We start from the raw sequence: 57,671 nt of genomic DNA, 5'->3' as shown, positions 1-57,671 counted from the left end.
TACCTTTGACGAGGCAGAAATTATTAGATGTAACAATCGTGGGGATACTTGGAATTCCCCAGCCGGCTCCGTTTTTCCAAGCCTCCTCAAGAATGTCCAAAAATGCAGACCTAAGGCCGCTTTCGGTTTTATATCCTTCGTAGCCATGAATTATCGTAATCGGCGACAACGATTCTTGGACGAGTGCGTAAAATAATATGCCATCGGCTTTCGATAGGTGGTGTATGTCAAGATATTCCTCAGGAGCAACTTTTCCCGTCAGTTGAGAAAAGCGCCGGCGCGCATTGGTGATGTCTGGCTTATAACCTTCATTAATTAATCGCTCTTCGAAATTGTCAGCAAATTTTCTTCTGATTTTGGCTAAATGGTGCAAGGCGTCAACGTAATCAGCTTTCCTTAGATTTTTTTTGACTTCAAAAATGCAAAGTACATTATTTATGTCATACTTATATTGCTGCGTTAGTCCATATCTCTCCCCTTGACCATGGACTAACATGCAATCTATTTGCTCTGCCAGCATTTCACCTCCAATAGAGATAAAGCCCGAAACAACTCTCAGATCCAAGCCCTTTGGAATGGCAAAATCCTGATATATACCTTGCTTCGTTATCTCTTCGTAGGCGGAGCCCAGAGTGGGCATGTGAAGCATATCAAATCCATCGAGTTTTCTTTTTTCGAGCTCAATAAATTCCCCAAGCAGCTCCGATGCTTTACAAATCACATAGCCTCCATAAGTAGCGTTTTAAATAAAAATGTCGACTAAAAACTTTATTGTCGAGTTGCACAGTGGCTGCGTGCGACGTGGAGCATCTTCCATTTTACCCACTAATTGATATCCCCCCTCAATTGCACAATGCTTCATGGCTAGAGCTGCAATTGGCCGGTTAGCGACGGCTTGGCTTCAACCGTCGCTATGCATGATCAAACCTCGGTTTGTTCCGCCATCTCCAGAGCGTCGTCGACCTCTATCCCCAGATATCGAACCGTGCTCTCCAGCTTCGTATGGCCGAGCAGCAGTTGAACCGCCCGCAGGTTTTTGGTCCTGCGATAGATCAGTGATGCCTTCGTACGTCTCATTGTGTGAGTACCATACATGGCTGGATCAAGGCCTATGGCTTTCACCGAGCCTTTGACGATACGAGCGTATTGACGAGTGGATAGATGGTCTGAGGTATGTAGCCGGCTCGGAAACAGGCAGTCCTCGTTGCGGAGCTGGGCTTGATGTATCCAGGCCGCGAGAGCAGACCGTGTTTGCTCAGTGATCTCAAACTGCACTGGCCGCTGCGTTTTCTGCTGCATCACCATGGCTCGTGATGACACGCGGTCGCCATGCGCAACGTCGTGCACACGGAGCTTGGTTAAGTCGCAGGCTCGAAGCTTGCTGTCGATGGCCAGATCGAAGAGGGCTAGATCCCGGGTTCTCTCTGCAATTTGAAGCCTTACTCGGATGGCCCAGATATCTCTGAGTCGGAGCGGAGTTTTCTGTCCGACCAATTTTCCTTTGTTCCAGGGCTGACGGCTGCTGGTAGCGATGATGTTCATGGAAAGTCCTCCACGTGTGGGAGGACAAGGATGGCTAGCCAGAACAGTGGTCGCTAACCGGCCACTAGCGGCCTGTCGTAAGCGGCATAATCTGTAGACGAGCCACCGATACTGCGCACAAGCGAAACGCTCCAGCTGCTCGATTGAGGCCATCTGGGTAAGGCGTTTACGTCGGGACTAGTCATGCTTCCGCAGTCAGCGGCGAGGTAGTCCCTGAGCTCACTGGAGCCCAGGGTTTCGAAGCAGGCCGTCTTCAACGTCTTCCTCGATGAATTGACTCTCAAGCCAGCCTTAGCCGCGCTGAGATAAGATCGTCTCGAGCAAACCAGGAAATCGATTGTTCAAATCATCCCTGCGCAACGAGTTCATATGGGTCGTGCCGATGGTTTGGGTTTGGACCAACCCGGCATCTCGCAGCACCCTGAAGTGATGGGACATGGTGGACTTTGGTCGGCCACCGTCCAATTCGCCACAGCTGGCTTCGCCCAGTTCGGCAAGGCGTCGGACGATCTCCAGGCGCACAGGATCGCTCAAGGCGTATAGCAGACGCTCGAGGACGAATTCAGTGACGGGAGGGTGTTTGTAGGGGCGCATGAACGAAGCATACACGGGTTTGCTCTATCTCCATAGTTCGAATACTATCGAATTAACGTAATAGACAACCCTCGGAGAAACCAATGTCTGCGCTGTTCCAACCCTTCACGCTTAAAGACGTCACGCTTCGCAACCGTATTGCGATTCCCCCTATGTGCATGTACTCGTCAAACGATGGCCTGATCAACGAGTGGCACAGTGTTCACTACGCCTCCCTTGCGCGTGGCGGGGCGGGGTTGGTGATTGTCGAAGCAACCGCTGTAGCGCCAGAAGGGCGGATCACTCCTGGCTGTGCGGGTATTTGGAACGATGAGCTGGCCCAGGCCTTCGTACCGGTGGTGCAGTCGATCAAGGCAGCCGGCTCGGTCCCCGGCCTGCAGATCGCCCACGCCGGTCGCAAGGCAAGCGCAAACCGTCCATGGGAAGGCGATGACCACATCGCTGAAGATGACGCCCGTGGCTGGCAGACCATCGCTCCATCGGCCATAGCTTTTGGCGGTCACCTGGCCAAGCAGCCGCAAGCCATGACGCTGGAAGACATTGCCCGTGTGCGTGAGGATTTCGTCGCAGCCGCTCGCCGTGCGCGTGACGCTGGCTTCGAGTGGCTGGAGCTGCATTTCGCCCATGGTTATCTGGCCCAGTCGTTCCTTTCCGAACACTCCAACCATCGCGATGACGCCTACGGCGGCAGTTTCGACAACCGTAGCCGCTTCCTGCTTGAAACGCTGGCGGCTGTTCGTGAGGTTTGGCCGGAGCACCTGCCGCTAACCGCTCGTCTAGGGGTTATCGAATATGACGGCCGGGACGAACAGACGCTGACCGAGGCTATCGAACTGACACGTCGCTTCAAAGATGGTGGCCTGGATCTGCTGAGCGTCAGCATTGGTTTCACCATCGCTGAAACCAACATTCCCTGGGCGCCTGGCTTCATGGGCGAAGTTGCCCAGCGCGTGAAGCGTGAGGCGGGGATACCAGTGGCTTCGGCATGGGGCTTCGGCACGCCAAGCGTTGCCGAAGAAGCGGTCAAGAGCGGTCAGCTGGACTTGGCGATGATTGGGCGAGCACATCTGGCCAATCCAAATTGGTCCTATCTTGCCGCCCAAGAGCTGGGCGTAGAGCGTGCGTCCTGGACCTTGCCGGCTCCCTATGCCCACTGGCTTGAACGCTACAAGTGATCCGTCGGGGCGAAGACGGCCGTCATGGCCTAATCGCCCGCTGCCTCAGCGCCGATGTGCGCTGGTGGCTACCTGGCTGGGCCGCTCATGGCTCGGCCCTTCCGATAGATAGCTGAGGATTACGCTATGTCTCGCGTCATACGCTTTCATCGCACCGGTGGACCGGAGGTTCTCCAGATCGACGAGATCGACGTGCCGGCTCCCGGCGCGAACGAGGTTCAAATCAACGTCAGGGCGCTCGGCATCAACCGGGCTGAAGTGATGTACCGCACAGGCCAGTACGTCATCGAACCGACGTTTCCCGCCATGCTGGGCTATGAAGCGGCTGGGACCGTATCTGCAGTGGGTCCCGGTGTGGTCGGCTTCGCTGTTGGCGATGCGGTCAGCGTAGTGCCCGCGTTCTCCTTTGACGAATACGGCTTGTACGGTGAATTGGTCGACGCGCCGGCTCACGCGGTGGTCAAACACCCGGAAGCGCTTTCTTTCACGGAAGCAGCGGCGACCTGGATGAAGTTTGTCACTGCCTATGGCGCACTGATCGAGCTTGGTGGGCTGCAGGCCGGCGAGACGGTGCTAATCCGTGCGGCGTCCAGCAGCGTGGGGCTTGCCGCTATCCAGATTGCGAACATGGTGGGCGCCGTTCCTGTCGCGCTGACCCGCACCAGCGACAAGCGCGAGGCCTTACTTCAGGCCGGGGCGGCGGCAGTCATTGCGACGCAGGAGCAGGACATGGTGGCCGAGGTCATGACGATGACTCATGGCAAAGGCGCTCGCATGGCCTTCGATCCCGTTGGCGGGCCCGAAGTGGCCTTGGTGCTCAAGGCACTGGCGAACCACGGCATCTTCTTCCAGTACGGCGCTTTGGACACTCGGGATATCCCTGTGTCGGTCATGGACCTGCTCGGCAAGCATCTGACGCTGCGTGGTTATCAGCTGTTCGAGATCACCCAGGATCGAGAAAAACTCGAACGGGCCAAGCACTTCATCAACGAAGGGCTCGCCTCTGGGCAGCTGCAGCCGGTAATCGACCGTACATTCAGCTTCGACGAGATGGCCGAGGCTCACCGGTACATGGAATCGAATGCCCAGGTGGGCAAGATTGTTGTAACGCTTTAAACCACGTGCAGGTCTTCGCGGCATGGCCGGTAGGGTCACTGTCGATAAGCCCATGCCAGCTCGATGCGTCTCTCACACATGCACAGACAGGAGGTTCGATGACCACCCCACTCACACTGGTTGCCACATTGGTCGCCAAGGCCGGCTCCGAAGATGAGCTCCAGCAGACGCTGCAGGATCTGCAAGGCGCAAGTCGCGCCGAAGCAGACTGCATCCAATACGACTTTCATAAAGATGCAGAACAGCCTCGCACCTTCCATATGGTTGAGCAGTGGCGAGACGAAGCGGCGCTGACTGCGCACGAGGCCACCCCGCATTTCCAGGCAGCGCTGCCCGTCATCGAACGCGCCGCCGAAAAATTCTCCGTCATGAAAATGTACCGCGTCTCCTGAGGAGCTCCGAATGAAAGCCATTGCACACTTCAAATGTCTGCCTGTTGAGAACCCTGACGCCCTCGTGGAGATCGATCTACCCGAGCCAGTGCCGGGGCCGCGCGACCTGCTGGTAGAAGTCAAGGCCGTATCGGTCAACCCGGTCGATACCAAAGTCCGCCAGGGCTACGTGCCGCATACAGACGAAACACAGCCGCGCATCCTCGGTTGGGACGCTGCCGGCGTGGTCAAGTCGGTCGGTTCCGACGTAACGCTGTTCAAGCCCGGTGACAAGGTGTGGTACGCCGGGTCGCTGATCCGCCCGGGCAGCAACAGTGAGTTGCAGCTGGTAGACGAGCGCATTGTCGGATCGATGCCACAGTCGCTGGAGTTCGCCCAGGCCGCGGCGCTTCCCCTGACGTCTCTGACCGCTTGGGAATTGCTATTTGATCGCCTCGGCGTAGCGCGCGACACCACCGACCGTGGCGAAACGCTGCTGATCATTGGCGCTGCAGGCGGGGTGGGTTCAATCATGACTCAGCTGGCGCGTCAGTTGACCGGCCTGACCGTCATTGGTACGGCTTCGCGCCCTGAAACCCAGGCCTGGGTCACCGAACTCGGCGCCCATTACGTGATCGATCACACCAAGCCACTGAGCGAAGAGCTCAAGCGCATCGGCCTTCCGCAGGTCAGCTACGTCGCAAGCCTGACGCAGACCGATCGGCATTACGAGCAGATCATCGAGTCACTGAAGCCACAGGGCAGGTTGGGCCTGATCGATGACCCGGCCACGCTGGACGTCGTACCGCTCAAACGCAAGAGCCTGTCGCTGCACTGGGAGCTGATGTACACGCGCTCGCTGTACGAGACCGAGGACATGCAGGAGCAGCACAACATCCTCAATGAAGTGGCCCGCCAGATCGATGCGGGTGTGTTGCGCACCACCGTTGGCGAAAACTACGGGCGTATCAGCGCCGAAAACCTACGTCGCGCCCATGCCTTGCTGGAGAGCGGCAAGGCAAAGGGCAAGATCGTTCTGGAGGGCTTCTGACGGTATCTGGCTACCGGCTCATGCGGTAGGTAGCCAATGCTGGATTCAAGAGTAGCGCCCATGAGCGATTCAGTGAGCGCCTTGAAATGCCTCCTATTGAGATCGTCTCGCAAGACCATCACCCAGCCGTCAACGACTTCATCCGAAACGTCCAACTAATAGGAATTGGTAGCGACTCCGGAGGAGGGCGGATGAGTCAAAAGCCTGATGTAGCGTAATTGTCATGTGCTCAAACGCAACTACAGCTATGACACGATTGTCCGGGTGGTCCGCGACGAGACTGGGGTAAGCATGACCCCAACCAAGCTTCGCCACTACGTTGAGGTAAACGAGCTTGCCTCAAAACAGATGCTGTTGAGCAGCAAGGCGATGCAATCTCTGGAGGTGCAAGGCGATCCTCAGATATCTTGAGAGGAGTGCCCCTAGGGCGGTGTTCGCTAGAGAGTACCTTGGGTCTTTGGAGGGGCGATATCCCGGTCGCACGTCATGGGCTGTCAAAGCCGTTGACGTTGGTCGCACCGGGAACCGCTACAGCAAAGGCCGCACACTAGCGATGTGCAGGACCTACTTCGGTCTCTTTCGCCCGTCCCCAGCCCCAGTCCCCGAATACAAGAACTTCGACCCGCAATGCCCGCTTCTGGCCGATTCTGTGTATCCGTCCGGCCAACACACCTTCCTGGCCTCGACGCCAAAGGCGATGGTGTCCACCTGATTTAAGTGGACACCATTTCTAGCCTTTTATGCCGCTGGGCAAACCTATTTTCCCGAGGGCGTGGCGCGGCCGGGTTGGTATCAGCCAACGGACAGAGGTGTTGAGCGCAGGCCGGGAGAAAGACTCGCTTGGCTGCGCTCGCTCGATGATGAGACGCCGCCAGAGGCGGACGCCTGATCGGTCCATCCGAAACCGGCCCATCGTGATCTCACAAACTACAGGATAAGCACATGCCAGCCTCTTCTTTCGGTGAGTCCTCGGCGCATATCAGACGGAGACGCGTTGCCCACTATCTACGCACGGAGTCTGGCGCTGCGGTGCTGCTGGTGATCGTCACGGTTGTGGCGCTCGTGTGGGCGAACTCGCCGCTATCTAACGCCTATTTCGAGTTGTGGCACCTAGACGTCGGGTTCAACTTCGGGCCACTGCGCCTACACATGGATCTGCATCACTGGGTCAACGACGGCCTGATGGTCGTCTTCTTCTTCCTGATCGGACTGGAGGTGCGTCAGGAGTTCGCCCACGGATCGCTCCGTGACCGCAGCCGTGCCCGCCTCGCCCTGATCGCGGGGGGCACGGGAGTCGTGCTTCCCGCGCTGGTGTATGTCCTGATCGTGAAACTAGCCGGAAGTGAGGGCCTGCACGGGTGGGGTGCGGTGGTCGGCACCGATACGGCGTTCATGCTGGGCACCTTGGCGATCGTCGGCCCGCGGCTATCGGGTCAGTTGCGCGTGTTCCTGCTCACCCTGACCGTGGTCGATGACTTCCTCGCAGTGTCCATCATCGGCATCGTCTATAGCGAGGAGATCCGGATCGTCCCGTTGCTTATCGCCCTCGCCAGCCTCGTTGGATTGTGGTTGTTGGGGCGCACCCGCCAGTGGCGGGCGACGCCGTATGTGTTGATCGTGATCGTGCTGTGGTTCGCGACCGTGTACTCCGGCATCCATGCCTCCCTGGCCGGGATGGCTGCGGGGCTCCTGATCCCCGCCTACGCGACGCAGCGTCACAAAGTCGTCGCGGCAAGACAACTGTTCCGTGACTTCTGGCAGTCTCCGAGTGCCGCATCGGCCCACGCGGTGGACCGCGGACTATCCCGCGGTATCTCTGTGAACGAGCGGCTGCACGAGTTCCTGCGGCTGCCGGCGGCACTGCTGATCGTGCCGGTGTTCGCCTTGGCGAACGCCGGGGTGGATCTGCGTGGCGGGTTGCTCGCTGAGGCCTTCGGCTCGCCCGTGACCTGGGGCGTCATCTCGGGACTCGTGCTCGGTAAGCTTCTAGGCATCGGGCTCATCACTCTAGCCGCAGTCCGCCTCGGACTGGGGCGCCTGCCGGTGGGCGTCGGGATGGGGAGCGTGTTCGGTGGTGCGGCGCTGTCCGGGATCGGTTTCACCGTGTCGCTGCTCATCATCGGGCTCGCGTTCGGTACGACCTCTGACCTGGGCCGCCAGGCGACGGTCGGGGTGCTCGTGTCGATGGTACTCGCCACGTTGCTGGGGTGGCTCATATTCAAGGTCGCCGCTCTCAAGTGGGGGGAGGAGACTGCCGATTTGCCGATGGTACTTGAGCCACCAGTCGATCCGGAGCTCGATCACATCCGCGGTCCGGAGGACGCCCAGCTCACACTCGTCGAGTACGTGGACTTCGAGTGCGCGTACTGTGCGCACGCCACCGGTTCGTGGGACGATCTTCGCGCCCACTTCGGTGACGACCTGCGGTATGTGGTGCGCCATCTGCCGCACCACCCGCACGGGCCGATTGCCGCGAGGGCGTCCGAGGCAGCGGCGAACCAGGGGATGTTCTGGCCGTGGCTGGACTTCGTGTTCACCCGTCAGCACGCGCTGGAGCGCGAGGATCTGATCGGCTACGCCGTAGAGCTTGGGCTCGACGTCGATCGGTTCATCGCGGATCTCGACAGCCCTGCGGTGATCGAGCGTGTCGAGCGCGACCTCGCCAGTGCGGTCGCCAGCGGTGCGCATGTCACGCCGACGTTCTTCGTCGAGGGTCGCCGCCTGCGCGGCAGCTACGACGCCCGCACTGTCACCGCAGCGCTCGAAGCCAGTCGCCGCGGCCCCCGGACTCAGGAAGTCCCGTCCTGAGCGGGACGAACTACAGGATAAGAACATGCCAAACAATTCTTTCGGTGAATCCTCTTGTACCGCTGCGGCCAGCGGCCTCGTGCAGGTGCGTGGCGCGCGCGAGAACAACCTCAAGGAGGTGGACGTCTCCATCCCGCGTAACGCGCTGGTGGTGTTCTCGGGTGTCTCCGGCTCCGGGAAGTCCTCGCTGGCCTTTGGCACCATCTATGCGGAGGCCCAGCGGCGCTACTTCGAGTCGGTGGCCCCCTATGCGCGGCGACTGATCGAACAGGCCGGCGTGCCGGACGTCGATGCGATCGACGGCCTGCCGCCGGCGGTGGCGCTGCAACAGCAGCGGGGCTCCAGCAACGCGCGTTCCTCTGTGGGCAGTGTGACCACCTTGTCCAGCCTGGTGCGGATGATGTATTCGCGCGCTGGCGCCTACCCAGCCAACCAGCCCATGCTGTACGCCGAGGATTTTTCGCCGAACACGCCGCAGGGAGCGTGCCCGACCTGCCACGGCCTGGGCCATGTGTACGAGGTGACTGAGGCCATCATGGTGCCCGATCCCTCCCTGAGCATCCGCGAGCGGGCGATCGCCTCCTGGCCCCCCGCCTGGCAAGGCCAGAACCTGCGCGACATCCTGGTCAGCATGGGCTACGACGTTGACCGACCGTGGAAGGACCTGCCGAAGAAGGACCGCGACTGGATTCTGTTCACCGAGGAAACACCGACGGTGCCGGTGTACGCGGGCTTCACGCCGGCCGAAACCCGCGCCGCGCTCAAGCGCAAGATGGAGCCGAGCTACATGGGCACCTTCACCGGCGCCCGACGGTATGTGCTGCACACCTTTGCCAACACCCAAAGCGCGCTGATGAGAAAGCGCGTGTCCCGGTTCATGGAGGGCAAACCGTGCCCCACCTGCCACGGCAAGCGGCTCAAGCCAGAGGCACTGTCGGTCACCTTCGCCGGCGTGGACATCGGCGCGTTCATGCAGATGCCGCTGGACCAGTTGGCGGCCTTGCTCGAACCCATCGCCCAGGGCGATTTCCGCGCCCATGCAGCGGGGGCGGCTACGGACAAGGAAGCGCCCCGACGCGACCGCGCCGTCCATGCGGTATCGCCCGACGTGCGCCGTACCTCCGCGCTGTCGGAAGAAAAGCGCCTCGCCGCACAGCGCCTGGCTGGAGGCGTGATGGCGCGCCTGCGCCAACTGCGCGAGCTAGGCCTGGGCTACCTGACGCTGGACCGGGCCACGCCGACGCTTTCGGCCGGCGAGTTGCAACGCTTGCGGTTGGCCACGCAATTAAGTTCCCTGCTGTTCGGCGTCGTGTACGTACTTGACGAACCCTCGGCGGGCCTGCATCCCTCCGACAGCCAGGCCCTGTACGATGCACTCGACCGGCTGCGCGACGCGGGCAACTCGGTGTTTGTGGTGGAGCACGACCTGGACCTGATGCGCCGCGCGCAATGGCTCGTGGATGTCGGGCCGGATGCCGGCGAGCGTGGCGGCCGCGTGCTCTACAGCGGCGAGCCGGATGGCCTGCGCAAGATTGCCGAATCGCGTACTGCACGTTACCTGTTCGACGAAATTCCCGCACCCGGAAGCCGAGCACGCGAAGCGACCGGCTGGTTGGAGCTGCAGGGCATCCACCGCCATAACCTGCATGGCGTGGATGCGCGCATTCCGCTGGGCGTGCTGACAGCCGTTACCGGCATCTCTGGCTCCGGCAAATCCAGCCTCGTCGCGCAGGCCCTGCCGGAATTGGTGCTGCTGCACCTGGGCCACGAGCCTGAAGACGATGCCGCCGAAAGCGCCACCAGCGAAGGGCCGGCAGTGGTCGAAGCGACCGGCGGCCATCTGGCGGGCGACGTGGACGCCATACAGCGCCTGGTGCAGGTGGACCAGAAGCCGATCGGGCGCACGCCGCGGTCGAACCTGGCTACCTACACGGGTCTGTTCGACCATGTGCGCAAGCTGTTCGCCGCCACGCCCGATGCTCGACGCCGCCGCTATGATGCCGGACGGTTCTCGTTCAACGTCGCCAAGGGGCGCTGCGAGACTTGCGAGGGCGAGGGTTTCGTTAGCGTGGAACTGCTGTTCATGCCCAGCGTGTACGCGCCGTGCCCGACCTGCCATGGCGCGCGCTACAACGAGGCCACGCTGAAGGTGCAGTGGAACGGGCGCAACATCGCCGAGGTGCTGCAGATGACCGTGGACGATGCCAGCGAATTCTTCGCGGGTGAAGACGCGGTGGCAAGGCCCCTGCAACTGCTGCGCGACATCGGACTGGGCTATCTGCGCCTGGGGCAACCGGCCACTGAGCTTTCCGGTGGCGAGGCGCAGCGCATCAAGCTGGCGACCGAGCTTCAGCGCAGCCAGCGCGGCCGAAGCCTGTACGTGCTCGACGAGCCGACCACCGGGCTGCACGCGTCGGATGCCGACCGGCTGCTGGTGCAGTTGCAGCGCCTGGTCGATGCCGGTAATACCGTAGTGATGATCGAGCACGACATGCGTGCGGTGGCCCAAGCCGACTGGGTGATCGACGTAGGGCCAGGCGCGGGCGCTGCCGGCGGCAGCATCGTGGTGGCGGGTTCCCCTCAGCAGGTGGCCCGAAAGTCTGGCAGCCGAACCGCTCCGTTCCTTGCACGGGAGTTGGCGCGGGCCGAGTAGCTTAGTTCGCCAAATGTTGCCAGCTTCGCGGGGCATTGATCGTCGCCACACGGTGGTGACGGTCGCTGCCCGAGTCGCGTCATCCTTCCTGAGTCAGAGCAAGATAGGGATTGTTGGGCGGTATTTCGGCGAATACCAAGGACCCATTTTCGAGGAGGTAGCCATGCAGTCGGCGGGACTTCCTCGGGCCCGTGACTTCACAGGTCCAAATGTTCAGGCCATTTGGGTGCTTGCGGTATAGCTGCAGTTTCTAAAAGCGCGTTTGCACCCACTGCCAATCCGGTTGCTTGTCCTGCCTGACCAGCGCATCCACCTGGGGATGTTCCTACGCATAGCGCTGGAACACGCTGGGACTGACCAGGTAGGCGGTGTCGCTCACCGTATGCACGAGCGCCTTGGCGTCGTTGATGATGAGTCGCCGCGCGGCGACTCCCTGTTGCAGCCACGTCATGAAATGCTCCCCGGATGGTATCGCGACTGTTGGAGTTGATGCAGGTCCAGGCGCAGGGGTAAGTGGCAAGGGAGACGCTGCGGCTGTGGTTGGGGCAGGGACTTTCTCCACTGGATCTTCACCCTTCCCCATGTCGGCCGTGCGATCCAATCCAACCATCGCCAGCATGTCCTCCATGACGTCAGGCACGGGCGGGGCCGCAGTCGGCAAGGCGGTATCGCTGCGAGGGCATTCCCAAGGGGGAGTCTCCAGACCTTCGGGGGTTGGCTGCCCCACGACCGCGGGCGGTGTGCCTGGTGCACTGCCGTTGGTTTCCGCTGGCGTCGTGTCGATCGCCACCGTGCCTGCGAAAAGCGCTGGCCGCTCGCCGGATTCCCAGATCAGCGCGGGCGCGAGGCGCAACAGGGTGAACGAGTAGGACCAGCCGGTCGCACTGGTCACGGTCGCGCGCCAGACCGCCTTGCCGTCTGAGGTGGGCTGGAGCATGCCGTGGTTCTGCAGCACGTTGAAGACGGCGGTGTTGTTCACAGGAATGCCGTCGATCCCCTGAGACAGCAGGTGCGCGCGCAGCTTGTCCGAGACAGTCTTGCTCACCAGCCACAGCCCATCCTCGGTGAGCCAGCCATCGGAGGCTTCCGGCTGATTCAGCTTCAACTGTTCCTTGAGCAGGAAGCGCAGCCCGTCCAGCAGCTTGCGTTGCAGCGCGTGCCTGGGCGCGGCCATGGCGCGCGCGGGATCGCCGCCCAGTTCCTGTGCCACAGAAGCGCGATCAGCCTGCACGACCAGTTCACCCAGCACGCCGGCGTGCTCGTACTGCCCGGCCAAGACGTAGAGCAATGGTGCCCACAGAGACGGATAGAGCTTGTTGATCAGGCTCAGCGCCACGTCGGCACGCCCAGTCTTGCCCTTGGGCTTCGACGAACTTGCGTCGCGCATGCGCCCAGCAGCCCAGGCGTTCGATGCCGTCGCGTGCAGCCACGGCGTTGTAACCGGCGTAGTCGTCGGTCATCAGGTAGCCGCGGTAGCCATCGAGCAGGCGTAGCGGCACCTCCTGCGCGCGGCTGGCTGTGTAGTCGAAAAGGATCACCGGCTTGTCCGGCGGCCCACCGCTTTGCACCCACATCCAGGATTGTGCCGAGGGGTCGCGTCCCGGTTCATGCAGCACCTGCAAGCGCGTTTCGTCGCAGTGCAACACGGGGTAGTCCAGCAGCTTGTCGCGCATCAGGTTGAGCAACGGTTGCAGTTGCTCGCCACTTTGGATCACCCAACGCGCCAGGGGCTGGCGTGGGATGTCGACGCCGTGGCGGCTGCCCCCTAAAGAAGGTTGGCCGTAGAAGAGCACTTGAAGGGCTTCGCGTCCCTCTCTGGAGTGTGCTGTCTTTTGCGTATTCAGCCCCTGGTTTCAGCGTTGTCAAGTGGCAGTTTTGCTATAGGAGCCTTCTTTCCGCGCACGCATCACTGGTAATGCTGTTCGATCACTCGAAGCTTCGGATGATCTGATCGTTATTTGGTCAGATTGCTGTTTTTGACATCGGCAAAGACTGAAATCAGTCAGAAATACAAGGGTGTGCAGCCCTAGATTCTTTCTTGCAGCGCCTTGAAGAAGGCATCGATATTCTCATCGTGGCGTTTGTAGTAGGTCCAGGGGCCGATCCGCTGCGATGTAACCAATTGCGCGCGCTGTAGAGCTGCGAGATAAAGCGATGTCGTTGACTGAGAGAGGCCCGTGCGCTCTTGGATGATACTGACGCACACGCCTACCGTTTCTGGGTCGACTTCCTGCTCGGGAAAGACTGTCCTGGGATCCTTGAGCCAATTGAGGATGGCAAGGCGCGTCGGGTTCGCCAATGCTTTCAGGGCTTCGTTGACGTCAATAGTCATGAATTTTTTGAGACCTGTTTTTTTCGATATCTAGATATCTTCCTGATTCGCGCATCAAATTGGAAGGCTTCGCCATGATCTCTGCGCGCCAGCCCGTCGCAATGACGGGCTGGTTTGGACTGGAATCCTATTGTCCTGTCAGGTAGGACTATCGGGCACCTGTGCGCCGAATTGCGGGACGATATGTTTGCCAAGTTCCTCGATAACCTCTGCTGCGGGGCGTTTACCATACTTGAGGTTCAGGATGACGTGATCTACACCGATTTCCTGAAGTGTATCCAGCAAGGCCCGCAGGTGGTTACGTCCCAGTCGGAATCCTAGATGGATAGGCGAGGGTGGCGTGGATGGGTGTTCGTCCAGGTCGATATACAGCGATTGCAAGAACGGCTTGTAGATAGTGCCACATTGTTTAGCCGTTTCCTGTCGCCAATCTTCCACGATGAGTCGCTGTATTTTTGGCGGACGTGGATAGTTGATCCATCCATGGCTTTCACGCGCGATCCAATCGAGCGACTGGCGACTATGTCCGGTTACGAATAGCGGTATTTCCCGAGTCGTAGGTTTGGGAACGAGATCGGCCCCCAGTAACTCGCCGTGACTCCAGCGAATGGGCTCGAAGTGTGTTCGATGGGCTTGGCGTATCACATTGAGGTTTTCTTGAAAGGTCTCGCCACGCTTTTCTGGATCAACGCTGAATGCGGGAAACTCCACGGGACGATCGCCAGAGGCTACTCCCAGGAGCAAGCGACCTCCGCTCAACTGATCAATGCTCGCTGCGGCCTTTGCCGTGTGCAAGGGATTACGCAAAGTAAGGGCGATGGAGGCGGTGCCTAGTGCGATTTTTGTTGTATGGGCTGCGATGTAGCCCAGATACACCCAAGGGTCGAAAACCTGGCCGACATCACCGAAGCTTGGGTCCCTGAGCGGGACGTCGCGAAACCAGAGCGCCGAAAAACCAAGTGCCTCTGCACGTTTGGCCAGCGCGACCTGATCCAGCATGCGCGGTGTGTCACCCTCGAAAGCCTCCAGGGGAAAGAACAGCCCAAGGCTTAGATGACCCTGCCTGAAGGTCCGTTTGAATCCCCTATGCTCTTGGTAGGGAGTCGTGCTCGGTTGGTACATGCTTAACTTCCTCGGTCAGCAAACGCTGAGCCACGCCCCTGAGTTATGGGGCGTGGCTCTGAGCGTTTAGGATTTGTAAGTCGGGTAGTCGGTGTAGCCCTTATCGGTACCGCCGTACATGCTGCTTGGATCAACTGGGTTAAGCGGCCAGTTGTTGGCGATACGAGCGGGCAGGTCGGGGTTCGCAATGAAGGGACGGCCAAAAGCGATCAGGTCGCCCCAGCCAGCTTTTATCACGCGACTTCCTCGTTCAGCGGTGTACTTGCCGGCATAGATAATCTTGCCGCTGAAGGTCTTACGAACAGCTTCCCGGAACGTCTCAGGCAGCTCGGGTGCGTTTTCCCAATCGGCTTCGGCGAGCGACAGGTAGGCAATGCCCACTTCCTCGAGGATCTTCACTGCCTCGATGTAGGTTTGATGAGGATCATCTTCGACCAGACCAAGGTAGACGCGGTCTTCGTCTGTGGTCGCGAACAGCGGGGCGAAGCGAACGCCAACGCGCTCCTTGCCGACAACACCAGCAACGGCGAGGGTGATTTCGCGCAGGAAGCGAAGACGGTTCTGCAGCGAACCGCCATATTCATCATCACGCTGGTTGGTATGGGCCGAAATGAACTGGTTTACCAGGTACCCGTTCGCGCAGTGAAGCTCCACCCCGTCAAAACCTGCGTCCAAAGCATTTCGGGCTGCTTGGGCGTAGAGCGCAACCAGTTCCTTTACCTCCGCGGTGGACAGAGCTCGTGGGGTCGAAGGGTCGGTCAGTGTACCCGTGCCGGGGCCAGTTTCGATGAACACCTTGACGTTGTCCGCGCGGATGGCTGATGGCGCGATGGGCGCTTCACCACCGGGTTGCAGCGATGTGTGCGACACGCGACCCACATGCCAAAGCTGAGCAAAGATGACCCCCCCTTCGGCGTGAACAGCGTCGGTGACCTTACGCCAGCCTTGTATCTGTTCCGGGCTATGAATGCCGGGTGTCCAGGCATAACCCTGTCCTCGGGGTTCGATCTGTGTGCCCTCGGTCACCATGAAGCCAGCACCGCTGCGCTGACGGTAATACGTGGCCATCAGGTCGTTCGCAATATTGCCGGGTTGGGAGCTGCGTGAACGCGTCAGTGGCGGCAGAACGATACGGTTCTTGAGGGTGTATGGGCCCAGCTGAGTGGTTTTGAAAAGTTCTGATTGTGCCATTTTGGTTACCTGCATATCTAAAATAGTCGATGTCATGGGTCAAAAAATATGGATCAACGAGGTCGGAAGAGTCCGAGCGGTCCAGGTCACGAAGGCGCGCTGTGCGCCCTGCACCGCGCGGGCGACGTCGGCAGCTGTGGCGTTGATAATGTCGAGGGCTTCACCGTATTCGTCCGAAACTCACTGGTTGTCAATAAACAGGCCGTAGCTGCTGTCGGGAAGGTGATTCGGATGGGTATCGCTGGAATCTTTCATGGGACTACCTCCTGGGGTTTCTAGCGCGGTTATCGGTAGGCTATTCTCGATATTCATATATGTCAATATATTAATATTGATGCCGGCACGTACGCATGGTTCCACGCCCTTGCAGCTCACTTCTGGATCAGCTGGGAGCGCGCCGTGCTTCGCGCCAGGGTTGCCTATGCAGCCAGCTCCCTTGATTTTTTCATCAAGGAGGCTGGTTGCATCGACGAACACATCGACCACCCGCACCGGGTTGGTGTCCGCGACGTAGTCATCCAGGCTCTCGGGCAGCAGCGTGCTTTGGCCTCGATGTACTCCCTGGATAAAGCGCTTCATGGGCCGCCCCTGCTGAGTCTGAATCCTTCAAATCACAGCAAGGTCGATGCCAACGTTTTTACACAGCCTGGGCCAATAGCGGACGATTGGCTGGCAGGTATGCATCGCTATGTCCCCAGGCCTTGGGGAAATAGCTTGGGGTTTGAGAAAGCCTGCTTAAGGTGGTCGTACACCAATCGCACCCGCTTCGATACAGGACCCTGCTGCGGGCGGTATATGAACAGATCCCATGGTGCTGGAGCGTGATCAGCCAAAACGGCAACCAGCTTTCCTGACCGCAGATGAGGCTCAGCCAGATAGGCAGGAATTTGGCCAAAGCACATACCTGCCAGGGTAGCTTCCAATTCCGTATCTGGATCATCACAGATAAGCGCTGGCTGCCTGGGCGTAAATGTTTGCCCGTCGGCAAACAGCCAAGGCCAAGGGCGGCCATTTTTCTGGTCGATCAGGACTGAAAGTGGCAGCTGGGCCAAGGCATCCAGAGATCTGGGTGTTGTTTTTTGCTCTATTAGCGCCGGGCTTGCAACAACGTAAAACGGCACGGGAGCTAAGGCCCGTGCGACGTAGCGCCGGTCGCGAATTATACCCACCCTGATACCAATATCGATATGCGCCTCAACGGCATCGGTCATCTGATCTTCCAGGCGGAGATCGAATTGCAGGTCTGGATGTGCTGAGGCCAAGGGCTGAAGAAACGGTATTAAGAAGCGCCTGCCAATAGCATGTGGAGCCGTGATTCCCACCCTCCCTGACAGCTCAGGTTCCATCCTGTGCGACCGGAATAGCGTGTCGAAATGCTCCAGAGCTGATCTGGCATCTTTGGCGTAATCCTGACCGAAAGCAGTGATGCTCACCTGGCGGGTATTACGGTGAAACAGCGATTCGCCAAGCTCCGTTTCCAGGGCTTGAATGGCTCGGGTAACCCCTTGCGGGGAGATACCTAATCGGGTTGCCGCTTCGCGGAAGCTACCTGCCTCTGCTGCTGTGCAAAAAATCCTGACCATCTCCATGCGGTTAAGCATGTTGCCCTCCCATTTATTCCATATTTAGGAATAGCTTAATCCAATCATTTCCATTTATTGAGATCAACCATGGGGCTAAGGTTTGCGCACTGCCAGGTTAACCAACCATGGCGAAGTACAAACCCGCCGATGAGGTTCTCAACATGAGCAATAACATTTCTGGAAAAGTTGTCGTTATCACCGGCGCCAGCAGTGGCTTGGGTGAAGCGACTGCACGCCACCTTGCTGCGCTTGGCGCGCGCGTAGTGCTGGCCGCACGCCGCAAAGATAAACTCGACGCATTGGTGACTGAGCTGACCAATGCAGGTGGTCAGGCAATCGCGTATCAGACCGATGTCACCTCTCAGGAAGAGGTCAAAACGCTCATTCAAGGTGCCGTGGACACCTACGGGCGCATTGATGTACTGGTCAACAATGCCGGGCTGATGGCGATTGCACCGCTCAGTGATGGTCGCACTGACGAGTGGGATCGCATGATCGACATCAACATCAAGGGGCTGCTGTACGGAGTCGCGGCTGCATTGCCGGTCTTCCAGAAACAAAACAGTGGCCACTTCATCAACATCGCATCGGTTGCAGGCCTGAAGGTGTTTAGCCCAGGTGGCACCGTGTACAGCGGCACCAAGTTTGCTGTGCGGGCTATCTCCGAAGGACTGCGTCACGAAGTCGGTGGCAGCATCCGCACCACGACTATCGAACCGGGCGCCGTGGACTCCGAACTGAAATTCGGCAGCACCCACCAACAGAGCCGCGATTTCGTGGTGGACTTCTACAAGCATGCAATTCCCGCCGAATCGGTCGCTCGAGCTATCGCCTTCGCAATTGAGCAGCCTGCTGACGTGGATATTAACGAGATCGTTCTGCGCCCAACCGTGCAGGAATTCTAATGAGTTGAGGGCCTGTCTCTTCGGCGTCAGGCCCCGCTTATCTGGAGTGAAAAGCGGTGAGTGCCACATGGCCCGGAAGAAAAGAAGCAAGCGCTCGATGCAGGTGCTGAATGCCCTGCAATTCTTCAGCAGCTTGCAGCTGTTCGTGGGGCTGACAACGGATTGATGGCAACGGTTATGGAGGGCTATCTACGGGAAGAGTTTCCCAGTAGCGAAATCAGGAGCGATTCGCAGAACAAGTCCATTGACGAGACCATCTCCATCGTCCGCTCCTACCTGCGGTAGAGGCACCAGGGTGCCCTCGGTGAGGGAAAATTTAGTTAGCTAGTAAAGGAAGCGACATCATGAAATCACGTGCAGCAGTTGCCTTCGGGCCTGGAAAGCCACTGGAAATCGTCGAGATCGACGTCGAGCCGCCGCGCAAGGGCGAGGTGCTTGTCAGGATCACGAATACCGGCGTTTGCCATACCGACGCCTTCACCCTGTCGGGCGAGGACCCGGAAGGCGTGTTCCCGGCGGTGCTGGGTCATGAGGGCGCCGGCATCGTGGTCGAGGTCGGCGAGGGCGTGACCTCGGTCAAGCCGGGTGACCACGTGATCCCGCTGTACACCGCCGAGTGCGGTGAGTGCCTGTTCTGCAAGAGCGGCAAGACCAACCTGTGCGTGGCGGTGCGCGCCACCCAGGGCAAGGGCGTGATGCCCGATGGCACCACCCGCTTCAGCTACAACGGCCAGCCGATCTACCACTACATGGGCTGCTCGACCTTCAGCGAATACACGGTGGTGGCCGAAGTCTCGCTGGCCAAGATCAACCCGGACGCCAATCCCGAGCATGTCTGCCTGCTGGGTTGCGGTGTGACCACCGGCATCGGCGCTGTTCACAACACGGCCAAGGTTCAGCCGGGTGACTCTGTGGCCATCTTCGGCCTCGGCGGCATCGGGCTCGCTGCGATTCAGGGGGCACGCCAGGCCAAGGCAGGTCGCATCATCGCCATCGACACCAATCCAGCGAAGTTCGAGCTGGCTCGTACCTTCGGCGCGACCGAATGCCTCAACCCGAAGGACTTCGACAAGCCGATTCACGAGGTTCTCATCGAGATGACCGGTTGGGGTGTCGATCACACCTTCGAGTGCATCGGCAACGTCAACGTGATGCGCTCGGCACTGGAAGCAGCACATCGTGGCTGGGGCCAGTCGATCGTCATCGGCGTGGCTGGTGCAGGCAAGGAAATTTCGACGCGCCCGTTCCAGTTGATCACCGGTCGCACCTGGAAGGGCTCGGCTTTCGGCGGGGTCAAGGGCCGCACTCAACTTCCCGGCATGGTGGAGGACGCAATGAAAGGCGAGATCGATCTCGCCCCGTTCGTCACCCACACCATGGGCCTCGACGACATCAACAAGGCCTTCGACCTGATGCATGAAGGCAAGTCGATTCGCACGGTGATCCACTACTGACCGCCCACTACCCATTCAACGCCAACCACCAAGGAAATTAATCATGTCCACTCCTGTCATTTCTGGCGATGGCATCTTTTCGCACATCTTTATCGGCGCTGCCGACCTTCAGAAGTCGGTCGCGTTCTACGACGCCGCTCTGGGTGCTCTTGGCATCAAGAACCTCGGTCCTTTCAACAACGGATGGGTACTTTTCGGTCGCGAAAAGCCGGCTTTCATCATCGCCCGCCCGGGCAATGGTGAAGCGCCTTCCAGTAACGGCGTGACGATCGGCTTTGCGGCCGCCACTCCCGCTGAAGTGGATGCCTTCCACGCCGCCGGCCTTGCCGCAGGCGGCACTGACGAGGGCCAACCTGGCGCACGTGGTCACCTGCCGGGTGCCTATGCGGCCTACCTGCGTGATCCGGCGGGCAACAAGGTCTGCTCGTACACCTTCGTCTGAAAGCAAGGAAGCTGAGAGCGTTCTGACAGGGTCAGCACAAGCCTCTATTATACGGCGAGCCTGTTAGACGGACGTTGTTCGATGAGATCCTCCAGCAAATGACCGAATTCAAAATCGACCTGATTGAATCTTGGCTCGACGATCAGCCATTGGCCGGAGGCGCAGGAGAGAGGATCGTTGAGTTGCGGGCTATTCCGGTCAAGAACAGGGCCGCTCTACTGGCCCAAACTGCGCCTCATGCGAATATTCGGGCGACTGGCCATGGCTGGTGCATTGCCACAGAGCGCGGATGCGGAGGTGCGGGCTTATACGAGGCGACACGGTGCCCTGGGTGCAAGCATTCGGTGATTGATGAGACATTCGCCGGCACTTGGCATGCTATCTACTCGCAACAGCGGGAGTTGATGAAAATTGAGGATGCAGGCCCAGCAGTAAGACAGCGCGCCGAGCGTGATTTGAAGGTCGCGCTCGATGTTATCAACAGCCTAGGCCTATCCCCTGATGACGACGAGCAAGAAGGGGCTGTGAATGGCTAAGCAAGCGACGGAGCCTCGCTCCACTGGGCGATCTCGGCCAAAGACAGCCGATGCACTCGACAAGGTCATCGATGGCATGGTCGAGGGCAACCAAAAGCTCAGCATCTCCTCAGTTGCCAGGGCCGCAGGAGTCACGCCGGGTCTTATCCATAATACCTACCCTGCGGTGGCGGAACGTATTCGCAACCTTATGGGCAAGTCGGTGCGCGCCCAGCGTGACTCCAAGCATCAAGCACTGATGAAGGAGAAAGAACTGAACAAGGCGCTCCGGGGGGAGAACAGCCTGCTTCTTGAGGAGCTAGCCAGGCTCGCGTCGGTGAACCAGCGCCTCATGATTGAGCTGGCCCAGTTGGATGGCGTTGCCCAAGGTAAGGTAGTTACGCTTGCACCGAAGCCTGGGGCTAAGTAGCCCCAGGGGCTTATTTCACCATCCATAGCTGATCGATCCGGGTTGTATAGCTGGGGCTCGCTTCATGTTCCACTTCGGGGTAACAGGCAACGGCCTGGCCGCAGGGTTCCACGGCCCCATTTCGAGTTGACTTGATCCATCACCTGCATGACCGTAAGCGGGCGGCGGCAATCATGAGCTTGATCCAGTCGGTGCGGATGAATGGGCATGAACCGTATGCCTACTTGAAAGATGTGCGCACGCGGTTGCCGACGCAGCGGGCGAGTGAGATCGAGCAGCTGCTGCCGCATCGGTGGGGCCTGCCTAACCCATGCTAGGTGAGTTGGGCAGACGCTTAACAGTGCGGAATAGGATGCTCCCCCGTGGAGTGGACGTGAGGGCTTAGCGAGGCGGTATGCCCATGTGTTGCTGATGCTGCATCATCTGATCCATCATCATCTGCTGCATGCCCATGTACCTATCCATCATGTATTGATGCTGCTTCATCTGCTCAGGCGTCATCTGGGAGTAGTGACTGCCCATTTGGCCCCAGCCCATCATATGGCCGCCCATCATGCCGCCCCCGCAACACCCCATCATCCCGTTACCCTGCATCCCATTCATCATCTGCATGCCTTGTTGCATCATGGCTTGGTGCTCTTGCATCAGCTTCTGGCGCTGAGCGGGGTCGGTGGACTTCTGAATTTGGCTCATTTGCTCCTGCATTTTTTTGAGATTTTCTTGTGCCTTTGCCATCTCTTGGTCGAATTGCTCAACGCTTATCGGTTGCTGTTGGGCCGATTTAGCAGCGGTTGAGTCCTGCTGCGCGGAGGCTAATGCGGGGAAAAGCGCTGCCGCCAAAGCGACGGCGGCGAGTTGGGATGCTTTCATCTTCTGCTCCTTGTAGCTGGTGATTGATCGAGGGTGAATCACTACTTTCCAATATAGACCTCAATTTTGGGCATAGCCTGACTGGGATCAATGGTTGACCCTGTACCTGCTACAGGGTGTATTCAGGCTGCCTACTTGTTAGGAGGTGAACGGGATGAGTGGTGACAAAGCTTGTGGTTGTGCGAATAGCGTTGCGCCGTCGAATGAGGTGTCCACCCCAAGCAATGGGGCTGCGTGGGTCAGTGAGTTTTCTGTACCCAAGATGGACTGTCCCTCTGAAGAGCGCATGATTCGCTTGGCTTTGGAGGGGCTGGAAGGTATCGAGTCGTTATCCTTCGATCTCAGTCAACGGCGCGTTCACGTCTATCACTCGGGGGCGATAGATCTGCACGCTAACAAGCTCGATTCCTTGGGCCTTGGCTCGACCCTGATAGGTACGCGGGCTTGCGCACCAAGCGAGGTCGCGGAGAGAGGGCAGGCTGACGCCCAGGAGGCTCTAGACGAGTCCAGAGTGCTTAAAGCCTTGCTGGGTATCAACGCTCTTATGTTTGTAGCCGAGCTGGTTCTTGGGGTTATTGCTGAGTCCACAGGGTTGATTGCGGATTCGCTGGATATGTTCGCCGATGCCGCTGTTTATGGCCTTGCCTTCTATGCCGCTGGACGGAGCAAGGGTCTACAGCTTAAGGCCGCACATCTGTCGGGCTTTCTACAAATAGCGCTCGCGTTAGGCGTTTTACTGGAAGTTGTGCGCAGATTTATTTTCGGCAGCGAACCCGAGTCATTGCTGATGATGGGGGTTGGCCTGGTCGCCCTTGTGGCCAATGTTGGCTGTTTGCTCTTGATATCAAAACACCGGAATGGTGGCGCTCACATGCGAGCAAGCTGGATATTCTCAGCAAACGATGTATTGGCCAACCTAGGGGTTATTGTTGCTGGCTTACTGGTGATGCTTACGGGTTCGCCTTATCCCGACCTTGCCATTGGTTTTGCTGTCGGGCTGCTTGTCCTCAACGGTGGTCGGCGAATTCTTGCCATGAAGGCTTGATGATCATGCTCAAACCTCCGCCCATTAAGCAACGTGGAGGTTTAACCGGGAGGAAATTAATCTTTCTTTTTTCGATCTACCTAAAGGACGTGCTCACGCGCTTGCCAACCCGGAAAGCCAGCTGTTGCTGCACAGCTGGGCTCCCCGGCAAGGCGTGATGCCCCGTTCGCCTAGCTAGATGTATGCGTCCGGCTGATTTCTGCACGTCGGCACGAGGGTGCCCACTTACCGTGAGCAAACGCTCTTTTCTGCCACCTCAATCAGATCGGCCTTGCCAGCTTGCGGGCGACTGTACGCATGACCTGCTGGGATGACGATGGTTACGTTGGCGTTCGAACAGTGGTCGTGAAGGGTTTCAAGAGGCCTCGAAAAATTGAAAAATTGTTAGTCTGGTAAAATGCTTATAAAACAGTATGTTACAATCTACTAACTGTTAGAGTCATTCAGATACAATGACGGCTGCGTGATCGCGCGCTCGGCCGAGGCAAAGCAGCTCGGTATCAAAATGGGCGTGCCGTATTTTCAGATCCGGCGCGACCTGGAGCGTTGGGGCGTTGTGGTGTTTTCCAGCAATTACGCGCTGTACGGCGACATGAGCGAGCGCGTCATGACGGTCATCAAGAGCCTGGTGCCTGCGGTTGAGGTGTACTCAATCGACGAGTCGTTTGCCGACCTTACCGGTGTGCCAGACGTCGAAGTGCTCGGCAGGCGGATCCGCGCTGAGGTACTGCGCAGCACAGGTATCCCGGTCGGGGTGGGCATTGGGGGGACCAAGACGCTCGCCAAGCTAGCGAACCATTCAGCGAAGCGCTGGCAGAAGCAGACGGGTGGGGTAGTGGACCTTCGCGACCCGGTGCGGCGCGACAAGGTGCTGCGCGTGACTGACGTCGGCGATGTATGGGGTGTCGGCCGCCGTATGACCGAGCAGCTGAACAGGTTGGGCATACGTACTGCGTGGGATCTAGCCAGCGCGGATGCCTGGAGCCTGCGCAAAAAATTCAGCGTGGTCATCGAGAAAACCGCACGCGAACTGCGCGGGACGCCGTGCCTCGATCTGGAGGACGTCGCGCCACCCAAACAGGAAATCTGCTGCTCGCGGATGTTCGGCAAGCGCTTGCGCGAGCTGGAGCCAATTAAGGAGGCAGTGGCGGCATACGCTGCCAGGGCCAGCGAGAAGCTGAGGGCCCAGCAGTCACTGTGCAAGCGTGTCCGAATCAGCATCCGGACCGGCATGTTCAATCCCGACGAGCCTAAGTTTGCGAAAGGCGTGGTGTGTGAGCTGCCGTATCCAACCGACGACACTCGATACATCACCCGAGCGGCGATCGCCGGTTTGGAGCACATCTATCGCGAGGGATTTTCGTTCAGCAAGGCCGAGGTCCTGCTGATGGACCTGTGCCAGCGTGGCGAGTACACCGACGATCTATTCGCCCAAACCCAGCCCGCTGCGTCGGAGCGCGTTATGGGCGTGCTCGATGCAATCAACGCCAAGTGGGGTCGCAACACCCTCCGGCCCGGCCGCGTAACCACCGCGCCAGACTGGGGCATGCGACGGGAGATGATGAGCCAGAGTTTCACGACTAGGCTGGATCAGTTGTGGGTGGTGCGGTGCAACTAGGCAAGGATTTTCCCCTAAATCGGTGTCCGGGATCAGTAGGCCATTACAGTTCAAATGGAATGAAGGTCAAGGTAACGTGCAGTTTGGGCTGTAGTCCGGAGCTGCAGTGACCATTGCCCCGGTGCCGGGGTTAGCCGAGGCCGCCCAGTGAGGCGGGGTGGGAAGAATTTTGCTGTAGCTTTTATTACTAAAGGCAGTCTTTTTTAGCAAGAAATAGTCCGACTTTGTTATTGGGAGAGTATTGCTTTGAGTGAGGGGGCTAGGGATATTTCCAGGTTAAGTGTTCTCAAACACCCATGTCCTGAATTCCGGGGTATGAGCAGCTCAAGTCCCACCCGTATTGCAATGCGTCGGATTTTTTGCAGAACACCATTAAATTCATGAAGTTGAAGGTTGGCATACTTCAAATTCGGGCATCAAGAGGGCTCTGGCATGGATGAAATTGATAGTCTGACCCGAGACAAAATTCGGGAATGGCAGATTCGTCGTTTGGATATCAAGGAGCAGATGCATTTAAATCCCTCGAAAACTCTGGAGCTTTCGAGGGTGCTGGATCTCATGGACGAAGAACATGCCGAACTACTTAGTGGGTCGAAGAACAGTCAGGTTGAAGGTGCAAATCAGCGAGAAGAAATTTATTTTCGAGCAGCAGCGGCCGCATCTTTATCGCCCTCTACCTCAGAAAAGTTTGATCTGCAGCTGCATCTAGCTGCAAAAAGTGCTGCCGATCTGGGCAGGCTCCTTGAAATGGCAGTCTGCGAATTGCAGTATTGCATCGAGATGAAGGGCACAGAGCTAGCGAGTGAGCATAATAACTATCTAGGAGGGATGTCAGGAACTTTGGGTAGCTATGAGTTCGTGCTTGATGTCAAGGGTAAGGGCAGTAATGAGTGACTCACATGAGAGGTGGAAGGAAGTCGAAAGTCTGGCTGAGCATGTAATGGATCTGCTCGATAAATGTGAGGTCAAGTGGCGCAGGTATGGGCTCATATATGTAGATCACCAGCCAGTAAATATTACGACCGTCAATATTCTTCTTGTTGAACTGAGTAAACGTCTTGGTGTGCCAAGGTCACTGATTCGCTCTAGGTTGATCGATTTGGGGTGGCTCAACGATACCCGCTATGGCTCTGCCCGAGACGATTTTCTACGTGTAGCAGTCAATCTATGCCCTCCTGCAACAGAAATTTCAGAGGTCGATTGGTTCGAAATAGACGACGAATCGGGAGTAACTGATGATGAATATGAAAAGGATTGATCAAATGATGAGCCCTTTCTTAATTGTGAGATAGTATGCATCCTGAGCACTTTGATTTATCCAGCCCCCTTTTCTTGCCTGTTGCAAGTGAAACTTGCGCAAGTTTATTAGGCTCTAAAGATGCAAACGGGCTAGCTACTTTGTCGGATGCTGAATTGGCCGCGATTTTGGTTGTTCAGCACTTGTCGGTTGCAGAGAAAAAAGAGCTGACGCCGAGTTCGATTGAAAGGAACTTGAGCAAGCTTATCGCTTGGGCGGTTGGTACTCAGCATTCAGATGCTAGAGGGTTGCTTTCAGAGGCGCAGCGGCTGTTTGATCCAAGAAGGTTACGCTCCGGTGGTCAGGTTGCCAAGAGTTTAAACTTACGCTTTCTAAGCTCTGATGAGGTCGCAGCGCGGGATTATTTGCTACCCAATGGAAGATGGGATTTCGAATTTAGGGGGCGTCACTATAAACGTATCAATCCATTCAGTGAACAGATGATTACGCCACGGCATCGCGAGCGTTGGTTAAGCCCTGCGCAGGATAAGTTGGTAAGGACTTTCCGTGCCAATCTGGATGAGGACCTCCATGTTCAAGGTTACGCGGGTATCGGTAAGAGCCACCTATTAGGCACCTTGATGGAGTGCTTGCGTCCAGGCGGGGCGTTATTGTTGGCGCACACATCCGGAAAGTTGGAGGCCCTTCGTAAGCGTATTGGAGACGTTCACGGCAGTAAAGCCGGATTGACCTTCATCGAATTCGCACAGCTCTTGCTGAATGATCCCAAGCCCAAGCCCGTGAACGAACTTCCTAAGTTTCTTAGTAAGCGGGCATTGTCACAAGAACTGAACATCATTGGCGTCCGTGACTATGACACACAATCGACGCTAAACATTTGCCTTAAAGTGCTCAAGAACTATTGTCGGTCTAGAGACTATACCCTGTCGACAAAGCACTTGCCTTATTTTAACCAGCCTTTGTCTAGCATGGACGCTAGGGTGGTTCTTGAGTATTCGAGCCAGCTATGGGGCTACCTTGAGTCAAACCCTGCCTGGTACGGTCTGGTTGAACTCGACGCATTGTTAATGATAAAGCGTGCAAGCTTATCAGGCTGTGTGGTTCCGGCTCGGTACTCGCACGTACTCATTGACGAAAGTCAGGACCTTCCTGCTTCCCTTATGCAGATCATTGAGCGAGGTCGCCAGGTATTGATAACGCTCGGGGATGAATATCAACAAGCTGGGGGCGCTTTTGTAAGCAGAGGGCGCGGGGTCCGGCGAAGTGAGATCGCCTACTCTGTTCGATCTGGCCGTAACGTCGAAAGTTTGGTGAATCCTCTAATCTACCGTCACTCTAGTAAGGGCAAAACTCCCTTTGAGGGTGCTAGCAATACTGATATCGCTGTTAAGTATTATCCTCAAGGATTTTTGCCGCCTGAGGGTTGTGTGGTATTGGCTGCATCCCGCTGGGACATGATGAAGTGGATTATCCAGATGGATGCTGCAGGGCGCGCGTTAATCCCCAGTACTGAAGCGCAGAAAGACCTCAAAAGGTTCATGGCCACTGCCATCGCATTGTTCAAGCCAGATTTCTACAGTGTTGAGCAGATACCGGATGGACCGCATTTGGACTTTAGTGAGTTTTCAAGCTGGCAGCAGGTTTGTGATGCCAACCGGTACGATGAGTCATTTTTATGGGTGGAGGCAGAGCTAGAGAAAGGCTTCAATGTTGCCGATATGAATCAGCTGAAAGGGATGCTTGGTCAATCCGGCAATAGTTGTATGGTTATGATGGCTGAACAGGCTGGAGGGATGGAGTTCGACGTAGTTTTGTTGACGCCGCAGCTACTCACTGTCAATAAGTTCAGGGATGTGAATGAGTTCGACCAACGAATCTGTGCTGTGTACATTGCGATATCTCGCGCCAAGTTTAAACTGTACGTTCCTTATGATGTGGCTGAATGGATCGCTCATCACGACTCCCAAAAATTCCGGGAGTTTAGCGGTTACTGACTTCATATTAAATCTCGGCCGGATATTTAGAGGAGAAATCCGCATTGCATTTCTTCTCAGTAACCGTCAGGTCCTAGAAGGCTCCCATGTCTGTCGCACAAGCCACCTCAAACCGAGTCAAGCGAATGAAGAAGGGCACGCTTTTCGTACGCAAGGCCTTCGCTGAAGTAGGTTCGCGTGCAGCGGTCGATGAAGCGCTTTTCAGGCTGGTGCAGTCAGGTTGTCTGAAGCGTGTAGCCCGCGGTGTCTATGTACCCGGCCGTTCGTTGGATGTACCGGAAATGAATCCGCATCGTCGCGTTTATGCTGCAGTTTGCTGCGGCCGGTATGTGCAGTATACAGCACAGATTTTTTCGTCGAATTCATCCAAATCATACCGCGCTCGGCAAGGTAGCCATTACGCAGCGAGAGGCTTGAGCGCTGCTGGTCGATCACAGCATTAGGGAAACTCTGAAGAAGACTTCCCAAGTCTGGTGAAGTACGCCGGTCCCGTTGCCTGAGTTTTTCGGTGAAGCAGATGACTTTTGCTGACGCCGAGTACGCCGGCAAGCGCAAGCAGACCCGCAAGGAGTTGTTCCTGATTGAGATGGGTCAGGTGGTGCCGTGGAAGGGTTTGGTTGCCCTGATCGAGCCTCAATACCCCAAGGGTGAAAGGCGTACCCGTTGATGGCGATGCTGCGCGTGCATCTGATGCAGAACTGGTTCGGCTAAGCGATCCGGCGATGGAGGAAGCGCTCTATGAGACGACTATATTGCGCCAGTTCGGCGGGCTGAGCCTGAAACGCATCCCCGACCAAACCACCATCCTAAACTTCCGTCGGCTGCTGGAGAGCCACGAGTTAGCGGCTGGGATCCTGGCGGTGATCAATGGCTATCTCGGTGACCGGGGTCTGTCGCTGCGCCAGGGCACCATCGTCGATGCCATGCTGATCCATGCGCCGAGTTCGACCAAGAACCGAGACGGCAAGCGCGACCCGGAAATGCACCAGACCAAGAAGGGCAACCAGTATTGTGTGTCACGAACACAGGTCAGATGACCTGTGCTGCTGTGCCGAAGATGGAAGTAGGCCTTCCGAAGTCGGCTTGCAGGAGCGGACTTCAAACCACCCGGTGCTGCTGCATCCAAAAGGTGTGGTGGTGAGCGACCGAGGAAAAGTCATCCCTGAGGATGGCAGGTGAGTATGGAGAAGATGAGCGAAAGCAAACCGTCCGATGACGCATCGTTATGCCCAAGGTGCTGCCGAAACTGAGGTGGAGTACTGGCTTCAGGACAAGTCGGGGCGTTACCTGCTTACGGACCCGATGGCAGCCGGTGTATAGGCGGCATGATCTTCATACAGGCTTTGGTACGGAACGTGAGAACCTTGTTCCAGATGCGAAGGAAAATGACAAATGGCCAACACCATGAGGAAGAATACCGATGCTGGAACGAGGGGCGGAGCTTCCCGTAGTAGCGATGAAGCCTCTGTAATGGAGGTGGAGCGAAGGGGCGGCGTTATCCGGCCGACGAGCGTTGCCAACCTCCGGGGATGAGTGGCGTGAGCTCGGCGAAACCTTATGACATAGCGAAACGCACGGTATGGGACGCCTACCAGCAGGTCAGGGCCAACCGCGGTGCTGCCGGCATCGACGATGAAACCATCGCCGATTTCGAGCGGGATCTGTCTAAGAATCTCTACAAGCTGTGGAATCGGATGTCGTCGGGGTCGTACTTCCCGCCTCCGGTCAAGCAAGTAGAAATTCCCAAGGCATCGGGAGGCACGCGCAAGCTGGGAGTGCCCACGGTTGGTGATCGTGTCGCGCAAACCGTGGTCAAGCTTCTCATCGAGCCGGAGCTGGACTCGATCTTCCACTCGGACTCCTATGGGTACCGGCCGGGACGATCAGCGAAGCAGGCGGTGGCGATCACGCGTGAGCGCTGCTGGCGATACGACTGGGTGGTGGAGTTTGATATCAAGGCAGCCTTCGATCAGATCAATCATGGGTTGCTGATGAAGGCGGTGCGCCTGCACATCAAGGAGGACTGGATACTTCTGTACATCGAGCGGTGGCTGGTTGCGCCGTTCGAAACGGATGACGGCATGCGCGTCCCACGCGAACGCGGCACCCCGCAAGGTGGAGTGCTCAGTCCCCTCCTGATGAATCTGTTCATGCACTATGCCTTCGACACCTGGATGCAACGTACCAGCCCCAACTGCCCGTTTGCCCGCTACGCCGATGATGCGGTGGTGCACTGCCGCAGTCGAAAGCAAGCGGAGTACGTGATGCGCTCCATTGCTTCACGGCTGGCTGCCTGTGGCTTGACGATGCACCCGGAGAAATCGAAAGTCGTGTACTGCAAGGACAGTAACCGTCGCGCAGGTTATCCGCATGTGAGCTTTACCTTCCTCGGCTTCACCTTTAGGCCGAGGAAGGCGCTCAGCAAACAAGACCAGCTCTTCACGAGCTTCCTTCCGGGAGCGAGTGCGGATGCCTTAAAGCGGATGCGGCAAGCGGTACGCAGGTGGCGACTCAATCGCCAAACCCACGTGACGCTGGTCGACGTGGCTCGGCTCTACAATCCAGTGATACAGGGGTGGTGGCAATACTATGGCTCGTTCTATCGGACAGCCATGCTTGGCATCTTCCAGCACATTGACCGCGCGCTTGAACGCTGGGCCCGACGAAAATACAAGGCCCTTCATAGGCGCAAGCGGCGCATTAGCCAATGGCTGGACAAGATGCGGACTGTGGTACCCCGGCTGTTTCATCACTGGCGAGTGACCGGGCAGCAAGGTTGGATAACGGGAGCCGTATGACGCGAGAGTGTCACGTACGGTTCTGCGAGCGGCTGCGGGGGCAGTTCCCGCGGCCGACTCACCACTTCGGTATGAAGCTCACATCAGTGTCGATGAAGAGTCGGGTCTGGTGCACAGCGTGGTGATGACCGCCGCCAATGTCGCGTACATCACTCAGGTCGACAAACTGCTGCACGGCGACAAGAACGTCGTCTGCGCCGATGCGGCTACACCGGAGTCGAGAAGCGCTCCGAACATACTGACCGAGATGTGATCTGGCAGGCCGCGGCACGCGCAGTACGTACAAGAATGCGGGCAGGAACAGCCCGCTCTACAAAGCCAAGCGTAAGATCGAAACGCCATGGCGCAGGTGCGGGCCAAGGTCGAACATCTATTTCGGGTGATCAAGCGCCAGTTCAGCTACACCCTAGAGTACGGCTGATCACTAAGTGTACCTGTAGGTACACTTGGTGTACTTACGTGCGGCCGAGTCCATAGAATCGGAAATAGCGGTCGTCGCGGTGATTCGGAGTGTACCTAGAAGTACACTTAGTGACATTAATAAGCTAACCGAGCTCAAGCTATGTTATCTGCAGTCCCGGGAGCGGCTAAATAGCGAATATTGCGAATAACTCCGACTTGCCTAGCCGTATAATTACTTATACTTGCCGCGTCTCAAGCCACGCATGTGTCGTGGCGCGCTTGCTAGCTGGGCAAGGGAAATAAACAGCTTCTCAACACACCGGCTGAGGCCGGTACCTACCGAAATCTCAAGAAAAATGGGGCTCTGCCTCCCGCCTAATGCTGGATTCAACCAGCGCTCGCCTAACAAAACTGCCTTACACCCTGTCAGCCAGCTTCTACGCCTGATCCTATGATCAACAGGCTAGGACTGGGCGCCGTTTAAATGATGTTTAAAAAAAGTAACGGCTTATGAAAAACGCCCCAAAGCCCCGTCATCAGGGGGCTCCAGTAAATTCTTGTCGCGTGAAATCGCGTGACGGAGACCTCTTAACGCTTAAAAAAAGTTGATCCGCGGAGTGGGATGCGTGCTCTCAGAGGAGAGCGCAGCGAGCCTGGCCAGCGCCTATAGGAGACAACATGGCAATTTTAAATCCAGGGTTTGCGACCCCCTTACCAACCGTCGCTCGCTCACGTTCGCCTCGTACGTTACGAGCGCGAGTAAAACTCACCGTGCAGTTCGGCCATGAGCGAAAAAAAAAGGGGTGCCAGTTGGCTCAGGCCTGAACTGTGCGGCGGCACCCCCTTTCGATTTGACGATTTGAGAGAGAGGACAGAGTGGGTCGTAACGTCGGAGTGGGTACACGCGATATGGCATCGGCAGGTCGAATTCTGCTCGATCGGGAGCGCGAGAAAGGTCACATCTCATTTTCAACCGCTGCATCGGTGGATATGGCGTGGAGGCAATTTGCCGATATTGCGCGAGCCAAGGGTGTTCGCCGCCTCGAACATGTGACGGAGGATTTGCTAATGCGCTACGGCGCGGAGCTCGCCCAGCAAGTGGCGCGCCATGAATGCACGGCCGGGTATGCGCAGCGCCTAATCAGTGCGGTTAACAGCGTCATGAGACTGGCCAATCCTAAATGGAGACGAGTCAACGCTGTGCATGATTGTGGAGTACCAAAACGCACCGCGGTACGCAAAGAACCACCGTCGGGAATGGACGCCCAGTTAGTCGACGCGGCCATACAGAGTCTGCGCCTCAGTGATCAGGCGGAGGGTTCTACCCCATTTCCACGGACGGTTTTGAAAAGGCTGAAAACTTCAAATCTTGCCGGGCGACTCTACGACGCATTCGTGGGTTATGAAACCGCTCGATGTAGTCGAATAAATCCGCCCGAGCTTCGTCACGTGTTCGATACGACTGATGGGAAACGCGCTCCCTTTTCAGCTGACCGAAGAAACCCTCACAAGCAGCGTTGTCGCCGCAATGACCGACGGCACTCATGCTGCAGACCAGCGTGTTGCGATTCAGAAAGCGCTGGTAGTCAGCACTGGTGAATTGGCTGCCGCGATCCGAATGCAGGATCACTGACCAGTGACCCTGGCGCTGCCAGACCGCCATCTCCACTGCTCGAATCACCATCTGCCGATCCTGTCGGTGATGCATCGACCAACCGATCACCAGCTTGCTGTACAAGTCGAGCACCACGCATAGGAAGAGTTTGCCTTCCAGCGTGGCTATCTCCGTGATGTCCGTGACCCACTTGCGCTCCGGTTCCGGCGCGCTGAAGTCGCGCTCCAGCAGGTTTTTCACGCCTGCTGGACGACCGCTGGCGGCTCTTCCAAAGCCACGTCGTTTCCGGCGTGGCCAGCCTTGAATCCGCTCAGCCGCCATCAGGCGAGCAACGCGATTCAGGCTGACGGTTTCGCCCTCGTCGCGCAGATCCTCGTGCATGCGTGGCGCTCCGATCACACCACGGCTGTCTTCGTGAATCTCCCGAATGCGCCTCACCAGGCGCGCATTCTCTTGAGCACGTGAGCTTGGATCGCGATCCTGCCAGGCGTAGTAGCCACTGGCAGAAACCTTCAGGCAACGGCACATCAGTCGTACCGGGTACTCGTTGCGGCAGCGCTGGATCACCGTGTACCGCTCGATGACTCCTTGGCAAAGTACGCTGCCGCGTCTCTTAAAAAATCACGTTCCTTGGTGACCCAGGCCAACTCGCGCTTGAGGCGGGCAAGCTCCTCATCCCGCGGGCTTCCCGTTCCAGGGAAGGCTTTCTCAGTGCCTGGTTGCGCCTCCCGCACCCAGCGTGTGAGCAGGTTGGGGGCAACGCCAATCTCCAGGGCTACCTGCCGGCAGCTCGCCCCTGAACGACGAACCAGCTCGATGGCTTCCCGCTTGAATTCGGGGCTGTATTTCTTGCGCTTCATGAACACTCCTTCAGCTCGACATGAGCTTACTCGAAAGTGTCCGTACTAACGGGGTAGAACCCCGGCCGCAGCTGCAGTAGTGAAGTTGTGCTGGGCGCTCGGCTTGCGCATACAAGAAGCTGCATTGCTAAACGCCAAGAAAGCGATGTCCCAGGCTCAATCAGATGGTTGCATTGAGGTCCGATATGGCACGAAAGGCGGCCGCAAACGCGTGTTGAGGATCCTGCACGCACATCAGTTGGAGGCCCTGGAGGCTGCTGCCGCCATACAGGCGCAGGGCATCTCGATCATACCGTCGGACCTCGACTGGAAGATGTTCCGGACGTCTGTTCTGGACCGAGCACGAATAACATTGAAAGCGCACGGCATTGTTAGATTTCACGATCTACGTGCCGCATATGCGTGCCGGCGGTACCAAGAGCTGACTGGTTATCCCGCGCCGGTGCTGACCGGCCGCATCGTTGAAAGGGAGGCTGATCGGGTTGCCAGGGCCGAGATTGCATTGGAGTTGGGCCATAACCGGATCAGCGTCGTCGCTGCGTATGTTGGAGGTCTGGCATGAGTCGGCTAGTTGGCCAGATTGACGAGTTGACCAGGGGATATGGACGCAAGGGAGGAAAGCGGAACCGGGCGCAACAGAGGGCTCGAATGGCCGCCTTCGGCGTGTTCTGTGAGTCGCTGGGAGTCACCCATCTCGGGCAGGTAGGCGCCAGGCATGTGATTCGCTACTGGAAATCCTCAGTGATGCAACGCTACTCCGATCGTACGCGCATGGGTCACTACTACGCTTTGGAAGTGCTGTGGAGATGCGCAGGCAAACCTGAGAAACCACCAAGGCCGTTTCCCCTGGCAACTACGGTTGAATGAGCAGCTGCGACTGTCCGATCTCGACGGAGAATGAAAACCAGGCATTCCAGATAGAGCTGAAAATCTCGTCAATATCAGCGCAAGGAGCCGATTGAGTGTCTGGTTTTTTTTTGCTTCCCATCTGCTCAATAATTTTACCTGTATAAGTAAACACTCTGGATGTGTCTAGGCGTGCTACATATCCTTGGCGCGAGTAGCTAATCGGCTAGGCCACCTCAAGTAGCAAGGAACGAGGGACCTGCATTTTCGAAGATACGCGTCGGCCTGGTCTGTACGGGCACGGACCCGGTATTGAATAGCGACGAACTGACCGTGCTGCCGAAAAACACCGTGCATAGCTTTACCCATCGCTGGCCAGTGGATAAGGTGACGAGGATCACAGCATGGCAAGCCACGGTATCCCAGGGACGGTTCACCTCTGTACTTCTGATTACAAAATACGCGCGCTACAGACCCGCTTTCGGATTCCCCGAGCCTCTTCAGCCATCATCGTTTGAATACTTGCGAGCTCACCTCATAGGGCTCGCACGAGGAGTTATGCATGACAGATTTGGCCCAGCTATCTCAGGCCCTGCTCGCCGCTGTGCCTGTAGCCGGCAGCATTGGCAATCAATCTCTGTTCGAGCAATTGCATGGGCAGTTTGCTGAGTTGACCGAAGAGCAGTTCTGGGTGGCGCGCGATGCGCTGATTGAGCAAGGCGTGCTGGTCAAAGGCCGTGGTCGCGGCGGCTCGGTGCTGCGGGCGCAAGCATCGGGCAGCAGCCTGGCCGATCAGGTGCTGAATAAGGCGCGTGAGCGGTTTGAGCCAGCAGCGGTTGCTGAAGTCAGTGCCGCCTATGTGGCCGACGCCGCAGCCAGCGTCAGCAAGGGTAGGGCGGCTAAGGTGCAGCAGGCCACCAGCCTTGCGGCCATGGAGAAAACCCTATGGGCCACCGCCGACAAGCTGCGCGCCAATATGGACGCCGCCGAGTACAAGCACATCGTGCTCGGGCTGATCTTCCTCAAGTACATCTCCGACAGCTTCGCCGGGCGCCGCGCCGAGCTAGAAGCCAAGTTCGCCGACGAGAACGATGACTACTATCTGGGCGACAACGGTCCCGAACTGCTCGCTGCCGAGCTGGAAGACCGCGACTATTACCGCGAAGTCAACGTGTTCTGGGTGCCGGAAGTGGCGCGTTGGGAATCGATCCGTGGCGCCGCGAAGCAGGTGGATATCGGCAAGAAAATCGATGATGCCCTGGCAGCCATCGAGGCGGAAAACCCCAAGCTCAAGAACATCCTCGACAAGCGCTATGCCCGCGCCCAGTTGCCAGACGGCAAGCTTGGCGAACTGGTGGACCTGATCTCCACCATCGGCTTCGGTGACGACGCTAACAAAGCCCGCGACCTGCTCGGCCAGGTTTACGAATACTTCCTCGGTCAATTTGCCAGCGCCGAAGGCAAGAAGGGCGGCCAGTTCTACACCCCGGCCAGCATCGTCAAGACGCTGGTGGCGGTCCTCAACCCGCACCACGGCAAGGTGTATGACCCCTGCTGCGGCAGTGGCGGCATGTTCGTGCAGTCGGAGAAATTCATCGAAGCCCACGGCGGCAAGCTGGGCGACGTGTCCATCTATGGGCAGGAGTCCAACCCCACCACCTGGCGCCTGGCGGCGATGAACCTGGCCATTCGCGGCATCGACTTCAACCTGGGCAAGGAACCGGCGGATACCTTTATCCGCAACCAGCACGCGGACCTGCGCGCCGACTTCGTGCTGGCCAACCCGCCGTTCAACATCAGCGACTGGTGGCACGGCAGCCTGGAAGGCGACCCGCGATGGGTCTACGGCACACCGCCGCAAGGCAACGCCAACTACGCCTGGCTGCAACACATGCTCCATCACCTCAAGCCCAATGGCCGCGCCGGCATCGTGCTGGCCAACGGCTCCATGAGCTCCAGCCAGAACAGCGAAGGCGACATCCGCAAGGCCATGGTCGAGGCCGATGTGGTGGAAGTCATGGTCGCGCTGCCCGGCCAGTTGTTCTTAAACACCCAGATTCCCGCCTGCCTGTGGTTCCTCGCCAAACAGAAAACCGCCCGACCCGGCGAGGTGCTGTTTATCGATGCGCGCAAACTCGGCACCCGCATCAGCCGCGTGCAGATCGAGCTGACCGACGCCGATATCGAACGCATCGCACAAACCGTCGCCGACTGGCGCGGTGAGCCGCTAGATAAGGGCGGCGAGATCGGCGAATACGCTGACATTCCCGGCTTCTGCCGCAGCGTGAAACTCGCGGAAATCGCCGAGCACGGCCATGTGCTGACGCCGGGTCGTTATGTCGGCGCCGAAGAGGTGGAGGATGACGACGAAGCCTTTGCAGAAAAGATGCAGCGGCTGACCCGGCAGTTGGGTGAGCAGATGCACAAGGGCGCTGAACTCGATCAGTTGATCCGGCAGAAGCTGGGGGGGCTGGGGTATGAGCTTTGAGTGGGTAACTTCCAGTTTGCTCGACCACTATGAGGTACGATCCGGGCTATCCAAACCTGCAACGGATTTCGGTTCAGGCTACCCATTTTTGACATTCAAGGATGTCTTTTACAACTACTTCACACCTGAGCTTTTGGGTGATTTTGTTCAAGCCACAGAAAAAGAAAGAGAAGGCTGCTCCATCTTGCGGGGAGATGTCTTCCTTACTCGAACCAGCGAAACGATGCACGAACTCGGAATGAGTTGCGTAGCTCTGCGGGACTACAAAGATGCCACGTTTAACGGGTTCTGCAAACGCCTCAGGCCAAAGCCAGACAGTGATTTGCTGCCGGAGTACGTGGGGTATTACCTGCGCAGCCCAAGATTTAGGCAGGCAGTCTCGGCATTATCAACGATGTCGACTAGAGCCAGTCTAAATAACGAAATGATTGGGAGGTTAGAGATATCTTTTCCTTCCCGAACAGCTCAAGCACGGATTTCTAAGATATTAAAATCACTCGACGACCGCATCACCCTGCTACGCGAAACCAACACCACCCTGGAAGCCATTGCGCAGGCGCTGTTCAAATCCTGGTTCGTCGATTTCGACCCCGTGCGCGCCAAGGCCGAAGGCCGCCAGCCTGAAGGCGTGGACGCCACCACCGCCGCCCTGTTCCCCGATAGCTTCGAAGAGTCCGAACTGGGCTTGGTGCCGAAGGGGTGGTGCGTACGGGGAATTGGCCAAGTATGTGAATTAGGAAGAGGGTCGTCGCCACGGCCAATTCAACAGTTCATGGGCGGCGATGTGCCGTGGATCAAAATTGCCGACGCTACCGCTTCCGACGGTATGTTTGTCTTTGAGACAAAGGAAATGATCATCAAAGATGGGGTGAAGAACAGCGTCAAGGTCCAGCCTGGCGATCTGATCATGTCAAATAGTGCCTCATGTGGAATCACGGTGTTCGTCGAACTATATGGATGCATCCATGACGGATGGCTCTATTTCAAAAACTATCAACACATCAGCAAGAATTTTCTGTTTTTTTGGCTAAGAAAGATTGCGGATCACCTAGTGCATATTGCTGACGGCTCAGTTCAGAAAAATCTGAACATCGCTTTAGTCTCATCGCAAAAAATAATCTGCCCGCCTTTGGATGTGCTTCAGGCATTTGAGATTGTTGCTGGCTCCTTGCTAGGCCGTGTTCGCGAAAACTGCATTCAAGCCCAAACCCTCACCCAACTTCGCGACACCCTCTTGCCTCGCCTAATCTCTGGCCAGCTGCGCCTGCCGGAGGCGCAGGCTCTGCTGAACGAAAGGGATATTGCCCAATGAACGAGCCCATAGCCGAGCGCGAGGCGCTGTGGTCGCAGTTTCTCGAACGCTGGCCGCTGGAAAGCCTGCATCAGATGACCCTTGAGCAGTACAACCTTGCCGGCTCGGACGACCACTTTTGCCGCTGGCTGGAGAAACATACTGAGTCTTTGGGCTCGATTTGGGGTGGGTCATCCTTCAAGTTCGGCGTGTTTTCCCGGCTGGACAAGAAAGAAAAGAGCAATCCCCATCGTGTGTTCACCGACGAGCACGCCTGGCTGAAGAAGTACGGCAGCAGCGCAGAGCAGGCCTTTTCCGCAGTGCGCCAGCACATCGTTGCTGTGGCTGAGGCGGCACACGCGGGTAATCTGGAGACAATCGAGCAGGTCGATCTCGGGCCGGTGGTGAAATGGAAGATCGCCTTCCTTTATCAAAACCGGCAAGACCCTAGCATCCTCTGTGTTTTTGCAGCCCGTGACCTGTGCGCGGCGGTGGGCCGTAAGGCCAGCCACAATGAGCAGCTGGCGCCTTTGCAGCGTCAGTTGATGGCCCTGCGGCAGGGGCAGAATCTTTTTGCCTACTCCGACCAGGTGTGGGCGCAGGCGCAAGAATGGCATCGCAAGCACAGCCTGACCGAGCAGGCGCTGGATTTTTTCAGTGCCGACCCTGAGCGGTTCACCGAGATCAACGTCACCAAGAAAATGGCTGGCTTTCGCCTGAGCAATGACCGCGAACTGGCTTTGCTGCGCGAAAACGGCAAGCTGAGCCTGTTCGTTGCGCCTGGTAACTGGCAGCGGGCCATTGAGGGGCTGGAGTGCGAAACCTATTCACCCGAAGACACGCGCCACAGCGGCCTTGCGGCCTGTGCGCCGGCACTGGCTGTCGGCAACCCGGCGCTGTCCATCAAGCTCGCCGGTATGGCGGCGCTGGAAGCCTTCTGCCTGGCCTATGAGACTGACTCCATGGATGAAACCAATGCGACGCAATCGATAATGCCGGACAGTAAGCGGCAGGCTCCGCCACTCAACCAGATCCTCTATGGTCCGCCGGGCACCGGCAAGACATACGAAACGATCGACGCCGCGCTGGAAGTCCTCGCGCCGCAATACCTGCCGCTTGCGCGTGAGCAGCGGAAGCGACATTTCGATGAGTTCGTTGCGCAGCAGCGCATTCGCTTCGTCACCTTTCACCAAAGCTTCAGCTACGAGGATTTCGTCGAGGGGCTTAGGGCTTTGCCCCCGGAAAGCGAGGACAACCCTAGTGGTGCGCTGGCTTACGATGTAGCTAAGGGTGTATTTGTCCAGCTGTGCCTGGATGCCACAGGCGACCCGGTGCTGGAGCGGAAGCTGGGGCTAAAGAAGGATCCAACCATCTGGAAAATTTCCATCGAGGAGGCTGGTAGTGACGGGCGAACCCGGCGCTACTGCTTCCAGCATGGCGAAGCCCGTATCGGCTGGCATAAGGTGGGTGATATTCGCAACGCCGACCTCGCCGATCCTTCGCTCAAACTAGGCAGTAACGACCGGAGTTCACTGACCAGTTTCGCGAACGAGATCGAAGAGGGAGATGTGCTGGTCTGCCTGGGTACTCGCAAGAGTATCTGCGCGGTCGGTGTGGTTACCGGCGAGTATGAGTACAACCCTCAGGTGCCAGAGGGAGTGCGCAAGGATTATGTGCATCGCCTGCCGGTCAACTGGCTGCTGACCGATATCGACTTCGATATCGGCGAGCTCAATGGCGGTCGTGGACTGACGCTGAAAACCGTTTACCCCATGAGCCGTATCAACTGGCCTGAACTGCAGCAAGCGCTGCAGCAGGCTGGTCACCGTCTTGTCGAAGAAACCAAGCTGGCCGTGACTGGCCCAAAGCTGCCATATGTGTTGATCGTCGATGAAATCAACCGCGGGAATATTTCGCGCATTTTCGGTGAACTGATCACACTGATCGAGCCTTCCAAACGTGCCGGTGCCGCAGAGGCGCTTGAGGCCGTGTTGCCATACTCGAAGCGGCATTTCAGTGTCCCGGACAATGTCTACCTGATCGGCACCATGAACACCGCTGACCGCTCGCTGGCCGGGCTGGATATTGCCCTGCGCCGGCGCTTCGTGTTCCGCGAGATGCCGCCACGCCCGGATTTGCTGGATGGTGTAGAGCTGCAGGGGCTGAACATCGGCAAGCTGCTACGGGTTATGAACCAGCGCATCGAGGTGCTGCTAGATCGAGATCATTGCCTGGGGCATGCCTACTTTATGCCGCTGACAGAACAAGGGCTTAAAGATGACGACAGGCTGGCGAAGCTTGAACTGATCTTCCGCAACCAGATTCTGCCGCTGCTGCAGGAGTACTTCTTCGAAGATTGGCAGCGCATTCAGTGGGTGCTCAACGACCATCGCAAGCCGGCGATCGACCGTTTCGTTGAGCAGGACAAGCAGGATCTGGCGGCTCTGTTCGGCAACATCAGCGTGCCGGCGCAAGGAGGGGTGTGGCGAATCAATATGGCTGCGTTCAAGCGGCTTTCTGCCTATGCCGGGGTAATCGCGGTGAATGCCAAGGCCGAGGTACCAGATGAGGAACCAGAGGAGGCGGATGCGTGAGCGCATTCGTCACCGTGCGTGAATACGCTCGCCTGACCACCGCGGCGGTTGCGCCCGGCAACCTCGACTGTGCGCAGATTTCCGAAACTGCCTTCGACTGGCTGTGCGAGCTGAGCGCCAGCTTCAACCGCAATGGCGCCACGCTGCTGCAGGTGGAGGGGCGGCGTGCGCTGAAGTGGGACTCCTATGTGGGCGTGCTGGAAACCCCCTGCGGCACACGGCTGGAAATTCTGCCCAAGCACCATGAGCAGGACGACTGCTTGGTAAAGAGTCGACAGTTGCTGCGCAAGCTGATTCAGCGCGCCTTGCAACTCAAGCCGCGCGAGACGTCCGTGGCGAGCCTGGAGTTATTCGACGCGCCGCTCAGTGAGTGGGTGATGGGGCAGTTTCTGGCGGAGCTGGATTTATTGGTCAAGCGTGGTGTGCGCTTCGACTACCAGCGCATCGAGGAGGAACAGCGTTTTCTCCGTGGCCAATTGAATGTGGTGGCGCAGATGCGCCAGCCGCCCGGGCGCCAGCATCATTTCCAGATCCGCCACGACGTGTTCCTGCCGGACCGTGCCGAAAATCGTTTGCTCAAGCTGGCGCTGGAGCAGGTAGCAAAGAGCACGCAGGACGCCGCCAACTGGCGCCTGGCCAATGAGCTGCGCTCGATGCTGGCCGAGGTGCCGTCTAGCAAACAGGTTAGCCGGGATCTGCGTGCATGGAGCTGCGATCGGCTGATGGCGCATTATCAGGCGATCAAGCCATGGTGCGAGCTGATCCTCAATCAGCAGATGCCGATAGCCGTGAGTGGTGAGTGGCGCGGCATGAGCTTGCTGTTTCCAATGGAGAAGCTGTTCGAGTGCTATGTGGAGGGCTGGCTGCGGCAACGCTTGCTGCACGGTGCGAAACTGACCTCACAAGCCAGCCGACACCATCTGTGCAGGCACGACAGCGGAAAGATGTTCTGCCTGAAACCTGACTTGCTGATCGACACGCCGGAGCAGCGTTGGATTCTTGATACCAAGTGGAAGCGCATCGATGCCGGTAAACCTGACAATAACTACGGCCTGAGTCAGAGCGATTTCTATCAGCTGTTTGCCTATGGGCATAAATACCGAAGAGGCGAGGAGGAGCCGAGGCTGGTACTGATTTATCCGTATTGGTCTGGACTTCAGAAGGCGCTGCCGGTGTTTGATTACGGCAAGGGCATGCAGTTATGGGTGTTTCCCTTCGACCTAGATAGCGATCATTTACTGGACGCTGAGTCTGCTGGGATCCCCTTGCGGCAGGAGCGTAGGCTCGTTGCGGAGCGCAGTGAGCTGATGGTTGTTTGAATCACCTGAATTAAGAAGAAGGCCCGCAGAGGCCGCTGAAGAACAAGCAAGGCTAGGGCTATGGACTATTCGAAGTGGTTGGACCTTTGGGATAAGGCAACACCTGAGCAACTGATTGCTCCTGTGTTTGTGTTTAGCCTTGTGACGGTGCTGTGCCTTTGGTACTTGCTGCGTTACTTCTTGCGCTCGTTTGCGTTGAGCCGGCGCTTGAAGAAGCTCGCACGGCAAGTGCGTGAACTCAAGAAGTTGCAGCCAGCCAAGCGCCGTAGCGAACTGGAGCAGTTGTTCCATGAGCATACGCTGGGGCATGCCTGGCAGGAGTATGCCGAGACGCTGCATGACCAGTTCGAGGTGCATGAGGGCGAGCGGCGCTTGTTGTGCTCCCGCGCAACTGCCGGCGCGGGGCATTTCTTTACCGCCCAAACGGTGGTGGAGACGCCACTAGGCACCGAGTTTTACAAGCACTTGCCGGGCATCCTGACGGGGATCGGCATTGTCGGCACCTTCTTCGGCTTGATGTTGGGCCTGCAGCACTTCGACCCCAGCACACCCGAGCAGGTCAGCTCCAGCGTCGATCAATTGCTCAAGGACGTGCTATTTGCCTTCCTCGGCTCCTTCTTCTCGATCTTCGCTTCTATTGGCGTGACGCTGACCGAAAAGTGGCGCCTAGGCCGCTGCTACAAGCATCTGGAATCCCTGACTGAGAGTATCGACGGGCTGTTCGACAGCGGCGTGGGCGAGGAGTACCTGGCGGAGCTGGTGAAGTCGAGCAACGAGAGTTCGATCCAGACCCGTCAGCTCAAGGACAGCCTGGTTACCGATCTGCGTGAGATGCTGCAGAACCTGGTAGATACCCAGGTGCGTGAGAACCTCAAGTTGGCCGATTCTCTTTCGGCAAGTTACCGCGACTCTGGTCAGGTGTTGGCCGAGCAGATTGGCGGCGCCATCGAGAGCAGCCTCAAGTCTCCCCTGGAGGCCATCGCCGGAGCTGTGAATACCGCCAGCGGCGACCAGAGCAACCAGGTGCAGAGCCTGCTCACCGATGTGCTCACAGCCTTTATGAGTAAGCTGGAAAGTACCTTTGGCCAGCAGTTCAACGGTCTGCATGAGATGCTGGGGCAGTCGGTCGCGGCCATGCAGTCCATGCAGCAGGGCTTCAATGAGCTGGTCGGCGACATGCGCTCGGCGAGCGAGGCTTCATCTCAGAACAGCGCGAAGATGATCGCGCAGCTGCTGGCCGACATGCAGGCTGGGCAAAACAGCATGCAGGCCGGGATGAACGAGATGCTGGCCAGTCTGCAGACGTCCATCGCGCGTATCGGCAGTGAAGGGGAGGGGGCTGGTGAGCGGATGGCCAAGCAGTTGGAGAAGCTGTTTGCCGATAGCGAGGCACGCCAGCAAGCCATGGCGGAGAATCTGCAGATCTTTGTCGAATCCCTGCAGCAGAGCATTGGCCAGGGCCAGCAGGAAACCATGGCGAAGATCGCCGGCTCGGTGGATGTGCTGGGCGAGCAGTTGGGCGGGTTGTTCAAGCAGCTTGAGCAAAACCGTACGCAGATGGAACAGGCCAGCAAGACCGCCCAAGTCGAACTGCACCGTGGTACACGCGAGGTGGTTGGCGGTCTGGAAGAGCAGGTGAAAACCCTGCTGGATGCCGTCGCCGATCAGCAAGGCGCGATGCAGGACAGCCTCAAGCTACTCGGTGCGCAAACCGAGCAACACTTGCAGAGCATGCAACAAGGTGCCGAGAAGATGCGCCTGGCAGCCGAGCGCTTCGACAGCGCCGGGCAGAGCGTGAGTAAAGCCGGGGAGGCGACTGCGAGCGTACTGGGTGCGCTGCAGGGCACCAGCGGCGATCTGGTTGGCGCTTCCCGCGAACTGACCAGTGTGGTGGCCGACTATCGCAATAACCGCGAAGCGCTAAATCAGACGCTTGCGGTCATTCAGGGGGTGGTTGCCACTACTCAGGTGGAGTCCGCTGGGCGCAGCCAATACCTGCAGGATCTGAAGCTGCAAGGCGAGCGGCTGCAGACGCTCAATCGTGAAGTGAACGACTACCTAGAGCAGATCAGTGCCGTGCTGGGCAAGGGCTTCAACGAGTTTAGTGAGGGGGTAGATCGTAGCCTGCGGCTGACGCTGGGTAGCCTGGATGCCGAGCTGCATAAGGCGATGACCAGCCTGGCCGGTGGTGTCGAAGGGGTCAAGGAAAGCCTGGAAGACTTCAGTGACATCATGGAGCGCGTTCAGCGCCGCTAAGGGGGTAGAGCATGTTCGGCAAATCAGCCGCTCCCGCTCGGGCGCGTGACGAGGGCGAGAAGCCTTTCTGGATTTCATTCGCCGACCTTATGACGGCGATGATGATCTTGTTTCTGGTGGTGATGGTGGCCTCGCTGAGCTCGGTGACGCAGCGTATTCAGCAGGCTGAGCAAGGTGAGAAACAGCGCGGTAAGGACATTGCTAAGCTTTGCCAGGATCTCAAACTGAGGGCGGGAGGGCTTAACTCCACCATCGTGGTGGACTGCCGGGATAACCGCATTAGCTTCGGTGAGGCTGGGCGCTTTGGCCACAATCAATACTTTCTCAACAGCCAGGGGCAGCAGGCCCTGCAGGATGTTGTGCCGTTGATCTTGGATGCCGCTGACAGCGAAGAGGGACGCAAGTGGCTCAAGCAGGTGGTGATTGAGGGCTTCACCGATACGGACGGCTCTTACCTGTACAACCTGCACCTCTCGCTGCAGCGCTCGGAGTGGGTGATGTGCAGTCTGCTCGATAGCCGCAGCCCGGTGCAGAAAGGGCTTTCAGCTGAACGTCAGCAGCAGATTCGCTCCATGTTCCTGGCTGGTGGTGTGTCGTTCAACAATGCCAAGGAGAGCAAGGAGGAGAGTCGGCGGGTGGAGCTGCGCATGCAGTTCTTCGGGCTTAAGGACCAGGAGCATGAAGGTCAGGAACCGGCGCTTGAGTTTGCTTATGCGGCAAACGAAAAGTGCCAGTTGGAGATGCGCTAGATGAGCCGGGCTCTGTCGTCTCTGTTGGCGGCCATCACTTCTGGCTTGCAGCGCCAGAATGAGCGCAGCGGCGATGCCGGGTTTAGTAGCATGGTGGCGCTGAAACGCGTCAACACTGAGCTTTCTCGGCGTTTTGACCAGGTCGAAAAAGCCCTGGCACCGCCCCGCGAGAAACGCTTGCTGGCTCTTGGCAAGTTCAAGCGTGAGCAGGCGCTGACTTCATCGGAGTGGCGCCTGGTTTTTGCCGGGCTGGCTGATGACGATGAAGTCAGTGTTCCGGTGCTGGAGGACGATCACCTGTTCGACCGTGTTCATCGGGAGGTGGCTGGCCGTATCGAGCAACGGACACTTAGCCGCCGCGACTGGCTGGCGCTGTGTTTCAGCTACTTTGCCTACGATGAGCACAAACCTGACGACAACGCGAACTGGCGGGTGCTGCGTGACGATATCGATCGCGGCTTCGATGCTGTCAGGCAGCGTATCGGTCGTGAAAAAGAGTGGATGCGCATTGTTGCCGAGCATCGCGAACTGTTCGGCGCTCAGGCTGGAACCCGTCTGGCAGAGGAGATATTCGAGGGCAGGGCGCGTGATCTTTCCTCACTACAGGCCATTGCCCAGGTGCCGGATGGTAGTTGGTTGTGGCAGCGGATTTTTGCGGTTCTGCTTTCGCGCATTTTCCTGCTGGATGACGAAACCTTCCTGAAGCGCCTACCGGAGTTGGTAGCTCTGGGGCAGCTGAATACGCGCTATCTCAATCAGGTGCTAAGTGCCTGCCTGACTCGTTATCACCGTTCGCGGTATCGCGAGCAGTCGTCCTCGCTACTCAAGCAGGCTGCGTTGGAGCACTGGGGCAGCCCACAGATGCGTTCCAAGCAGAACGCATGGTTGCAGTATGTGGAGCAACCTGTTTGCGCGATGGTGGTTGCCTGGTTTGCCAAGGAGGATCTGGAGCACTTCTTCACCTTGCTCAAGGGCGAGGCGGAGGTCGACCAGTCGCGCCTGTTTTACTGGTTACGCTTTGCCAATCAGATGAGCTACACGCGGATTGTGATGGGAGGTGATGCGTGGCATGACCGGGGTAGTGATTTCGTGGCTTTTCGTGAGAAGAACAAAGGCCGCTTAAGTCAGCTCGCGGGAGGGCCTAGTCACAACAATGCCGTGGTGATGCAGATCGGCAATTACTTCTTTGTGGAGTTTTCTGGTACCGGCAATGCTTGCTACGTCTATCGTGCCGATGCCGCACCATTTAATCCTGATAAACCGGTGCTGGGGCTGGCAACTGAGCTGAAGCAGCAAGGACGGGCGCTGAAGCGTATGTCCCACTCTCCAGCCCCGCGGCGACCCAACGTAGTCGAAGGGTGGCTGGAGAAGTTTGATGATGAGCTCCGGACGCTGGGAATCGTCGCACAGCGTCCAGCGTCATTTACGCAACCCCGCCTTTCCGGTGACAAACCCGCTGTTCATACGGCTGCGTCTGCACCTGGCACGGGTGATTCGCTGGACGTGCAGGTTAGGTCGATGTTGGGCAGTGTGCCCTATAAGACCTTCGACCACCGATCGAAAAGTGGGGTCTACCAGGTTTTGCTTGCCAGGGATGATGCGGCTGCCAAAACAGCGCTGCTGCGCCTCGGCTTCAAGGCTGTGAAAAACAATGCACTCATGTTCTGGAGGCTTTGATGCTCGGCCGATTTTTTTCCGGGAAGGATCGTTCTCAATCTGCCAAGGGGGCAGCGCCTGGTGCTTACCAGATTGAGGAACAAGGTATTTGTTATGCCTTGAGTCTGGCCGATGACGATACAAGCTGGCCCGTTGCTGCCTACCTGGACCAGCTCTTCGAAGAAGACTATGCCAGCCAGCTGAGTGATCGCTGGCTGTTGCCTTGGGAGTCAATCTATCAGCTCTTGGATGATCCGGCGCACGCTAGCAGCCTTCCTTTGCTTGGCTTGCCCGCGATTGCCAAGCTGCAACCGCAGTTGGCCAGTACCGGGGGATTGTCGGGTCCGGATTTCAAGGTGTTTGTCCAGTCCTGGCGCAATTCGGAGACGGGCAGCCCGGTTACTTTCGAGCGTGTTGGCGCCATGGCGCGCCATGCTGCAACCACTGAGTTGTTGCCGCCAGCGGTCTGGGAGCTGTTAAAGGCCATTCGGGATTTGCATGCCGCTCAGCAGCAGGCTCCGGGAGAGGTCACCAACCAAATCGGCTGGGCCAATATCCGTAAGTTGGCCAAACGCGCTGGTGCGGTATTGGACGGATTTCTCGACAAGACCGTGGTGGTTAGGCCTGAGCACTTGAAGCTCAGACCACGCAAGGCCGTAGTATCCGGTACGCCGATTATCGAGTTAGATGTCGCGTTTGACGGGCAGCCTGACAATTGGTTGGCCAGTTTCGATGGTTACAAGCAGGTGCAGGATAAGTACCGGGTGCCGGGCGCCGATGGTTCGGTGACGCACGTACTCATTGAGCCGGATGTAAAGGCGGTGCTTGAGTCTGTACGCGCATTACCGGGTCGGCGTGTGGCCGGTGATGAAGCGCTGTCACTGGTGCGCAACCCCTACAGCGTGATCGGGGATGCAGCCGAGAAGGTTGTTGATGCGGACGAATATGAGGAGCAGCTGGCCGATGCGGGCATCTACTTCCATCGTTTTCGCCTGGAACCTTGTCTAGGTGAGGACGGCAAGCATGTTCGGTCGATTGGTCTGTTCCTTGAACCTATCTCGGCCAAGCCGCTACCTGAAGTTGAGCTGCGCTTCGATTTTGCCCACGAGTTCGCGCCATTTGTGAATGAGCTGCAAGTGAAGTTGGCGGCTGGTATGCCCGCGGGATTCTGGCAGGGCTATGAGCTGGAGCTGAGTGACTTCGATCTCGCGCAGTTGGCAGGGGTCAATGAGCTTTTGCGCCACTGGCAGCGCCAGGAGGCCGGGCAGACGTTTGAGGAAGTGCTGGATTTGGCCTCGTATGGTGATCGCGTTGTCGGCATAGGTGAGGCGGAGCGCATTACATCTCCATTTTTGGTGAAAGAGGCAACGGAAAACTGGTTGCCGGTCGATGTGAAAGAGCTCGGGATGGATGGCGATCTGCTCAGTCAGTGGGATCCTGCTAGCCGTGAAGATTTTGAAGAGTTTGAGCACCGCATCGACCAGGCGCGTGTGGCGGGTGATGAACAAGTATGTCTACCGGGTACTGAAACCCCGCTACCTTTCCAGGTCGCGGAGCAGCTTTATGAGGCCTGGTCGAAGAAGCTTAATCCGGTCGAGCCTAAATCACCTGTTGTGACTGAGCCCGTCGCTGGCCGTGCGGTGCTGCATATCGAGCACAACATTGAGGAAGCGACCTATGCCCAGCGCCGTGAGGCGGCTCTGTTGGCGGGGCGGCATGCCAATGCGGATATTCCAGAGCTGCTTCGCCCCGAAGTTCAGCTGCGCGATCATCAAATGAAAGGTGTGGCATGGATGCAGCACCTGTTTGGCTTGTCACCGGATCATGTCGCAGGTTGCTTGCTTGCCGATGACATGGGCTTGGGTAAGACCATTCAACTGCTGACCTTCGTTGTTTGGTATTTGGAGCAGAACCCTCAGGGTAAACCGGTCCTGATTGTTGCCCCCGTTTCCCTGTTGGATAACTGGGAGCGTGAGCTGCAGCGATTCTTCTATGCGGATGTATTGCCGGTATTGAAGCTTTATGGTGGAGCGCTCAGCGCTGTTAAGTTCAAGAGGGACGAGATTCCGGAGGATCTGCAGGCCAAGGGAATAAAAAATCTTCTCCGGCCGGGTTGGATGGGCGATGCTCGAATCGTGCTGACCACCTATGAAACCTTGCGAGATCAGGAACTCTCCTTGGCACGGCAGCAGTGGGCCATCGTGATCTGCGACGAGGCGCAGAAGATCAAAAACCCGGCGGCGCTGATCACGCAAGCGGCGAAAGCAATCCCCTCTCGATTCCGTATCGCCTGCACGGGTACGCCGGTTGAGAACACGCTGATCGATTTGTGGTGTCTTTTCGACTTTATTCAGCCGGGCTTCCTGGGGGGGCTAAATCAGTTCGGTCGGGAGTATCAACGCCCCATTGAAGCAGGCTTGGAGCGCGATACAGCAGCGCTTGAACGCCTGCGTGGGCTTATCGAGCCCCAGACATTACGGCGTACCAAGCAGGATGTGGCGAAGGATCTCCCGGCCAAAATTGAGGACCAGGGGTGCCGCAAGCTGCTGATGCACACGTTACAGCGCAATCTCTATTTGTCCGAGGTTGCTCAGTACACACAGAAGCAGCAGATGCAGGAACAATTGGAGCAGCGAGAGAGCGGCATGCTCGGTTTGCTGCACAAGCTCAAGTTGGTGTGCGCGCACCCATTCAGCGTGCAGCCTGATCCACGCTTGAGGGAACACTCGCCGAAGCTGCAATGGCTTTTAAGCACACTGGATAATATTGCGCGTTCGGGAAGCGGCGATAAGGTCATCCTTTTCACCGAGTTGCGGGACGTCCAACGTGAATTGCAACATGCGATTCAGGAACGCTTCGGCTTCAAACCCACGGTGATCAACGGCGATACCAGCACCAGCAGTCAGAGTGCACAGAGCCGGCAGCGACTTATCGATCATTTTCAAGAGCAGCCTGGCTTTTCGGTGATCATCCTCTCCACTGTTGCGGTTGGATTTGGTGTGAACGTGCAGGCAGCCAACCACGTTATCCATTTCACTCGCTGCTGGAATCCAGCCAAAGAGGATCAGGCCACCGATCGCGCGTACCGGATTGGTCAGGAAAAGGACGTGTACGTCTATTACCCGACTGTGCGTGATGCGAGGATACCTACATTTGAGGCGACGCTGGATGAGCTGCTACAGAAGCGACGCGCGTTGGCGCGGGACATGCTGCAGGGGGCATCTGAGCTTCAGGCATCTGAGTTTGGGGAACTGTTAAGGGCGCAAGGATGAGATTGAACAATGACTGAAGATCAGCTGGAGCAGGAAACCCTCGGCTGGCTCAGTGAACTGGGATACGTGCATCTGTATGGCCCGGATATCGCCTGCGACGGCAGTAACCCCGAGCGCGAGAGCTATCACGATGTGCTGTTGACCATGCGCCTGCGCACGGCCATCGCCCGGCTCAACCCGCAGGTCCCGCTGGCGGCGCGTGAGGACGCCTTGCGCCAGGTGCTGGAGCTGGGCGTGCCGGTGCAGCTGTCGGCCAACCGCCTGTTCCATCGCCTTCTGGTGGGCGGCGTGCCGGTGCAATACCAGAAGGACGGCGAGACCCGTGGCGATTTCGTGCGGTTGATCGACTGGGCCGATGCGCGAGCCAACGAGTGGCTGGCTATCAACCAGTTCAGCATCCAAGGGCCGAAACATACGCGCCGGCCGGATATCATCCTGTTCGTCAATGGCCTGCCGTTGGTGCTACTGGAGCTGAAAAACTCAGCTGACGTGCATGCTGATCTAAACAAGGCCTTCAACCAGATTCAAACGTATAAGGAGCAGATTCCAGACGTTTTCCACTACAACGAGATTCTGGTAATCAGCGATGGCAGTGAGGCCCGCATGGGCTCGCTGTCGGCGGACATCGAGCGCTTCGCGCGTTGGCGCACCATCGATGGTGTAACGGTCGATCCGCTGGGCGAGTTCAATGAGCTGGAGACGCTGGTGCGTGGTGTGCTGCAGCCGGCGATGCTGTTGGATTATCTGCGCTATTTCGTACTGTTCGAGGACGACGGCCAGCTGGTGAAGAAAATTGCTGGCTATCACCAGTTCCATGCGGTGCGCGCGGCCGTTCAGCAGGTGGTCAGCGCCTCGCGTCCGGGCGGCACGCACAAGGGCGGGGTCGTTTGGCACACCCAGGGCTCCGGCAAGAGCATCACCATGACCTGTTTCGCCGCGCGGGTGATGCAGGAGTCGGCGATGGAGAACCCGACCATCGTGGTGATCACCGACCGCAATGACCTGGATGGCCAGCTGTTCGGCGTGTTCTCGCTGTCGCAGGATTTGTTGCGCGAACAGCCGGTGCAGGTGGTGACGCGTGGTGACTTGCGCGAGAAGCTGGCCAACCGGCCCAGTGGTGGCATTGTGTTCGCCACTATCCAGAAGTTCATGCCAGGCGAGGATGAAGACAGTTTCCCGGTCTTGTCCACGCGTTCGAATATCGTGGTGGTAGCCGACGAGGCGCACCGCACTCAATACGGCTTCAGCGCTTCGCTGAAGGTACAAGACGTTAAGGTGGCGGAGGCCAGTGCCCGATATCAGGTGGGTTATGCCCAGCATCTACGCGACGCTCTACCCAACGCTACCTTCGTGGCCTTTACCGGTACGCCGGTGTCCAGCGAAGACCGTGATACTCGTGCGGTGTTCGGCGACTACATCCACGTCTATGACATGCAGCAGGCTAAGGAGGATGGCGCCACGGTGGCCATCTACTACGAGTCGCGCTTGGCCAAGCTGTCGCTCAAAGACAGCGAGCTGGCGCATATCGATGATGAAGTAGATGAACTGGCAGAGGATGAGGAAGAGGACCAGCAGGCGCGGCTGAAGTCGCGCTGGGCGGCGCTGGAGAAGGTGGTGGGGGCTGAGCCGCGGATCAAGAGCGTGGCGGCGGATCTGGTGGCGCACTTCGAAGAGCGAAATTTGGGCCTGGTAGAGATGGGCCAGATGCCGGGCAAAGCAATGGTTGTGGCCATGAGCCGCGAGATTTGCGTGCACCTCTACGACGCGATCGTCGAACTGCGTCCTGAGTGGCACCACGAGGACCCAGAGCAGGGCGCGATCAAGATCGTCATGACCGGGAGCGCCTCGGACAAGGCGCTGCTGCGCCCGCATATCTATCCCAGCCAGGTGAAAAAGCGCTTGGAGAAACGTTTCAAGGGTCCCGCCGACCCGCTCAAATTGGTCATCGTGCGCGACATGTGGCTGACCGGCTTTGACGCGCCCTGCGTGCACACCCTGTACGTGGACAAGCCCATGAAGGGCCACAACCTGATGCAGGCCATTGCCCGGGTGAACCGCGTGTTCAAGGACAAGCAGGGCGGCCTGGTGGTGGATTACATCGGCATCGCCAATGAACTCAAGGCGGCACTCAAGGAGTACACCGCCAGCAAGGGTAGGGGGCGACCCACCGTGGATGCCCACGAAGCCTACGCGGTGCTGGAAGAGAAGCTGGATGTGCTGCGTGGCCTACTGTATGGCTTCAACTACAGCGACTATCTGACAGGTGGTCACAAGCTGCTGGCCGGCGCCGCCAACCACGTGTTGGGACTGGAGGACGGCAAAAAGCGCTTCGCCGACAACGCACTGGCCATGAGCAAGGCGTTCACCCTGTGCTGCACCCTGGATGAAGCCAAAGCGGTGCGCGACGAGGTGGCTTTTTTCCAGGCCATCAAGGTGGTGCTGACCAAGCGCGAAATCAGCGCCAAGAAGAAGACTGACGAAGACCGCGAATTGGCCATCCGCCAGATAATCGGCAATGCCGTGGTTTCCGGTGAGGTGGTGGATGTGTTCGAGGCGGTGGGCCTGGACAAACCCAACATCGGCCTGCTCGACGATGAGTTCCTTGCCGAGGTGCGCAACCTTCCGGAGAAGAACCTGGCGGTGGAACTGCTGGAGCGGCTCCTGGAGGGCGAGATCAAGAGTAAGTTCGCCAGCAACCTGGCTCAGGAGAAGAAGTTCTCCGAACTGCTAGATAGTGTCATCAAGCGCTACCAAAACCGCTCCATCGAAACCGCCCAGGTCATTGAGGAGCTGATCGAGATGGCCAAGAAGTTCGCCGCTGCAAGCAAGCGGGGCGAGCAACTGGGACTGAATGACGACGAGCTGGCCTTCTACGATGCCCTGGCCAACAACGAGGCCTCAGTACGCGAGCTGGGTGATGAGATCCTAGCCAAGATCGCCCATGAACTGACCGCCAACCTGCGGCAGAACGTGACGGTCGACTGGAATAATCGCGACAGCGTGCGTGCCAAGCTGCGGCTGATGGTCAAGCGCATCCTGCGCAAATACAAATACCCGCCGGACCAGCAGGAAGAGGCAGCGCAACTGGTGCTTGCGCAAGCTGAAACGCTTTGTGCTAGTTGGTCGTAGGGCATGCCTGAGTTTCCGGGGGTTGCTTCAAATCGACGAGTCCCCTGCGTTGTCGCTAAGGTGCTGCTGGGGAGTGGCGCGTTGCTTAGCGTAATTCCGGCTGCTGAATGGAGACCGACATGACAATGGCGTGCGAGCGGACAAAGGCGGTAGTTGAGACTCGACAGTTTCTCTTGCAACTCAAAAGTGATCCCGCTTTACCTGAGATGATACGCACGCAGGCTAAGGCGCTGCTAAGGCATTACCCAGAGCCTGGCCAGATTACCCAGCTCGCATTGCTGGAAAAAGCAGTGACAGGGTTGGAGGGTGCTGACCTACCGCCACTAATCTCACTGTGGTCACCGGTTTTCGAGTAGGTGCTACGCAGTTCTCTGTGGCCTTCTTTAGGCTGGTCCTAACGATCCATGCAGGGGAAAACGCATCTGATTGCCTGCGTGGTGGTAAAAAAGTGGTACGGATTTTCTTGCTTCGTCCTGTAGGTCTCTAGAAATCAGGCGATTCAAGAAAAGCGATCCGATCCATCATCGGCGCGACGGAGAAGCGGCGGGATGGCGAAGGGCGGGGTGTTTCAGCTTGGGTCATGAAATGCGGCGGCTCGTGTTGCTGTCGCAGCCGGTAGGAGGGCCGCGCAAAAAGGCGGCAAGTTTAACCGACTGCCAGCGCTTGTGCAGAAGCCAGGCGCCGACCGGCGAAGAGCCTTTTCTATTTCTTACATGTTGGGGTAGTTCGGCCCGCCGGTACCTTCTGGCGCCACCCAGATGATGTCCTGCGACGGATCCTTGATGTCGCAGGTCTTGCAGTGCACGCAGTTCTGCGCGTTGATCTGGAAGCGCTGGCTGCCATCGTCGTTGCTGACCACCTCGTAGACGCCAGCCGGGCAGTAGCGCTGTGCCGGTTCGTCGTACAGCGGCAGGTTCTTCTCGATCGGGATGCTCGGATCGATCAGCTTGAGGTGGACTGGCTGGTCTTCCTCGTGGTTGGTGTTGGAGAGGAACACCGAGCTGAGCTTGTCGAAGCTGAGCTTGCCGTCCGGTTTGGGATAGTCGATCTTGCGCGCCTGGTCGGCATGCTTCAGGCAGGCGTAGTCCGGCTTGGTGTCGTGCAGCGTGAAGGGGATCTTGCCGCCGAAGATGTTCTGGTCGATGAAGTTGAACGCGCCGCCCTTGACCGCACCCCACTTGTGGATGGCGGCGCCGAAGTTGCGGCTCTTGTAGAGTTCGTCGTAGACCCAGCTGCTCTTGAAGTTCTCTTCGTAGGCGGTCAGTTCGTCGCCGCCCTCGCGGCCGGCGGCCAGCGCTTCGGCAATCGCCTCGGCGGCGAGCATGCCGGACTTCATCGCCGTGTGGCTGCCCTTGATCTTGGCGAAGTTCAGGGTGCCGGCGTCGCAGCCGATCAGTGCGCCGCCCTTGAACACCATCTTCGGCAGGCAGTTCAGACCGCCCTTGGCGATGGCCCGGGCACCGTAGGAAACACGCTTGCCGCCTTCGAGGTACTGCTTGATCACCGGATGATGCTTGTAGCGCTGGAATTCATCGAACGGCGACAGATACGGGTTGCTGTACGACAGGTCGACGATCAGGCCGACGACCACCTGGTTGTTCTCCAGGTGATAGAGGAACGAGCCCCCGGTGTTCTCGTCGTCCAGCGGCCAGCCGGCGGTGGTGCTCTACGTGCGCGATGCGGTCGGCAAGTCCCAGGTCAACAACACGGTGGCCAAGCAACTCTTCAACTTCACCCCGGCGGAAACCGCGCTGGCCCTGGAGTTGGCCAACGGTCTGTCGCTGGAGGAGGCCGCGGAGAATTTGAACATCATGCGCAACACGGCGCGTGCGCATCTGCGCGCCATCTTTTCCAAGACCGGGGTCCGTCGCCAGGCCGAGCTCGTGCGCGTGATGCTCAATAGCGTGGTGGCCCTGGGTGGCAGCCAGCTTGCTCCGCTGAAGATCCCCGTTGTCCGGCTGCCGCGCCCGCACATGCGTGACGTGCGCTGAGCGCTGACGCCCCCAGCAGCAACTGCGCCGCGGTCGGGCCAGGCCGGCCGCGGCGGCCCACCTTTTTATAAGCAGCCGATCTAGTCCATCTGAGGGATGAAGCACCGAGTCAGGTTGCCGATTATCGCCATGTCCCGTGTGGTTCAACCCGCCACACCCGCTAACAAGAAGAACGCCTGAGGGTAACGACATGACGCAACTGATCAACATCAAACCAGCCGCTTCAACTGCCGAGTATCGATACGCGCGCGGATGGCACTGCCTCGGCATGGCCGATGATTACCGCGACGGCAAGCTTCACACCTTGAACATCTTTGGCACACGGCTGGTGGCCTTCGCCAACGACCAGGGCGCGATCAGCATCCTCAATGCGCATTGCCCGCACATTGGCGCTGACCTGTCGCAGGGCGAGCTGGTAGATGGACGCGTCGTCTGTCCGTTCCACCACTGGCAGTTCGAAGCCAGCGGTCGCTGTGCAGAAATCCCGTATTGCAAGCGCATCCCGCCGAAGGCCAAAACCCGTAGCTGGCAGACCTGCGAGGTCAATCGGCTGCTGTTCGTCTGGAATAATCCCGAGGGTAATCCGCCCGCACCAGGTGTCGAGATCCCGTACCTACCGGAAATCGATAGTGATGAGTGGGACAACGATTGGCACATCGACACGATGGTGATCGAAACCAATCCACGCGAGCTGGTCGACAATCTGGCGGACGCGCAGCACTTCGGCCCGGTACACGGCACGCCGACCACTTACTTCGCCAATATTTTCGACAGGCACATCGGGCACCAGATATTCCATGGCGACTCGGGCCGCCTGGGGGGCGATCTGGTTGCCGAGTCTGCCTACTACGGCCCGGCTACCCATTTCACTCGGATGAGAGCCAACTTCGAGGGCCTGCTGATCGAGAGCATTCTGCTGAACTGCCACGTGCCCATCGGCCCGGAAAGCTTCGAGCTGCGCTTTGGTGTGCTCGTCAAGAAAGTGCCGGGTTGGGGCGAGGAGCAGAACAAGGAACTGGCCCTGCAATACGTTCAGAACAATCGCACGTCGTTCTACCAGGACGTCGATATCTGGAAGCACAAGATCCGTATCGACAATCCGGTTCTGGCAGAAGGCGATGGCCCGGTCTATCAGCTCCGCGAGTGGTACCAGCAGTTCTTCATGGATGAGGCGGATGTTCCGGCGAGCTTTGCCGAGCGTCGCGAGATCGTGACGGTCGACCAGCGCAAATGAAGGACCACACTGCGCCAGGCGTGAGCAGCGAGCCGCACTATGCAGGCACGACGCTTACCCTCGGCATCGCAGACGGGATCGCCTGGATGACCTTCATCCAGGCCGACACCCTCAATGCGCTAAGCCCTGCGATGGCGCACGAGTTCTTGCATGCCTGCAAGTTGCTGTCTGTGCAGGATGAGCTCAAGGCGCTCATCCTGCAGGGCACTGGCAAAGCCTTCATGGCGGGCGGCGACCTGCATGCGCTGCGTCAGGATACGGAGGCGGCGGTAGCGGCGATCATTCCACCGATGAATCAGGCCGTACTTCTGCTTCAATCCATGCCGGTAATTATCATCGCGCGCCTGCATGGCGCCGTTGCGGGTGCAGGCCTAAGCCTGGCGTGTCTTGCGGACATTTCGATCGCGGCGGCGGATACGCGTTTCGTCTATGCCTATTCGGACATCGCAACCACATGCGATCTTGGTTTGTGGCACTTGGTTCGTAGGGTTGGCTTGAACCGCTCGATCGAGATCGCACTGCTGAGTCGCGGGTTCGATGCGAGGCAGGCCGCCGAGTGGGGCTTGGTGAACCAGGTATTTGACGGTGCGGAGCTAGAGTCCGCGCTTGGGGCGTGGACCAAGCGATTGACCGCGCTGCCACTGCATGTAGTTCGGGAGACGAAAGCGCTGTTACATCAGGCGAACGCTGCGACGTTGGCCGAGCAGCTCGCTCACGAGCACCAGTGCTTCTTGAAATGCGCAAGGCGACCGGAGTTCGCGTCGCGTATCGACCACTTCTTCCTGGCTAGGCGCACCTAGTGTCTGGTCCACAGGTGTTTTCGTGGCGCAGGCAGAAAAGGGTTGACCTGCGATTCCAGCCCCCTATAATGCGCACCACTTTCGCAGCGAACTGCAGCAAAAAGGCCTTTTGAATCAAGAGGTTAGATAGCTGAAAGGGGTTGCAAAGGTGGCGGATTCGAGTAGAATGCGCCGCGCTGGCAGGGTGGAGGTTGTGGCGCTGCTGGTGTCTCGGTCGAATCGATCGAGGTGGTGAAAAAGGCGGTTGACAGCGGAAATTGACGCTGTATGATTCGCCTCCCGCTTCGAGAGGTTGTAAGTTC

41 protein-coding genes and 8 pseudogenes (1 of these 49 running past the window's edge) are annotated in these 57,671 nt (G+C 58.1%); 36 read left to right on the top strand and 13 right to left on the bottom strand.

The genetic code is table 11. The features are described from left to right. The 3 genes from CL52_RS20690 to CL52_RS10410 form a co-directional block, all read right to left on the bottom strand. On the bottom strand, window positions 1-721 hold the 5' portion of the coding sequence (locus tag CL52_RS20690) for a DUF6602 domain-containing protein (protein ID WP_074519878.1). It extends 602 nt beyond the left edge of the window; 721 of the gene's 1,323 nt are visible here — the first part of the coding sequence; the start codon lies at window positions 719-721; its stop codon lies off the left edge, out of view. A 200-nt stretch (window positions 722-921) separates the two neighbouring features. Further along, a complete protein-coding gene (locus CL52_RS10415) occupies window positions 922-1,542 on the bottom strand; it encodes a tyrosine-type recombinase/integrase (RefSeq protein WP_043220384.1) in 621 nt (206 codons plus the stop codon). A gap of 291 nt (window positions 1,543-1,833) precedes the next feature. Beyond that, on the bottom strand, window positions 1,834-2,136 hold the full coding sequence (locus tag CL52_RS10410; protein WP_025297873.1) for an ArsR/SmtB family transcription factor: 303 nt from the start codon (window positions 2,134-2,136) through the stop codon (window positions 1,834-1,836). A gap of 83 nt (window positions 2,137-2,219) precedes the next feature. Between CL52_RS10410 and CL52_RS10405 the strand changes: the two genes are divergently transcribed. The 6 genes from CL52_RS10405 (at window position 2,220) to CL52_RS10375 (ending at window position 11,310) form a co-directional block, all read left to right on the top strand. Then, on the top strand, window positions 2,220-3,311 hold the full coding sequence (locus CL52_RS10405; protein WP_013983157.1) for an NADH:flavin oxidoreductase/NADH oxidase: 1,092 nt from the start codon (window positions 2,220-2,222) through the stop codon (window positions 3,309-3,311). Between the two features lie 126 nt (window positions 3,312-3,437). Then, window positions 3,438-4,427, top strand: a complete 990-nt coding sequence (locus tag CL52_RS10400) for a zinc-dependent alcohol dehydrogenase family protein (protein ID WP_043220381.1) — start codon at window positions 3,438-3,440, stop codon at window positions 4,425-4,427. 98 nt (window positions 4,428-4,525) lie between these two features. Next, a complete protein-coding gene (locus CL52_RS10395) occupies window positions 4,526-4,819 on the top strand; it encodes a putative quinol monooxygenase (protein WP_003288729.1) in 294 nt (97 codons plus the stop codon). Window positions 4,820-4,829: 10 nt separating this feature from the next. Continuing rightward, on the top strand, window positions 4,830-5,849 hold the full coding sequence (locus CL52_RS10390; protein ID WP_003288728.1) for a zinc-binding alcohol dehydrogenase family protein: 1,020 nt from the start codon (window positions 4,830-4,832) through the stop codon (window positions 5,847-5,849). A gap of 942 nt (window positions 5,850-6,791) precedes the next feature. Beyond that, the gene (nhaA, locus tag CL52_RS10380) at window positions 6,792-8,657 is read left to right on the top strand and encodes a Na+/H+ antiporter NhaA (protein ID WP_043220375.1); all 1,866 of its coding nucleotides are present in this window, start codon (window positions 6,792-6,794) and stop codon (window positions 8,655-8,657) included. Window positions 8,658-8,682: 25 nt separating this feature from the next. Then, complete coding sequence (locus CL52_RS10375) at window positions 8,683-11,310, top strand: excinuclease ABC subunit UvrA (protein ID WP_025297877.1); 2,628 nt, start codon at window positions 8,683-8,685, stop codon at window positions 11,308-11,310. 79 nt (window positions 11,311-11,389) lie between these two features. On the opposite strand, the pseudogene CL52_RS10370 reads toward CL52_RS10375, so the two are convergent. From CL52_RS10370 to CL52_RS10335, 6 genes and pseudogenes are all read right to left on the bottom strand, one after another. Further along, window positions 11,390-13,070: pseudogene (locus tag CL52_RS10370) on the bottom strand (TraI domain-containing protein); the annotation flags it as partial. Window positions 13,071-13,336: 266 nt separating this feature from the next. Next, window positions 13,337-13,642 carry an ArsR/SmtB family transcription factor gene (locus tag CL52_RS10365; RefSeq protein WP_012464920.1) on the bottom strand — a complete coding sequence of 102 codons (306 nt, stop codon included), beginning with the start codon at window positions 13,640-13,642 and terminating at the stop codon, window positions 13,337-13,339. 138 nt (window positions 13,643-13,780) lie between these two features. Next, complete coding sequence (locus tag CL52_RS20680) at window positions 13,781-14,764, bottom strand: LLM class oxidoreductase (protein ID WP_041014695.1); 984 nt, start codon at window positions 14,762-14,764, stop codon at window positions 13,781-13,783. A 66-nt stretch (window positions 14,765-14,830) separates the two neighbouring features. Then, window positions 14,831-15,955: an alkene reductase gene (locus CL52_RS10345; RefSeq protein ID WP_043220369.1), complete on the bottom strand. Its 1,125-nt coding sequence runs from the start codon at window positions 15,953-15,955 to the stop codon at window positions 14,831-14,833. Between the two features lie 180 nt (window positions 15,956-16,135). Further along, window positions 16,136-16,534, bottom strand: a complete 399-nt coding sequence (locus tag CL52_RS21620; protein ID WP_013970884.1) for a hypothetical protein — start codon at window positions 16,532-16,534, stop codon at window positions 16,136-16,138. 107 nt (window positions 16,535-16,641) lie between these two features. Next, window positions 16,642-17,556 carry a LysR family transcriptional regulator gene (locus tag CL52_RS10335; RefSeq protein ID WP_043220366.1) on the bottom strand — a complete coding sequence of 305 codons (915 nt, stop codon included), beginning with the start codon at window positions 17,554-17,556 and terminating at the stop codon, window positions 16,642-16,644. 143 nt (window positions 17,557-17,699) lie between these two features. Here CL52_RS10335 and CL52_RS10330 point away from each other — a divergent pair, with 143 nt between their 5' ends. From CL52_RS10330 to CL52_RS10305, 6 genes are all read left to right on the top strand, one after another. Beyond that, complete coding sequence (locus CL52_RS10330; RefSeq protein WP_025297885.1) at window positions 17,700-18,443, top strand: SDR family oxidoreductase; 744 nt, start codon at window positions 17,700-17,702, stop codon at window positions 18,441-18,443. 60 nt (window positions 18,444-18,503) lie between these two features. Further along, entirely contained in the window at window positions 18,504-18,728 is a 225-nt protein-coding gene (locus CL52_RS10325) for a metal-sensing transcriptional repressor (RefSeq protein WP_025297886.1), read from the top strand. A 59-nt stretch (window positions 18,729-18,787) separates the two neighbouring features. After that, on the top strand, window positions 18,788-19,897 hold the full coding sequence (locus tag CL52_RS10320) for an S-(hydroxymethyl)glutathione dehydrogenase/class III alcohol dehydrogenase (RefSeq protein WP_003291553.1): 1,110 nt from the start codon (window positions 18,788-18,790) through the stop codon (window positions 19,895-19,897). Between the two features lie 43 nt (window positions 19,898-19,940). Then, on the top strand, window positions 19,941-20,339 hold the full coding sequence (locus CL52_RS10315) for a VOC family protein (protein ID WP_017514589.1): 399 nt from the start codon (window positions 19,941-19,943) through the stop codon (window positions 20,337-20,339). Window positions 20,340-20,437: 98 nt separating this feature from the next. Beyond that, complete coding sequence (locus tag CL52_RS10310) at window positions 20,438-20,875, top strand: integrase (protein ID WP_235366368.1); 438 nt, start codon at window positions 20,438-20,440, stop codon at window positions 20,873-20,875. Then, entirely contained in the window at window positions 20,868-21,284 is a 417-nt protein-coding gene (locus CL52_RS10305) for a hypothetical protein (protein ID WP_009400469.1), read from the top strand. The genes CL52_RS10310 and CL52_RS10305 overlap by 8 nt, the downstream gene beginning before the upstream one ends. Window positions 21,285-21,346: 62 nt before the next feature. Here CL52_RS10305 and CL52_RS21695 read toward each other — a convergent pair whose 3' ends face one another. Beyond that, a complete protein-coding gene (locus CL52_RS21695) occupies window positions 21,347-21,424 on the bottom strand; it encodes a hypothetical protein (protein WP_332262307.1) in 78 nt (25 codons plus the stop codon). Between the two features lie 3 nt (window positions 21,425-21,427). On the opposite strand from CL52_RS21695, the pseudogene CL52_RS20675 reads away from it, so the two are divergent. Beyond that, window positions 21,428-21,601, top strand: a pseudogene (locus CL52_RS20675) (transposase domain-containing protein); the annotation flags it as partial. A gap of 64 nt (window positions 21,602-21,665) precedes the next feature. On the opposite strand, the gene CL52_RS10300 reads toward CL52_RS20675, so the two are convergent. Then, window positions 21,666-22,154 (bottom strand): hypothetical protein, encoded by a 489-nt coding sequence (locus CL52_RS10300; protein WP_009400465.1) that lies wholly within the window; start codon window positions 22,152-22,154, stop codon window positions 21,666-21,668. Window positions 22,155-22,308: 154 nt separating this feature from the next. Between CL52_RS10300 and CL52_RS10295 the strand changes: the two genes are divergently transcribed. The 9 genes and pseudogenes from CL52_RS10295 to CL52_RS20665 all read left to right on the top strand — a co-directional run. Next, window positions 22,309-23,199 (top strand): cation efflux transmembrane domain-containing protein, encoded by an 891-nt coding sequence (locus CL52_RS10295; RefSeq protein WP_037060584.1) that lies wholly within the window; start codon window positions 22,309-22,311, stop codon window positions 23,197-23,199. A 451-nt stretch (window positions 23,200-23,650) separates the two neighbouring features. Continuing rightward, window positions 23,651-24,817: pseudogene (gene umuC / locus CL52_RS10290) on the top strand (translesion error-prone DNA polymerase V subunit UmuC); the annotation flags it as partial. A gap of 432 nt (window positions 24,818-25,249) precedes the next feature. Further along, window positions 25,250-25,711 carry a hypothetical protein gene (locus tag CL52_RS10285; RefSeq protein ID WP_003291562.1) on the top strand — a complete coding sequence of 154 codons (462 nt, stop codon included), beginning with the start codon at window positions 25,250-25,252 and terminating at the stop codon, window positions 25,709-25,711. Window positions 25,712-25,757: 46 nt separating this feature from the next. Continuing rightward, window positions 25,758-26,075, top strand: a complete 318-nt coding sequence (locus tag CL52_RS21075) for a hypothetical protein (protein WP_143008638.1) — start codon at window positions 25,758-25,760, stop codon at window positions 26,073-26,075. A 35-nt stretch (window positions 26,076-26,110) separates the two neighbouring features. Further along, window positions 26,111-28,069, top strand: a complete 1,959-nt coding sequence (locus CL52_RS10280) for a hypothetical protein (protein ID WP_043220355.1) — start codon at window positions 26,111-26,113, stop codon at window positions 28,067-28,069. An 86-nt stretch (window positions 28,070-28,155) separates the two neighbouring features. Then, entirely contained in the window at window positions 28,156-28,512 is a 357-nt protein-coding gene (locus CL52_RS21450) for a DUF6088 family protein (RefSeq protein ID WP_074519875.1), read from the top strand. A gap of 65 nt (window positions 28,513-28,577) precedes the next feature. Beyond that, a pseudogene (locus tag CL52_RS10275) lies at window positions 28,578-29,079 on the top strand (IS5 family transposase); the annotation flags it as partial. 519 nt (window positions 29,080-29,598) lie between these two features. Next, window positions 29,599-30,867: a group II intron reverse transcriptase/maturase gene (gene ltrA, locus CL52_RS10270; RefSeq protein WP_010562502.1), complete on the top strand. Its 1,269-nt coding sequence runs from the start codon at window positions 29,599-29,601 to the stop codon at window positions 30,865-30,867. Between the two features lie 73 nt (window positions 30,868-30,940). Next, window positions 30,941-31,270: pseudogene (locus CL52_RS20665) on the top strand (transposase); the annotation flags it as partial. Window positions 31,271-32,590: 1,320 nt separating this feature from the next. On the opposite strand, the gene CL52_RS10265 reads toward CL52_RS20665, so the two are convergent. Next, window positions 32,591-33,744 (bottom strand): IS3 family transposase gene (locus tag CL52_RS10265; protein ID WP_144385186.1). Its coding sequence is split into 2 segments (ribosomal slippage): window positions 32,591-33,498 and window positions 33,498-33,744, totalling 1,155 coding nucleotides; the frame shifts between segments, so codons are not numbered across the junction. Between the two features lie 76 nt (window positions 33,745-33,820). On the opposite strand from CL52_RS10265, the pseudogene CL52_RS10255 reads away from it, so the two are divergent. The 11 genes and pseudogenes from CL52_RS10255 to CL52_RS21655 all read left to right on the top strand — a co-directional run. Beyond that, window positions 33,821-34,306 (top strand): annotated as a pseudogene (locus CL52_RS10255) (integrase domain-containing protein); the annotation flags it as partial. A gap of 846 nt (window positions 34,307-35,152) precedes the next feature. Beyond that, window positions 35,153-37,078: a class I SAM-dependent DNA methyltransferase gene (locus tag CL52_RS10250; protein WP_043220350.1), complete on the top strand. Its 1,926-nt coding sequence runs from the start codon at window positions 35,153-35,155 to the stop codon at window positions 37,076-37,078. After that, the gene (locus CL52_RS10245) at window positions 37,068-38,390 is read left to right on the top strand and encodes a restriction endonuclease subunit S (protein WP_074519960.1); all 1,323 of its coding nucleotides are present in this window, start codon (window positions 37,068-37,070) and stop codon (window positions 38,388-38,390) included. The genes CL52_RS10250 and CL52_RS10245 overlap by 11 nt, the downstream gene beginning before the upstream one ends. Next, window positions 38,387-40,963, top strand: coding sequence for a DUF8426 domain-containing protein (locus tag CL52_RS21445; RefSeq protein WP_052264548.1), 2,577 nt, complete (start codon window positions 38,387-38,389; stop codon window positions 40,961-40,963). Before CL52_RS10245 ends, CL52_RS21445 begins: the two co-directional genes overlap by 4 nt. After that, the gene (locus tag CL52_RS10235) at window positions 40,960-42,282 is read left to right on the top strand and encodes an McrC family protein (protein ID WP_042921698.1); all 1,323 of its coding nucleotides are present in this window, start codon (window positions 40,960-40,962) and stop codon (window positions 42,280-42,282) included. The genes CL52_RS21445 and CL52_RS10235 overlap by 4 nt, the downstream gene beginning before the upstream one ends. A gap of 60 nt (window positions 42,283-42,342) precedes the next feature. Then, a complete protein-coding gene (gene zorA1 / locus CL52_RS10230) occupies window positions 42,343-44,538 on the top strand; it encodes a type I Zorya anti-phage system protein ZorA1 (RefSeq protein WP_043220345.1) in 2,196 nt (731 codons plus the stop codon). A gap of 11 nt (window positions 44,539-44,549) precedes the next feature. Then, window positions 44,550-45,287 (top strand): type I Zorya anti-phage system protein ZorB1, encoded by a 738-nt coding sequence (gene zorB1 / locus CL52_RS10225; RefSeq protein ID WP_003296184.1) that lies wholly within the window; start codon window positions 44,550-44,552, stop codon window positions 45,285-45,287. Beyond that, window positions 45,288-46,964 (top strand): type I Zorya anti-phage system protein ZorC, encoded by a 1,677-nt coding sequence (gene zorC, locus CL52_RS10220; protein WP_043220341.1) that lies wholly within the window; start codon window positions 45,288-45,290, stop codon window positions 46,962-46,964. It abuts the gene before it with no gap. After that, window positions 46,964-50,215: a type I Zorya anti-phage system protein ZorD gene (gene zorD, locus CL52_RS10215; protein ID WP_043220339.1), complete on the top strand. Its 3,252-nt coding sequence runs from the start codon at window positions 46,964-46,966 to the stop codon at window positions 50,213-50,215. Before zorC ends, zorD begins: the two co-directional genes overlap by 1 nt. 9 nt (window positions 50,216-50,224) lie before the next feature. After that, window positions 50,225-53,344: a type I restriction endonuclease subunit R gene (locus CL52_RS10210; protein ID WP_043220337.1), complete on the top strand. Its 3,120-nt coding sequence runs from the start codon at window positions 50,225-50,227 to the stop codon at window positions 53,342-53,344. A gap of 107 nt (window positions 53,345-53,451) precedes the next feature. After that, window positions 53,452-53,700: a BPSL0761 family protein gene (locus tag CL52_RS21655; RefSeq protein ID WP_321210761.1), complete on the top strand. Its 249-nt coding sequence runs from the start codon at window positions 53,452-53,454 to the stop codon at window positions 53,698-53,700. 353 nt (window positions 53,701-54,053) lie between these two features. Here the strand turns inward: CL52_RS21655 and CL52_RS10200 are convergent. Then, window positions 54,054-55,004: pseudogene (locus tag CL52_RS10200) on the bottom strand (electron transfer flavoprotein-ubiquinone oxidoreductase); the annotation flags it as partial. On the opposite strand from CL52_RS10200, the pseudogene CL52_RS10195 reads away from it, so the two are divergent. The 3 genes and pseudogenes from CL52_RS10195 to CL52_RS10185 all read left to right on the top strand — a co-directional run. Further along, window positions 54,976-55,335, top strand: a pseudogene (locus tag CL52_RS10195) (helix-turn-helix transcriptional regulator); the annotation flags it as partial. The pseudogenes CL52_RS10200 and CL52_RS10195 overlap by 29 nt on opposite strands. Window positions 55,336-55,525: 190 nt before the next feature. Next, a complete protein-coding gene (locus tag CL52_RS10190) occupies window positions 55,526-56,569 on the top strand; it encodes a 3-ketosteroid-9-alpha-monooxygenase, oxygenase component (RefSeq protein ID WP_041104771.1) in 1,044 nt (347 codons plus the stop codon). After that, window positions 56,566-57,369 carry an enoyl-CoA hydratase/isomerase family protein gene (locus tag CL52_RS10185; RefSeq protein ID WP_052264547.1) on the top strand — a complete coding sequence of 268 codons (804 nt, stop codon included), beginning with the start codon at window positions 56,566-56,568 and terminating at the stop codon, window positions 57,367-57,369. Before CL52_RS10190 ends, CL52_RS10185 begins: the two co-directional genes overlap by 4 nt. Window positions 57,370-57,671 lie beyond the last annotated feature (302 nt).

The organism is Stutzerimonas balearica DSM 6083, from assembly GCF_000818015.1.
GTDB lineage: Bacteria > Pseudomonadota > Gammaproteobacteria > Pseudomonadales > Pseudomonadaceae > Stutzerimonas > Stutzerimonas balearica.
Note: the sequence above shows the minus strand (reverse complement) of the source record. Positions and strands in the feature narration are given on the sequence as shown.

Coding starts and splice junctions, on each gene's coding strand:
- zorA1 (WP_043220345.1), top strand. CDS start 42,343: ATGGACTATTCGAAGTGGTTGGACCTTTGGGATAAGGCAACACCTGAG.
- zorB1 (WP_003296184.1), top strand. CDS start 44,550: ATGTTCGGCAAATCAGCCGCTCCCGCTCGGGCGCGTGACGAGGGCGAG.
- CL52_RS10330 (WP_025297885.1), top strand. CDS start 17,700: ATGAGCAATAACATTTCTGGAAAAGTTGTCGTTATCACCGGCGCCAGC.
- CL52_RS20680 (WP_041014695.1), bottom strand. CDS start 14,764: ATGTACCAACCGAGCACGACTCCCTACCAAGAGCATAGGGGATTCAAA.
- CL52_RS10415 (WP_043220384.1), bottom strand. CDS start 1,542: ATGAACATCATCGCTACCAGCAGCCGTCAGCCCTGGAACAAAGGAAAA.
- CL52_RS10390 (WP_003288728.1), top strand. CDS start 4,830: ATGAAAGCCATTGCACACTTCAAATGTCTGCCTGTTGAGAACCCTGAC.
- CL52_RS21445 (WP_052264548.1), top strand. CDS start 38,387: ATGAACGAGCCCATAGCCGAGCGCGAGGCGCTGTGGTCGCAGTTTCTC.
- CL52_RS10400 (WP_043220381.1), top strand. CDS start 3,438: ATGTCTCGCGTCATACGCTTTCATCGCACCGGTGGACCGGAGGTTCTC.
- CL52_RS10320 (WP_003291553.1), top strand. CDS start 18,788: ATGAAATCACGTGCAGCAGTTGCCTTCGGGCCTGGAAAGCCACTGGAA.
- CL52_RS10190 (WP_041104771.1), top strand. CDS start 55,526: ATGACGCAACTGATCAACATCAAACCAGCCGCTTCAACTGCCGAGTAT.
- zorC (WP_043220341.1), top strand. CDS start 45,288: ATGAGCCGGGCTCTGTCGTCTCTGTTGGCGGCCATCACTTCTGGCTTG.
- CL52_RS10310 (WP_235366368.1), top strand. CDS start 20,438: ATGACCGAATTCAAAATCGACCTGATTGAATCTTGGCTCGACGATCAG.
- CL52_RS10185 (WP_052264547.1), top strand. CDS start 56,566: ATGAAGGACCACACTGCGCCAGGCGTGAGCAGCGAGCCGCACTATGCA.
- CL52_RS21075 (WP_143008638.1), top strand. CDS start 25,758: ATGGATCTGCTCGATAAATGTGAGGTCAAGTGGCGCAGGTATGGGCTC.
- CL52_RS10345 (WP_043220369.1), bottom strand. CDS start 15,955: ATGGCACAATCAGAACTTTTCAAAACCACTCAGCTGGGCCCATACACC.
- CL52_RS21620 (WP_013970884.1), bottom strand. CDS start 16,534: ATGAAGCGCTTTATCCAGGGAGTACATCGAGGCCAAAGCACGCTGCTG.
- CL52_RS10375 (WP_025297877.1), top strand. CDS start 8,683: ATGCCAAACAATTCTTTCGGTGAATCCTCTTGTACCGCTGCGGCCAGC.
- CL52_RS10295 (WP_037060584.1), top strand. CDS start 22,309: ATGAGTGGTGACAAAGCTTGTGGTTGTGCGAATAGCGTTGCGCCGTCG.
- CL52_RS10245 (WP_074519960.1), top strand. CDS start 37,068: ATGAGCTTTGAGTGGGTAACTTCCAGTTTGCTCGACCACTATGAGGTA.
- ltrA (WP_010562502.1), top strand. CDS start 29,599: ATGAGTGGCGTGAGCTCGGCGAAACCTTATGACATAGCGAAACGCACG.
- CL52_RS10405 (WP_013983157.1), top strand. CDS start 2,220: ATGTCTGCGCTGTTCCAACCCTTCACGCTTAAAGACGTCACGCTTCGC.
- zorD (WP_043220339.1), top strand. CDS start 46,964: ATGCTCGGCCGATTTTTTTCCGGGAAGGATCGTTCTCAATCTGCCAAG.
- CL52_RS10365 (WP_012464920.1), bottom strand. CDS start 13,642: ATGACTATTGACGTCAACGAAGCCCTGAAAGCATTGGCGAACCCGACG.
- CL52_RS10305 (WP_009400469.1), top strand. CDS start 20,868: ATGGCTAAGCAAGCGACGGAGCCTCGCTCCACTGGGCGATCTCGGCCA.
- CL52_RS21655 (WP_321210761.1), top strand. CDS start 53,452: ATGGAGACCGACATGACAATGGCGTGCGAGCGGACAAAGGCGGTAGTT.
- CL52_RS10280 (WP_043220355.1), top strand. CDS start 26,111: ATGCATCCTGAGCACTTTGATTTATCCAGCCCCCTTTTCTTGCCTGTT.
- CL52_RS10250 (WP_043220350.1), top strand. CDS start 35,153: ATGACAGATTTGGCCCAGCTATCTCAGGCCCTGCTCGCCGCTGTGCCT.
- CL52_RS21450 (WP_074519875.1), top strand. CDS start 28,156: ATGTCTGTCGCACAAGCCACCTCAAACCGAGTCAAGCGAATGAAGAAG.
- CL52_RS10315 (WP_017514589.1), top strand. CDS start 19,941: ATGTCCACTCCTGTCATTTCTGGCGATGGCATCTTTTCGCACATCTTT.
- nhaA (WP_043220375.1), top strand. CDS start 6,792: ATGCCAGCCTCTTCTTTCGGTGAGTCCTCGGCGCATATCAGACGGAGA.
- CL52_RS10285 (WP_003291562.1), top strand. CDS start 25,250: ATGGATGAAATTGATAGTCTGACCCGAGACAAAATTCGGGAATGGCAG.
- CL52_RS10210 (WP_043220337.1), top strand. CDS start 50,225: ATGACTGAAGATCAGCTGGAGCAGGAAACCCTCGGCTGGCTCAGTGAA.
- CL52_RS10410 (WP_025297873.1), bottom strand. CDS start 2,136: ATGCGCCCCTACAAACACCCTCCCGTCACTGAATTCGTCCTCGAGCGT.
- CL52_RS21695 (WP_332262307.1), bottom strand. CDS start 21,424: ATGGATCAAGTCAACTCGAAATGGGGCCGTGGAACCCTGCGGCCAGGC.
- CL52_RS10335 (WP_043220366.1), bottom strand. CDS start 17,556: ATGCTTAACCGCATGGAGATGGTCAGGATTTTTTGCACAGCAGCAGAG.
- CL52_RS10300 (WP_009400465.1), bottom strand. CDS start 22,154: ATGAAAGCATCCCAACTCGCCGCCGTCGCTTTGGCGGCAGCGCTTTTC.
- CL52_RS10395 (WP_003288729.1), top strand. CDS start 4,526: ATGACCACCCCACTCACACTGGTTGCCACATTGGTCGCCAAGGCCGGC.